The organism is Photobacterium sp. GB-1, from assembly GCF_003026165.1.
Taxonomy (GTDB): Bacteria; Pseudomonadota; Gammaproteobacteria; order Enterobacterales; family Vibrionaceae; genus Photobacterium.
Genome location: NZ_PYOB01000010.1, coordinates 57672 through 115342 on the forward strand (window position 1 = coordinate 57672; position 57671 = coordinate 115342).

At 38.9% G+C, this 57671-nt stretch carries 45 protein-coding genes and 1 pseudogene (2 of these 46 cut by a window edge); 19 read left to right on the forward strand and 27 right to left on the reverse strand.

Annotation, left to right across the window (positions count from 1 at the left end):
• From C9J45_RS11815 to C9J45_RS11830, 4 genes are all read right to left on the reverse strand, one after another.
• Positions 1-5582: the beginning of a GEVED domain-containing protein gene (locus C9J45_RS11815; RefSeq protein ID WP_107292560.1), read on the reverse strand. It extends 11044 nt beyond the left edge of the window; the window shows 5582 of its 16626 coding nt (coding positions 1-5582); its start codon is at positions 5580-5582; the stop codon falls past the left edge of the window.
• A 334-nt stretch (positions 5583-5916) separates the two neighbouring features.
• Entirely contained in the window at positions 5917-6570 is a 654-nt protein-coding gene (locus tag C9J45_RS11820; RefSeq protein ID WP_107287499.1) for a transcriptional regulator, read from the reverse strand.
• A 215-nt stretch (positions 6571-6785) separates the two neighbouring features.
• The gene (locus C9J45_RS11825) at positions 6786-8075 is read right to left on the reverse strand and encodes a serine dehydratase subunit alpha family protein (protein ID WP_107246424.1); all 1290 of its coding nucleotides are present in this window, start codon (positions 8073-8075) and stop codon (positions 6786-6788) included.
• A gap of 46 nt (positions 8076-8121) precedes the next feature.
• The gene (locus C9J45_RS11830) at positions 8122-8502 is read right to left on the reverse strand and encodes a RidA family protein (RefSeq protein ID WP_008989716.1); all 381 of its coding nucleotides are present in this window, start codon (positions 8500-8502) and stop codon (positions 8122-8124) included.
• Between the two features lie 326 nt (positions 8503-8828).
• Here C9J45_RS11830 and C9J45_RS11835 point away from each other — a divergent pair, with 326 nt between their 5' ends.
• Positions 8829-9605, forward strand: a complete 777-nt coding sequence (locus C9J45_RS11835) for an AzlC family ABC transporter permease (RefSeq protein WP_107206761.1) — start codon at positions 8829-8831, stop codon at positions 9603-9605.
• Positions 9606-9619: 14 nt separating this feature from the next.
• Complete coding sequence (locus C9J45_RS11840) at positions 9620-10000, forward strand: AzlD domain-containing protein (protein WP_107206762.1); 381 nt, start codon at positions 9620-9622, stop codon at positions 9998-10000.
• 402 nt (positions 10001-10402) lie between these two features.
• Here C9J45_RS11840 and C9J45_RS11845 read toward each other — a convergent pair whose 3' ends face one another.
• The gene (locus C9J45_RS11845) at positions 10403-10603 is read right to left on the reverse strand and encodes a hypothetical protein (protein ID WP_006644747.1); all 201 of its coding nucleotides are present in this window, start codon (positions 10601-10603) and stop codon (positions 10403-10405) included.
• Positions 10604-11236: 633 nt separating this feature from the next.
• Here C9J45_RS11845 and pdxY point away from each other — a divergent pair.
• On the forward strand, positions 11237-12094 hold the full coding sequence (pdxY, locus tag C9J45_RS11850) for a pyridoxal kinase PdxY (protein ID WP_107292561.1): 858 nt from the start codon (positions 11237-11239) through the stop codon (positions 12092-12094).
• A gap of 67 nt (positions 12095-12161) precedes the next feature.
• Here pdxY and C9J45_RS11855 read toward each other — a convergent pair whose 3' ends face one another.
• The 5 genes from C9J45_RS11855 to C9J45_RS11875 all read right to left on the reverse strand — a co-directional run bounded on the left by C9J45_RS11855 (position 12162) and on the right by C9J45_RS11875 (position 18578).
• Positions 12162-12941 (reverse strand): ABC transporter permease, encoded by a 780-nt coding sequence (locus C9J45_RS11855; RefSeq protein WP_233217691.1) that lies wholly within the window; start codon positions 12939-12941, stop codon positions 12162-12164.
• Positions 12934-13602 carry an ATP-binding cassette domain-containing protein gene (locus C9J45_RS11860; RefSeq protein ID WP_107292562.1) on the reverse strand — a complete coding sequence of 223 codons (669 nt, stop codon included), beginning with the start codon at positions 13600-13602 and terminating at the stop codon, positions 12934-12936. The genes C9J45_RS11855 and C9J45_RS11860 overlap by 8 nt, the downstream gene beginning before the upstream one ends.
• Before the next feature lie 211 nt (positions 13603-13813).
• A complete protein-coding gene (locus tag C9J45_RS11865; RefSeq protein WP_006644751.1) occupies positions 13814-14023 on the reverse strand; it encodes a cold-shock protein in 210 nt (69 codons plus the stop codon).
• A gap of 424 nt (positions 14024-14447) precedes the next feature.
• Entirely contained in the window at positions 14448-16433 is a 1986-nt protein-coding gene (locus C9J45_RS11870; protein ID WP_107206765.1) for a bifunctional UDP-sugar hydrolase/5'-nucleotidase, read from the reverse strand.
• Between the two features lie 300 nt (positions 16434-16733).
• Positions 16734-18578: a hybrid-cluster NAD(P)-dependent oxidoreductase gene (locus tag C9J45_RS11875; protein ID WP_199190687.1), complete on the reverse strand. Its 1845-nt coding sequence runs from the start codon at positions 18576-18578 to the stop codon at positions 16734-16736.
• A 205-nt stretch (positions 18579-18783) separates the two neighbouring features.
• On the opposite strand from C9J45_RS11875, the gene C9J45_RS11880 reads away from it, so the two are divergent.
• Positions 18784-19356: a cytochrome b/b6 domain-containing protein gene (locus tag C9J45_RS11880; RefSeq protein WP_107292564.1), complete on the forward strand. Its 573-nt coding sequence runs from the start codon at positions 18784-18786 to the stop codon at positions 19354-19356.
• A gap of 179 nt (positions 19357-19535) precedes the next feature.
• Here C9J45_RS11880 and C9J45_RS11885 read toward each other — a convergent pair whose 3' ends face one another.
• The gene (locus tag C9J45_RS11885; RefSeq protein WP_107292565.1) at positions 19536-20207 is read right to left on the reverse strand and encodes a type 1 glutamine amidotransferase domain-containing protein; all 672 of its coding nucleotides are present in this window, start codon (positions 20205-20207) and stop codon (positions 19536-19538) included.
• Between the two features lie 110 nt (positions 20208-20317).
• Between C9J45_RS11885 and C9J45_RS11890 the strand changes: the two genes are divergently transcribed.
• From C9J45_RS11890 to C9J45_RS11900, 3 genes are all read left to right on the forward strand, one after another.
• Positions 20318-21208 carry a LysR family transcriptional regulator gene (locus tag C9J45_RS11890; protein WP_107292566.1) on the forward strand — a complete coding sequence of 297 codons (891 nt, stop codon included), beginning with the start codon at positions 20318-20320 and terminating at the stop codon, positions 21206-21208.
• Positions 21209-21341: 133 nt separating this feature from the next.
• Positions 21342-21899 (forward strand): sugar O-acetyltransferase, encoded by a 558-nt coding sequence (locus C9J45_RS11895; RefSeq protein WP_107292567.1) that lies wholly within the window; start codon positions 21342-21344, stop codon positions 21897-21899.
• 393 nt (positions 21900-22292) lie between these two features.
• Entirely contained in the window at positions 22293-23231 is a 939-nt protein-coding gene (locus C9J45_RS11900) for a hypothetical protein (RefSeq protein WP_107292568.1), read from the forward strand.
• Positions 23232-23548: 317 nt separating this feature from the next.
• Here C9J45_RS11900 and C9J45_RS11905 read toward each other — a convergent pair whose 3' ends face one another.
• Both C9J45_RS11905 and C9J45_RS11910 read right to left on the reverse strand, forming a co-directional pair.
• Positions 23549-24376 carry a DUF2971 domain-containing protein gene (locus C9J45_RS11905; protein ID WP_107292569.1) on the reverse strand — a complete coding sequence of 276 codons (828 nt, stop codon included), beginning with the start codon at positions 24374-24376 and terminating at the stop codon, positions 23549-23551.
• A 580-nt stretch (positions 24377-24956) separates the two neighbouring features.
• Positions 24957-25721: a TerC family protein gene (locus tag C9J45_RS11910; RefSeq protein WP_045083054.1), complete on the reverse strand. Its 765-nt coding sequence runs from the start codon at positions 25719-25721 to the stop codon at positions 24957-24959.
• Between the two features lie 648 nt (positions 25722-26369).
• On the opposite strand from C9J45_RS11910, the gene mltC reads away from it, so the two are divergent.
• The gene (gene mltC / locus C9J45_RS11920) at positions 26370-27488 is read left to right on the forward strand and encodes a membrane-bound lytic murein transglycosylase MltC (protein ID WP_107246442.1); all 1119 of its coding nucleotides are present in this window, start codon (positions 26370-26372) and stop codon (positions 27486-27488) included.
• 64 nt (positions 27489-27552) lie between these two features.
• Here the strand turns inward: mltC and murQ are convergent, their stop codons facing one another.
• Positions 27553-28452, reverse strand: coding sequence for an N-acetylmuramic acid 6-phosphate etherase (gene murQ, locus C9J45_RS11925; protein ID WP_107292576.1), 900 nt, complete (start codon positions 28450-28452; stop codon positions 27553-27555).
• Positions 28453-28603: 151 nt separating this feature from the next.
• Here murQ and C9J45_RS11930 point away from each other — a divergent pair, with 151 nt between their 5' ends.
• From C9J45_RS11930 to putP, 5 genes are all read left to right on the forward strand, one after another.
• On the forward strand, positions 28604-29425 hold the full coding sequence (locus C9J45_RS11930) for a MurR/RpiR family transcriptional regulator (RefSeq protein ID WP_233217692.1): 822 nt from the start codon (positions 28604-28606) through the stop codon (positions 29423-29425).
• 178 nt (positions 29426-29603) lie between these two features.
• Positions 29604-33560, forward strand: coding sequence for an AsmA family protein (locus tag C9J45_RS11935; protein WP_107292570.1), 3957 nt, complete (start codon positions 29604-29606; stop codon positions 33558-33560).
• Positions 33561-34192: 632 nt separating this feature from the next.
• The gene (gene norR, locus C9J45_RS11945; protein ID WP_107292571.1) at positions 34193-35719 is read left to right on the forward strand and encodes a nitric oxide reductase transcriptional regulator NorR; all 1527 of its coding nucleotides are present in this window, start codon (positions 34193-34195) and stop codon (positions 35717-35719) included.
• 189 nt (positions 35720-35908) lie between these two features.
• Positions 35909-37570, forward strand: coding sequence for a hydroxylamine reductase (hcp, locus tag C9J45_RS11950; protein WP_107206779.1), 1662 nt, complete (start codon positions 35909-35911; stop codon positions 37568-37570).
• A 766-nt stretch (positions 37571-38336) separates the two neighbouring features.
• Complete coding sequence (putP, locus tag C9J45_RS11955; protein WP_107288086.1) at positions 38337-39824, forward strand: sodium/proline symporter PutP; 1488 nt, start codon at positions 38337-38339, stop codon at positions 39822-39824.
• 107 nt (positions 39825-39931) lie between these two features.
• Here the strand turns inward: putP and C9J45_RS11960 are convergent, their stop codons facing one another.
• The 5 genes from C9J45_RS11960 to C9J45_RS11980 form a co-directional block, all read right to left on the reverse strand.
• Positions 39932-42307 carry a Lon protease family protein gene (locus C9J45_RS11960; protein WP_107206781.1) on the reverse strand — a complete coding sequence of 792 codons (2376 nt, stop codon included), beginning with the start codon at positions 42305-42307 and terminating at the stop codon, positions 39932-39934.
• Positions 42308-42518: 211 nt separating this feature from the next.
• The gene (locus C9J45_RS11965) at positions 42519-43397 is read right to left on the reverse strand and encodes a 6-carboxytetrahydropterin synthase (RefSeq protein WP_107261936.1); all 879 of its coding nucleotides are present in this window, start codon (positions 43395-43397) and stop codon (positions 42519-42521) included.
• A gap of 157 nt (positions 43398-43554) precedes the next feature.
• Positions 43555-44319 (reverse strand): outer membrane beta-barrel protein, encoded by a 765-nt coding sequence (locus tag C9J45_RS11970; protein ID WP_233217693.1) that lies wholly within the window; start codon positions 44317-44319, stop codon positions 43555-43557.
• 189 nt (positions 44320-44508) lie between these two features.
• Positions 44509-44889, reverse strand: a complete 381-nt coding sequence (locus tag C9J45_RS11975) for an STAS/SEC14 domain-containing protein (RefSeq protein WP_105061523.1) — start codon at positions 44887-44889, stop codon at positions 44509-44511.
• Between the two features lie 106 nt (positions 44890-44995).
• Positions 44996-45934 carry a LysR family transcriptional regulator gene (locus C9J45_RS11980; protein WP_107292572.1) on the reverse strand — a complete coding sequence of 313 codons (939 nt, stop codon included), beginning with the start codon at positions 45932-45934 and terminating at the stop codon, positions 44996-44998.
• Between the two features lie 186 nt (positions 45935-46120).
• Here C9J45_RS11980 and C9J45_RS11985 point away from each other — a divergent pair, with 186 nt between their 5' ends.
• The 4 genes and pseudogenes from C9J45_RS11985 to C9J45_RS12000 all read left to right on the forward strand — a co-directional run bounded on the left by C9J45_RS11985 (position 46121) and on the right by C9J45_RS12000 (position 48587).
• Positions 46121-46450, forward strand: coding sequence for a multidrug efflux SMR transporter (locus C9J45_RS11985; RefSeq protein WP_107206786.1), 330 nt, complete (start codon positions 46121-46123; stop codon positions 46448-46450).
• A gap of 32 nt (positions 46451-46482) precedes the next feature.
• Positions 46483-46722 carry a hypothetical protein gene (locus C9J45_RS11990; RefSeq protein ID WP_107206787.1) on the forward strand — a complete coding sequence of 80 codons (240 nt, stop codon included), beginning with the start codon at positions 46483-46485 and terminating at the stop codon, positions 46720-46722.
• A gap of 145 nt (positions 46723-46867) precedes the next feature.
• Positions 46868-47009: pseudogene (locus C9J45_RS21750) on the forward strand (IS630 family transposase); the annotation flags it as partial.
• A 114-nt stretch (positions 47010-47123) separates the two neighbouring features.
• Positions 47124-48587, forward strand: a complete 1464-nt coding sequence (locus C9J45_RS12000) for a YadA-like family protein (RefSeq protein ID WP_158260186.1) — start codon at positions 47124-47126, stop codon at positions 48585-48587.
• A gap of 97 nt (positions 48588-48684) precedes the next feature.
• Here the strand turns inward: C9J45_RS12000 and C9J45_RS12005 are convergent, their stop codons facing one another.
• The 6 genes from C9J45_RS12005 to C9J45_RS12030 all read right to left on the reverse strand — a co-directional run bounded on the left by C9J45_RS12005 (position 48685) and on the right by C9J45_RS12030 (position 53672).
• Entirely contained in the window at positions 48685-49032 is a 348-nt protein-coding gene (locus C9J45_RS12005; RefSeq protein ID WP_233217695.1) for a hypothetical protein, read from the reverse strand.
• A gap of 411 nt (positions 49033-49443) precedes the next feature.
• Positions 49444-50328, reverse strand: a complete 885-nt coding sequence (locus C9J45_RS12010; RefSeq protein ID WP_107292573.1) for a phytanoyl-CoA dioxygenase family protein — start codon at positions 50326-50328, stop codon at positions 49444-49446.
• Positions 50288-51553, reverse strand: a complete 1266-nt coding sequence (locus tag C9J45_RS12015; RefSeq protein WP_107261926.1) for a glycosyltransferase — start codon at positions 51551-51553, stop codon at positions 50288-50290. The genes C9J45_RS12010 and C9J45_RS12015 overlap by 41 nt, the downstream gene beginning before the upstream one ends.
• Entirely contained in the window at positions 51550-52245 is a 696-nt protein-coding gene (locus C9J45_RS12020) for an acyltransferase (RefSeq protein ID WP_107206792.1), read from the reverse strand. Before C9J45_RS12020 ends, C9J45_RS12015 begins: the two co-directional genes overlap by 4 nt.
• Before the next feature lie 33 nt (positions 52246-52278).
• Positions 52279-53334 (reverse strand): glycosyltransferase family 4 protein, encoded by a 1056-nt coding sequence (locus tag C9J45_RS12025; RefSeq protein WP_233217727.1) that lies wholly within the window; start codon positions 53332-53334, stop codon positions 52279-52281.
• Positions 53335-53465: 131 nt separating this feature from the next.
• Positions 53466-53672, reverse strand: a complete 207-nt coding sequence (locus C9J45_RS12030) for a DUF3283 family protein (protein WP_045083072.1) — start codon at positions 53670-53672, stop codon at positions 53466-53468.
• A 294-nt stretch (positions 53673-53966) separates the two neighbouring features.
• On the opposite strand from C9J45_RS12030, the gene deoD reads away from it, so the two are divergent.
• Positions 53967-54677, forward strand: a complete 711-nt coding sequence (deoD, locus tag C9J45_RS12035; protein ID WP_107206794.1) for a purine-nucleoside phosphorylase — start codon at positions 53967-53969, stop codon at positions 54675-54677.
• 299 nt (positions 54678-54976) lie between these two features.
• Positions 54977-56467, forward strand: a complete 1491-nt coding sequence (locus tag C9J45_RS12040; protein ID WP_107292574.1) for a lactate dehydrogenase — start codon at positions 54977-54979, stop codon at positions 56465-56467.
• Positions 56468-56542: 75 nt separating this feature from the next.
• On the opposite strand, the gene C9J45_RS12045 is transcribed toward C9J45_RS12040, so the two are convergent.
• Both C9J45_RS12045 and C9J45_RS12050 read right to left on the reverse strand, forming a co-directional pair.
• Positions 56543-56890 carry a RidA family protein gene (locus C9J45_RS12045; protein ID WP_005366374.1) on the reverse strand — a complete coding sequence of 116 codons (348 nt, stop codon included), beginning with the start codon at positions 56888-56890 and terminating at the stop codon, positions 56543-56545.
• Between the two features lie 121 nt (positions 56891-57011).
• Positions 57012-57671, reverse strand: the 3' portion of a protein-coding gene (locus tag C9J45_RS12050; RefSeq protein ID WP_369974368.1) for an NAD(P)/FAD-dependent oxidoreductase. It continues 615 nt past the right edge of the window; the window shows 660 of its 1275 coding nt (coding positions 616-1275); its start codon lies beyond the right edge, outside the window; it ends in the stop codon at positions 57012-57014.

Genomic DNA, 57671 nt, shown 5'->3' on the forward strand with positions numbered 1-57671 from the left:
CCACCATTTACAGCCCCACTTAATCCATATAAGTTATCGTCGACATCGATAAACAAAGAATCAAAGTCTCGATTAAAGCTGTTGGAGAGGCTACCCACGCTTGATGTAGTAAAAGTACCCGTCGTAAAGTTAATCGTTATTCTATTTACTTGTCCATTAACAAAAACAGCATAAATTTCCCCGGTGCGAGAAATCGCTATGTCATGAAACATATTTGATGAACTGGAGTTCTGACTACCAATACGTTGTAAATAGTTTTCAGAGGCTGGATTAACATCGTATAGATAAATCGTTGTTGACGTGTTGTCACTTACTGTGAGTATTAATACATCATCATTGGTGACATCCCCCCCAGTAATTTCACCAGAGGCCATTGAAACACTGCTGAGGTTTGCGATTACCGTTCCGCTAGCGTCTAAAGCCTGAATCGTATTTGTCGTATTGTTTACGCCCCAAATCACCTGTTGACGCATACTAAAGCCTAAGGCAGAAAAAGGGTCGTCAATCGGTGATGGCGATATCAATCCCGTTTGCATACCTAATAGCCCCCATTGATTATTCGGAGCATTATTAAGGGCTGTATATGCTTTAACTGGGCATGATGAGAATAGGTTTGATACTATTTTGTCAGCAAAATTGACATTCGATTGTTCACTTGTCACGGTGCCAAGAGAAATTGTATTTGTTGATGTAGAAATATATCCGCTTAGATCAGAAATAGAATTATTACTTACAGAGCCATCAAGCGTACTAACAGTACCAAATGTTGGTGGCCCACTACTACAATCAGGCGCGGAGGTGAGTTGTCCGGCCTCAAAAACAGTGTATTCATGCCCATTAGTTACTGTTTTACTCCAGTAACCGATATCGACATCAAAAGAGCCATCGCTTGTTGACACCGTATAACAACTTCTATTTCCGTTACTCGGATCATATTCATAGATGAGAACATTTACGCCAGCTATACCGTTTTCATTACTCTCTTTTGTACCATTGTCAGCAACACCACCACCATTGCCATCATCCTCAAAAACATAACCAGAAAGCTGACTATATGTATCAGTAGTGACTATGGCAGAAGTTTCTGCATATCGGCACCGAGCACCATCGTTAACCGTTGCAGTTACACCGTTTCCAACTAGCTGTGCATTTAAGTTTGGTGAAGCGGGTGAGGAAATGTCAATCCTCCACAATTCCCCTGTACCATTAATACTCGCATATAGTGATCCATTATCATCAAAATAAAGCGCCCCCGGACCATCACTATTTCCTCCTCGAGGAATATTATCTATTGAGCCCATCGGGGTTTTTGATGCCGTATAATTATTCAGATTAACGTCGATCCTAAAGAGCGTCATGTTATACCATCGAATAGTCCAAATTGATTTATCTATTGGATTTATAGCAATATCACCAAGATCAATAGGACCAAGTGTGTCGCTCATACCTAGCTGAGTTTTATAGGTTGGAGAGTTTGGGTTTACATCAAAGAAATGAACACGACGGCCATTATGTTGAGAATCCATCATGATCAATATATCATCGTCAGTTACATCACCCGCTAAATATTGAATTTGATTATTAGGGTTGTTTGCTGCCCAGAAAATACCAGGTACGTCAAACCTAAAGATTTCACTTCCTGAACGATCAATTGCAATAATATCGCCAGCATTCATACCCCATAAAATATTCTGCCTAACACTGTGACCGACACCAGTAATAACTATATCCTGAGTATTATTTACTACAGTTTCGGTACCATTTAATAGGCTAATTTCATACATATCTGATGGGGCATTTTTAAACAGATACGCTTCTGAAGAACAGACTCCAAATGTAAATTGATATGCCTTATCGGCAAAATTTTGATTCGATAAATCATCATTGACCGTACCTAATTCAATCACATTAGGTGACGTCGATATATAGCCAGAGGGATCTCTTATTTGAGCATTTGTGATAGTTGTTCCATCAATAACCGTGCCTTGAGAAGGAGGGCCAGCCCCACAATTGGGTGCGACAGTCAGAGGTGCTGTCTCATAAAGAAAATAGGCATCGCCCGGGGTAATTTCAAATTCAAAGTACCCTTTATCTAAATCATCAACAACGCCATCATTATTTTGATCGGTATTGCCATTAGACGTTTGAACAAACAAACAACTATTCTGAGTTTGATTATAAAGTGTTACGCCAATACCACTGATACCAGCTTCAAAACCGTCTTTTATGGTATTGTTTTCAATACCACCACCGAATCCATCATCGTTAAAAACATACCCAGAAATGCTGGTTGGCTCTACTGTAATTAAATAATCTTCAACCTCACCGTCACTGACACTGCCAGTATCTATCATCGTATTTTGGCAGCCTGCAGTTTGAGAACATACCCTTACACGCATATACGTGTTTCCACTAAGGGCATTATTGGGGACGTTGACAGAAAAAGTATTGGTACCTATTAGGCTAGAGGCGTTACCTGTATCACCCGCTGAAAAAATCACTTCTGAGCTGTTATCAAACACGCCATTTTGATTCCAATCTACCCAACCTTTAACATAAACGCCTGATAAATTCGTTTGGGGATCACGAGATACTTTCACATCAACAGACATCGTTTGCCCTGCCTTGAATATCGCAGGGAAGGTCACGCCATCTTCATCATCAGCGCCATCTTCATCATCGGCGTTGGCTGTCGCACTTTGTAATGTACCTAAATCGTTATCCCAAATATCCCCTAAGATTAAATCAACCTGCCCATCATTATCATAGTCATACTTTCTATGAGCAGGACCACCATTTGCCGCGGTCGTCTGATAATTCCCCGTACCTGTTCCACTATTTGGATCAGGCGCATCACCAAGGTCATTTTCAAACGCGTGAACAACGGCTTCACCCAGTGTTGAGAAGAGCATTCTAACATTGTGCTCCTCACACATATTAACGGCGCCAAAGTTCCACTGAACAGCAATACCATTATCGGTATTTACATTCGTATTCAACTCATTGTTTAATGTATAAGGACTACTCTTCAACAAATTTTTAGGACTGCCATAATGTCCTGAGAAGTAATTGACCCAAGACGTATCTAATTTCAGATACCCCATAAATTGGTCACTATTAGAATAATTTTTTGTTACACCAACAACATTATATTGACCGGAACCATCAGGTTGATAGTTGGCTGCATTATAAGGGACAGCAAACGCACCCCCATTATCTCCACCACTTAAATACGTATCAAAGCCAACAGAGACTAAAATATTATTTGTATTAGAACCGTTAGCTGACTCAAGCAAAAATTTCGTATCATAGAAAAGCTCACCAGCAACATAACTAATACGTGTTGTTACACGAATATCATTGCCATCGTAATTATTATTACTATTTCTATCCCAGTACCGAGTAGACCATACAGTGAAAGGATCTAGTGCTGCCCCTGAACCTGTCACGTCGGTTATAGTAAAGCCTCTCATTTTACTCGCCCCACAGCTAACTCCTGATGATGAGACCCCATCAGATAACCACAAGAAAGGAGCTGTAGAGCCACAACTTATATTGTTGTAAGCATAGCTTTGCCTCTGTCCGTCTTTTTGTAATGCAACTCCCCCTGTCACCAGATGTTTTAAGACTAATGGCGAGCTTGAGATAACAGTATTGGTAATTGGACTGCCATGACTAGCGTTTGGTGTTGCATCAGAAAGCGGTGAGAGGTCACAAGAATAGATGGAAAGCACTTGAATTTTTTGATCTTCAACTTCACCATCATCAGCACTACCTGTTGGGGAGTTACATGAAGTGTCACTAGAACAGGTTCTAACACGGATGAATGTATTTCCAACCATTGCTCCCGTTGGTATTGTAAAAGCGTATGCTTGACTATTTGCAACAGCTGAGGGTCTATCGACTATTTTTTCACTATTTTCCCAAACACCATTTTGATTCCAATCAGCCCAAGCATAAACTTGTAAACCGTTTAACCCTGAATCGAAGTCTTTCGTCGTTGTAATCGTAATATATTCAGTTTGCCCTGCTCGTACTGAACTATTTAAAGCAATACCGTCTTCATCATCAGAGCCATTATTATCGTCTGCTGTTGCATCGGCATTTTGTAACGTCCCATCATCAGTATCCCAACTGGTACCCAACATTAAATCTACCGTACCATCATTATCAATATCTTTTTTAAGATGAGAAGCTCCTGAATTTGCAGATAAAGTTTGGTAATCGTTAGTACCTGTGCCTGATGTCGTATCGGGTGCATCACCATAATCAGCACTCTCTACAATAGTAATTTTGTAATCTTCAACCTCACCAGAAAGGTAGGGAGCATTTGGAGACATTAATGGCTGAGTACACTGACTAGCAGCATCTTCAATACAAATTCTTACTCGGAGATAAACATCACCTGTTAGCGCAGATTCAGGAATTGCAAGTGAGTGGAGCCCTGTGTTGTTAGAAGGATAAACATCAAATCTCGGGTAACTTAATAAAACCATCTCATCGGAAAAATCGTTATCTTTATCGTAATCGATCCAAACAGCGGCGATACCATAGTCTGTATTCACACCAGGGGCATCACTGTCGTAAGACCAATTAACGATGAACTCTATATTGCCTCCTTTTTCAAAGGTTGTACCAGATGGGAAAGTAACACCATCATCTGTATCATTACCAGAACAGGTCCCATTAAGAGTATAACCAACTTGATTATCATCGGAGGTCGCCGAACTATTTAAGGTTACGCCATCGCTTATCCAATCATCACCATCCCAACACGACCCTAATCGTAAATCAGTAACACCATCGTTATCTTGATCATACAATTTGTGAGAGGGACCACCATTATTTGGATCTGTCACATAAGGAGATGGCGCATCAGATAAGTCCCAAAGCTCATACCCTGACAATGTATCAAAAACAGTGATGAACATATGATAAGGATCATCTATGTCGTCTTTTCCATCACCGTGATAATTGTTTCCGGTATCTTCGGCTCGTGGGTAATCGTCACCCTCATCATAAGCGGTATAGTTTGGCCAGTATTTGATGGTATTTCGATTAATATTAGCCTCAGAGTAATCTTGACTATCAATCATCGAATGATCATCGAAAAACTCAATCGGATTCCCAGCGTTAGCACAGTTGTTTTCCCATTTAGTGAAATCATGCCACCATTCATTATGGGAACCTTCCCCATTAAAGCTCCACCCCACATGACGACCAGCAACAAGTGCGCGAACAGAACCGTTTACATTTATCTCATGAGAAATACGATTATTTGAACATTTCACCGTTCCCCTTGGTATTGGCCCTTCTATGTCGTGACCGCCTCCCATTGTGCTATCCCAAGACCAATTAAGATTTGCCATCGTACAATAATCAGTATCCATTGCTTGGTATTCAAAAATATAGAACGACCACGGTATCGTTTCACCCGCGGGAATATCACGCCCTTCGTTAAAAAAACAAAACTTCCAGCGCATATCACCGTGATTTGAATGCCCAGCTTCAACTGGAGACGAAAAAATCAAAGCAAAAAGAGAAAAAAGCAATAGTATTGTTGGTAATAATTTTACCGACATCGATTTCTCCTCTAAATATGAGACCAATAAATAGCTTATATTTAGTACGCAAAAAAAATGACAGCAATTAACTATTTGAAATTTAATGAAAATAAAAAAAGATTATTCTCAATATTAGTATGATTCTTATTTCGCAAATTTGTTGTAGAATTTTTTGATGTGAACAAAATTTTAATAGAGCATTAAAACCTGAGGAAAGTATGAATAGAATGGATTGCTATTGTAAAACTTAAAGCTATTAACAATAAATATAAAAAGGAGACTAGATTAGATTTATACGCCTTCAAAAAAATCACCTGAAGGCATATTAATAAGAACATTCACAATGTATATATCATGCTTCGTGGGCACGAATTTCACGCAAATAGCGATAAATAGTATGGATAGAGATATCTAATCCTTTCGCTGCAATTTGGGCACTATCTTTTAGATCAAAAATGCCTAATTCATGCAAACGAGTCACTATCTCGCGGCTTTTTTTCGATGGTGGAATATTGCTATCATTCACCACTTGCTCTCGCACATTCTCAATTGAACTGTGCATCATTTCATCATTATTTCTTGCGAACGTTTCAGATGTTACTCCAAACTCAAAATGCGAATGGATATTCGGTAACAAACTTTGCATCATCGACTGAAACGGTGCGTCTAAATTAGAATTTACGCATAACATACCAATTGCTTTATTTTGTTTATTTCGAATAATGGTTGTTAACGAGCGTAATGTTTTACCATCAGGACTTTTGGTAATGTAAGCATCAGAAACATCTTTACCTTCATTCAGCTTCACTAACGCAATATTCGTGATTGGTGCACCAACTTCACGCCCTGTAATATGACCATTCGCAATTTTAATGATTGATGGATTATTTGCATCCAAACAATGTAGTAGCACTTCTGTATGCTCTCCCCACATTGCCGCAATACCATCAACGATATTCTCCATCGCACGGAGGATATCGTAATCGCTTTCGGTTAATTCATTCACGCTTGATCCCCTATTTGAACATAACGTTCCCAATGACTTCATTGCTATTATTGTATCAATAATAATACATTCAGAGTATCTACGTTTTTCTTTTTAAATGAAAATAAAGAAGCATTCAGAAAAACAGTACGGCTTTCCACAAATAGAAAAAGCCATTGCGTAATCATGTTGCGATAAACATGATTACTCGCAATGGCGCTTATAATTCTTGTTACTTATGCTGACATAATATCAATGATTGTTGCATCAGTATTTACCATACCAAATCGAACCATCTTACCGACATTACGAATAGTTGTTTCAACATCTTCAGCAACAATGCCTTGAGATTGTGCTTCATGATTTTCAATCGCCATTAAAAAGCTCATTACCGCAGAGTTTGTTGAGCTTTTAACTTTCATAGCACACGTGGATTTCGCGCCATCACAATACATACCTGTAGTATCACTTAGGGTATTTTGAATCGCTGAACACATTTGCTCAAAATCACCACCGGCTAAATAAACCATACCCATAGCAGCCGCAGAGCTTGTTACTGCATTACCACAGAACGGTGATAGTGGCGGATAGAATGATTTCATATAAATAGCGCCAAGGTGGCTCATGATTAGCGCTCGCGCTAGTTGCTCTTCAGAAGAACCATAATGTTTAGCAATTCCAACTATCGGCATCGTTGCAGCAATACCTTGGTTACCACTACCATAATTACTCATTGCTGGTAATGTTGCACCACCCATACGAGCATCAGATGCCGCAGCTGTGCGCATTACGACATTGTTAATTAAACCATCGCCAAATAGCCCTTTCGCAATACTTTTTTGAATCGTTCTGCCTACCTGTAATCCATAGGCATGTTTTAAGCCTTCATCTGATAACGCACTATTCAAATCACGCGCTTCTAGAATAAATTTAATCTCTTCAAAATCAACGCTGGTAGCAAACTCATAAATACCTTTGATTGAGATATCGACACCTTCACACACAGACGCCGTTGATTTTGGTTTATCACTCGTATTTACATCAGAAGACGCATCAAACACAACTTTGTCGTTAAGCATTTTTTTCACAACTTGTGTATGACCACCGCTAATTTCAACTATCGCGACATCATCACCCGCTTTTGCTTCAACACAACAGTAAATAAACTCTTTAACGTCTTTACGACCTGCTTTAATTTTACCGTTATCAATCAGCAGCTGTGCTTTCTCGACATCTTCTGCCTTAATATTTACCAGCACTTCTAAACCACCGTTAGGGTTACCGCCAATAGCACCAGCAGCAGAAGCAATAGGTAAGCCAATACGGCCAGTACCAGGAACAAAAACACCCATCGAATTTTTAAACAGGTTATCAGATACCTTTACATCGAGTTCTTCAGGCTCTCGTCCAAGCAATTCAGCTGCAACAGCTGATGCATATGCGGCTGAGATCGGCTCTGTACAACCAAACGCAGGTTTAACAACTGTATTAATGATATCTTTGTATTGCTGCCATTGTGTATTCATAAGTAACCCCTAACGGTTTTATATTTATTGTTTAATGCAGATCTAATTATTTACGGTGTGCAATCGCTTCAATTTCTACAAGTGCACCCATTGGTAAATCTTTCACTGCAAAACAGCTACGTGCAGGGCACTCTGTTTTAAAGAAATCAGCATAAACCGCATTAAAAGCAGCAAAGTCTTCAATATTTGCTAGGTAACATGTTGTTTTTAAAACTGTATCCATGTCACCACCGCCCGCTTCAAGAACTGAACGTAAGTTAACTAATGACTGGCGAGATTGTTCTGCAATACCACCATCTACAATGCCACCTTTCTCTTTACATACTGGAAGCTGACCAGATGTAAAGATCAAATCGCCAAATGCATTACCGTGTGAATATGGACCAATTGCGTCTGGTGCTGATTTAGATGTGATTACTTTTGTCATGATTTTTATCTCGCTATCGAAAATTCAAATTTAGTTTAACCTTTAAAAATCAAAACTTGCAATTTTTTTTGCACCTAATATCAAGATCAATACTTCCAAAAATGAAACAACCTACGCAAAACACTGTTTTAAAAGAGATAAACGAAAAATAGTATCAAAAAACCGCCACTATATGAAAATATATTAATAGCTTGATAGTAAAAATGATTGAATAAAATATTGCATTAAAATATATTTGCAGACAAATAAGGCAGCAAAAAAAGATAATCACTCAGCTTAATTGCAAATTTTTTTTCATTTAACGACACAGAACAAATAGGCGCCGCATGAAAAAACAACTTATACAAGCAGGTTTAAAGGCAATCTTCCCGCTCTGCGTAGGGGCATTCCCATTTTCATTTATTGTGGGGGCAATCAGTATTAACGCAGGTATGGACGTTCTACAAAGTACGTTATGGTCACTGACTGTTTTTGCAGGCTCAGCACAGATGGTTGCGCTTGGTCTGGTGCAATCCTCTACTGAATTAATAGTGATTGCGTTAACCACCTTTGTTATCAACTTACGCCACATTCTATATAGCGCGTCACTGTCTGAATATGTAAAAGAATACTCCATGCCGACACGCGCACTAATGGCATACGGCTTAACCGATGAGGTATACGCAGCAACCGTGGGTGAGATGAAACATGAAAAACCAGGGCGTCATTGGTTTTATTTAGCAGCAATGTTTGGTTTTTGGGTGAACTGGGTTGTTGCTGATTTCTCTGGTGCCATGATTGGTTCGTATTTTCCTCACATCGCCGATTACGGTTTAGATTTTGCAATGGTTGCCGCCTTCATTGCCATCGTTATCCCACAAGTTAAAAATCGTGAATGTATTGTTGCCGCAGTGGTCGCAACAGTCACAGGGATCTTACTTTCAGGCCTTCCTTACTCACTCGGTTTAGTTATAGCAGCAGTCGTTGGTGTGTACGCAGGCTACAAAATGGATTTATCAACTGAGCATATGGAAGCCGAGCTGAAAGAAGAAGTTCGTCACGAAATGGAAAAAGAAGATAAAAAGCAAATAAATATTCAACCAATTAACGCAACTGCTGAATAATAAGGGCTACTATTATGGATTCTCATACACATATCGTTTTAAGTAATGAATTTGTAATTTACTTATCATTAGTCATGGCGGTAGCCACTTTTGTTATCCGTTTCGCGGTTATTGGTATGGCAGGACGCTTCAATATGTCTGAGCGTTTTAAAAAGACATTACGCTTTGTTCCTGTAACAGTATTGCCAGCAATCATTGCAGTAGAAATTCTAGGTAAAGGTTCAAACTTTGCCTTTAACCTTGAAAACCCGAAAGTACTCGCAGCGATTGTTTGTACTATCGTAAGCCTACGCTTTGGACTGATCTGGGTGGTAATTAGTGGCTTAATCTCATTAGTTATCTTCCAAAATTACCTAGAGCCAATTACCCAGTTTTTAACGCATTTCATGGCGTAACCATTAAAACTGATACACAAAAAAATCCCGAGTTTAACTCGGGATTTTTTTTAACTGACGTTCAACCAATAACAATTTTTTGATTCGGTTGCCTGTTTACATCAGTTCAACATGTAGCACAGTAGAAAAAATATGATATTAAAGACAATTCTTTATCATCCTTTCAAAACTAAATATCACCAGTGAACGTAAGCACCTTGAGATAACTGATTTATATAAAAGTAGCGAAGCATAAACTTATCTATTCTAAATGTATTTATATAAAGAAATCATTAATAGTAATGAACAGTTAATTTTTAATACCATAAAACAAAACAGCCCAAGATATAATAGTTATATTATTTCTTAGGCTGAATGTTATTCTCATAATCTATAGAAAGTATGAGTTATAATTTATCGTTTTTAGATGAAACGAATTTTTACTGCTTTTAGCTTATTGCTTGAATCGTCTAGAGAAAACTCAACCATACTACCAGATGAAGGCTGTGAATGACTGCATACTTGAGATGCGTCAAAACGAATATCGCCACCAAGATCGCTTGTAATTAAGCCAATCTTTTCTACTGGGTTGAAGCTACGAATAATACCTGTTTGTGAAGTCATAGTTATATTTCCTTTCAGCCCAAACAGCGCTTTAAATTAGCGGTTTTGTTTGTGGCTATCAATTTGAGTTCGAATAGTTAAAACCACCAATTAATAATAATTGCGGTAATTATCGTTTTACTCATTGACCTACTACTTCTGAGCTAAAAGATCACCCTTCTTTTAGCCGATCATTGCGCCTATCGTTTGCAACAATAACGAATAACAATGTTAGAAATGACGTTTTGATAAAAAAAACACATGAGGTCCGAGTAACAGACGAGACAGACATTAAACGCTAAATTTTATTCTGTAAATATTTTTATGTCTTTTTTTTGTAAAAAACTGTGGGTAACCACTGAATAAAAACCTTACTCATTGTTTTTTAAATAAAAAAATATCGTTTTTTATTTATTATAAAAACCATAAAACGGTCAAAAAACAAACGATAACAGAGGAAAAAACCTATAATAAAACAATCTTCAATTATAAATAACACACTCTCATCTAAAATAAGTCGATAATAATATAAATAATCGTCTATTTTTTAATCTGCATAAATGAAAGGAATAATTACGATATAAAATGACTAGGTTTCTTATATAAGCAAGGGTAAAGTATGCTTAAAGAGACCGAAGGTTATAAGGAACTTCGATGAAAGGTATTCTATCTATTCAATCACATGTAGTGTATGGTCACGCAGGAAATAGCTCTGCTGTTTTTCCTATGCAACGTATGGGATTTGAAGTATGGCCGCTTAATACTGTGCAATTTTCTAATCACACCCAATATAAAGAAGGTTGGACGGGCAAAGCTTTCTCTGGTGATGATATTAGTGAGCTTGTTGCAGGTATTGAAAGCATTGATCAATTAAAGAACTGCGAAGCTGTATTGACAGGCTATCAAGGTAGTGCAGCGCAATGTCTTGCTATTATCGATACTGTGAAAAAAGTTAAACAGCAAAATCCTAATGCGATTTATATCTGTGATCCTGTAATGGGTGACCCAGAAAAAGGCTGTATTGTTGCCGATGGTATTGCTGAATACCTAATTAATGATGTAATGCCTATTGCTGATGCTATCGTACCGAATCAATTTGAACTAAGCCAATTTGTCGGTATGGAAATCCATAACCTTGCTGATGCTGTTACTGCATGTCAAAAAGCCTTAACAATGGGCCCAAAAATGGTACTGGTTAAGCACTTACACAGTATATCTGATGATAAGTTTACGATGATGTTAGCAACGCAAAAGGGTTGTTTCCTTGCACAGCGTCCGCACCTTAAGTTTGATAAACAACCAGTAGGTGTTGGTGATTTGATCTCATCATTATTTACTGCAGGGCTATTGAAAAACTGGACACCAGAACAGGCTTTTGAACATGCGCACAATGCCTGCTACGCAGTGTTAAAAGAAACACATAAACGTGGCGAATGGGAATTACAAACCATTGCAGCACAAGATGAAATTGTATCACCAAGTGAAATTTTTCCGATTAGCGAAATTAACTAAGTGAACACTAACAATCTTAATTAAAAAAGCAGCTTAATTGCTGCTTTTTTATTGTCGGAAATAGTACTTATTGCACCTCACCATAAGCATTGAATGTTACCCGCCTAACAATGCTCAAGGTAGTCGCTACCGAAATTACGCCAGAAATAAAAATCGCGACCATAATCACTAACTGGTATTTCACCGCCACCAGCGGTGCCGCTCCACCTAAAATTTGTCCCGTCATCATTCCAGGTAAACTGACAATCCCTAATGTCATCATCGCGGCTAATTGGGGAGTTAATGCTGCTTTTACTGCTGTCTGTATAAACGGCAAGGCAGGATCAGGAGCGCCTAATGACAAGTAATATTGATATTCATGATGGTTATCTTTTAATAGGCTCCCCCAGCGAGATAAGGCTAATACATTTGCCATTAAGCTATTACCAAGCAGCATTCCCGCAATTGGGATCATATACTGTGCTTGCCACCAAGGGTCGACTTGAATCACCCCTATCAGCATGACAGGCAAAGCAACCAATAATGCAGCACACTGCCCTGTTATTACCGCAGGCAACACACGCTTTACATTCACCTCTGCCCGTTTACAAATCGTATAGCTTGCCACTAATGCCATGATTGTTAGCCACAGCATATTTATTGCCACACTCTGCAAACCAAACAAGGTATGAAGATAAATACCCACAACAGATAACTGAAGTGTCATGCGTAATACGCCATTAATTAAAGTGCGATTTAACCCTAATTGCCAACGCTGAAACAAGAACATGGGGATAAGTAATAACAGGTAGAAGCCCGCCATCGCTAACCAATGAATATCCAAAGTACTATTGATTGATTCAGACATTACACTCATCCTTACTTAACGACATAGCATGCACATGTGTTGCACTTGCTAACCAAACAGGATCATGTGATACAGAAACACAAATAATTGTTAGCTCAGAAAGCAATTGAATAATTCGATCTCGCCCTGAAGGATCAAGGGCGGATGTGGGCTCATCCATCAACCACACATTGCGCTGCATTAATATGCTTCTAGCGATGGCTACACGCTGCTTTTCGCCCCCAGAAAGGGTATCAATAGGCTTGTCTAATAACACCGTAATACCCGCTTGTGATAAAGCAGATAAACACAACTCATCGCTAGGTACAGGAAAATGAGTAATGGCTTTTAAACGCCAAGGAAGATGTAAGACATCACGTACACATTCTCCGCCCATAACGGCTTGTTGTGGCAAATAACAAATGTTTTGACGCCAAAAGTTGAATGCTTTTACATCAATCAATTGTTTATTGAAGGTAACAGTACCTAACTGAGGAGCTTTAAGCCCAGCAATTACTTGTAGCAAGCTGCTCTTACCACAACCAGAAACGCCAGATATTGCAAGGTGTTGCCCTTGTTTTATACAAGCAGAAAGCGAGCAATCACTATGCGATTCAAAGCCTGAACGCAACTGATTAAAGTCTAATATATCAATGTGATTTTGAGATGATTCTGATTGCATCCATTGCACCCAAAATACTAAAAACGAACGTTAAGTGTATTGAAGCAAGATAGCGGACTCAAACAGTTTCGTTCAAAATAAAATAACGAAAGACGAAATAGTGGTAAGTAGAGAGATATAGTAGAGATTCTTAGATACGTAATGTTGAATAACAGATACAAAAATGCCGACATAATGTCGGCATTTTTTAAACTTTTAACGTAAAAAAGAATTAAGCTTTTTCAACGTTAGCAGCTTGAGGGCCTTTTTGACCTTGTTCGATATCAAAAGCAACCTTTTGACCTTCAGCAAGAGTCTTAAAACCTTCGCCTGTGATAGCACGGAAGTGAACGAATACGTCAGCGCCGCCGTTGTCTTGAGTGATGAAACCGAAACCTTTTTCTTCGTTAAACCACTTAACGATACCAGTTGATTTAGACATGAGAGTCTCCAATATTTTTTAAATAATTCGCAAAAATGCGTTTGTAGCCAGAAAAGAATTATTTACGTTATAGCTTATGAGTGGAAAGCTTCATGACACTGGTATAGCGTTACAGCGAAGATTTTCTAAAACATAATGTTACATATAAATAGGTCTGACTTACAGGCCGAGGACTATAGTAATGATATTTAGGGAATTGTATAGCTTTATTTTTTAAATAATTTATTTTTTAATCTTATGGGTAACAAAAACAATAGATATCATAATGTTAAACAAGAATAAACCAGTTAATATTCTATTAATATTTCGTGAAAACTGCATTTTCATTGTCTTTTTTAGACGATTCCAAAAAATAAAAAGCACCCTACCGCTTTTATTAATCACCTGTAGGGCGCCTACTTTATTTACCTAAAACCGCAAAGGTTTATTTTTGTACGCGATCTAGCGTAACAACTTCATAACTTAACGGTACAAGGTTAGGACGACTTTGCTGGATATAATCAATCACAGCTTGAGCATCTGTATTACAGCGCATATTGGCGGCTTTACAGTTTGGCGCAGCTCCTTGGTAATTCACTTGGTACTTGTCGCCTACTTTTTCAATGTTCTTAACCTTAAAGCCTGTTAACTTGCCATCAACATAGGCTAAATCGACACGTCCAGAGTGATCCTTTTGCGCTTGATAAACAGGTGTCCAACCATCATTACCCGTTGCGTTATAATTATTTACTGCAACATTGTAGGTTTTATTATCTTGAATTGGCGTCCAAATTGGGTTCTTTTCTGTGCCAGTCATCACCTCAACATTATTAAGCTTGCCTGCTTTATTTGCTGCTGTTTCGGTAAAGCTATAACGAATATGACCGCCATAAGGGAATTTACCCGCATGAGCGCCTTCAGGCAGCGTTGCAGAAACCGTTTGTTGTAATAACTGTTTAATCACAGCACCTTTAAGTGGTACTACAGACATAAAGTTTGAGAACGGTAAAAGCTCTAATGACACATTACCTTCACGGTATTCACCCGCCTCAATATTGGTACGAATGCCGCCCGCTCCGATCAAGGCAAAGTCCACTTTCATGCCCGTTACTTTTTGAACTTGAGGCTCATTCGCCCAGTAATATTGGCCTTCAGCTATAATAGGCGCGACATCTGAGCCATGCTTATCTGTGCCACGATCGCCAGGACGTCGTTCATGTTTAATTTCTACCGGCACTTGAGCAATAGTTTTACCGTACGCTTTATCTACTGCTGGTTTGTATTTAGTATCAATACGTTGGCGTAATAAAACATCTTCATCTGTGATCGTGATTTTTTCATGATTGTCGATGAATTTTTCAACGATTGCCGTTTGTACAGGGGTAAACATATCGCTTTGTTTACGATCGGCATGATGGTAGAACTCATCGTTACTCAATAAGGTATTGTGACCTGCACACTTCACCACGTCACCGTTCGCATCAAAGCTTACATTTACTCGGCCAATCGCTTGAGCATACTCACCCGCCTGAACAACACATGTTTCCGTTGTACCATTTGGGTTCTTCACCATTTGGGCATATATACCATTATTGTTTAAACCCAAGTCAGCAAAGTCACCTAATAACGTATGTGAGTGACCGCCAACAATAAGATCAATACCGTTAACTTTTGACGCAACATCAAGATCTACTGCATTACCGATATGCGTGAGCGCAATAATATTATCAATCCCCTTGCTCTTTAGCATATCGACGGTGGCTTGTGCCGTTTTCACCATATCGTAAAATTTCACATCACCCGTATTAGGTGCAATATTTGCCATGTTATCTAAGGCAATACCAAATACCGCAACAAGATTTTTATCTTTAGGTAAGTGGTTAATATCTTTAACGACTGTCTTGTTATTGCCATCAAAAGCAAAAATTTGGTAAGGGCGTAAGTTAGTTTGATCTTTCAAATCAGCATCTTGGCTAGCATCTACGTTAGCTGCAAGCACAGGGAAATTAACACTACCGATAAAAGCATTTAATTTTTTATTATTTAAATCAAATTCATGGTTACCTAATGCCATTGCATCTAAGCCCATTTTGCTTAGCATGTCAGCATTCATTGCCCCATGGTTTAGCTTAAAGTAAGCACTACCTTGCCAAGCATCTCCACCGTGTAAGAATAGTAAGCTTTGATTATCTTTTTTAGCTTCAGCTTTATATTCTTTCGCCATCGTTTGCAGGCGAGGATAGCCACCAAACTCGTTATAAACTTTGGTATCGTCAGCTTTAAAACTCGATTTTACGGGGTCAAAATTAGAGTGGGTATCATTAATATGTGCGACCGTTAGCGTAAAAGGTTGGTGTTGAACGATAGGCGTTGTTGCACACCCTGAAATAGCTAAAGTGATAGAAAGTGCGATAAGAGGTTTGCTAAACATACGAGATCCTTACTCTATTGTAATCGTTTGCGCGAGCAGCATACTCCACATTTAAAACCTTTTCAGCAATAGAACTCAAAATAATATGCTTTAAAACCAACTTTTTATTTTGAATATATAAAAAATGGCTTCTATGCTTACCTTCCAGTTGAAAGTACATAAGAAGCCATCTAAATAACAAAGTTATTGCAATTGTTGACCTTTGTATTCACCCGTCAACGTTTTAAGGTAAGCGATGATTTATCAATATCACCTTGACTTATAATCATCGACATCGCCTCCTAAATTACCTATAGCTCACTATTTAATGATTTCTAGATCACTTCTAGGCACACAGCAACATGCTAGCACTTTTCCTTCAGCACGCTCTTGCGATGAAAGTGCTGGAACCTCTGGTTGTTCTACCTCTCCAGATTTCACTGTGACCTTACAAACCCCACAAAAACCAGCACGACAGCTATAATCCATCTTAATACCAGCCGTTTCTGCTTGCTCTAATAACGTCGCTTGGTTATTCCCTTGGAAAAGCTGTCCATCAATTGATAATTCGACCGTCTTTTTTTCTTCGAGTGCATGACGTACAGGCCCAAACGCTTCTTGGTGATAACGAGAAGCTGCCATGCCCATATTGAGCAATAACTTTTTCGCCGACGACATAAAGGCATCAGGACCACAAACAAATACCTGACGTTTATCTAAATCACTCATCATGGCTAAATGACCAATGCTTAGTCGTCCAGATTCACCTTGCCAGTCGCGTTTGGGTTGCGTTAATACGATACGTAAATCAAGAGAAGGATGCTTCTCTTCTATTGCGCGTAATTCCTCTAAATAAGGAATATCAGCTTCAGTACGGCATTGATGATAAAACACTACATCACGCACTAAATCATGATCGGATAAATATCGTAGCATCGACATCATTGGCGTTACACCACTCCCCCCCGAGAGCAATAATAATTTATCCGTATGTACCCCTAGGTGAAAATCACCACTCGGCGATTCAGACACCAATGTATCACCGACTTGAAAATGCTCATGTAACCAATTAGAGATGCGACCGTCATTAACTCGTTTGACTGATATTGCATAACGCCCAGGACGTGATGGGCTAGAAGATAATGTATAGCGACGAGAAATATATTCACCATTCACTTCTAACTGAATCGGTAAATGCTGCCCCGGTAAATAAGTCGGTAACGCTTGGTTTTCTTGATGAGATTCTAGCCAAAATGTAGTGAAATCTTGCGCGATATCTTCACGCTCGACACACGTAAGCTGTAATTTTTGTTCACTATTATCTGGATATATTTCTTTCGCTTTTGTTTCTAATATTTCAATGGTGTCACCAACAGAAATAATACCTTCATTAAGTGCCACAAGATTTTGTCCAAAATAGACATTACCCGTTTCATCTGAGCGGAATTTTGCCATCGTAACCAACGGCTCTTTACTTTCGCTAAACGTTGCTGATTTAGGATCGACCGTAGTTAAAATGCATCGAGCACAAGGTTTGACCGCTTCAAACTCTACTTCACCGATCCGAATACGTTTCCAACCGTCTTCTGCGAACGCTTCCGTATTACTCACCACTAAATTGGTTCTAAACTGATCCATGGTGTGGTGTTCACTACTACGCGCATTAAGCGCTTGAAGCGAGGCTTCACTAATCACTAATAACGGATAACCATCAGCAAAACTCACATTTTGACTAATTTTAGGACGCACACGGTTTGATTGCTCACCCGTAAATAACAACTGAACAGGTTGCCCTAGTACGTCACTAAACCATGCATTGGCTTGCTCCGTCGTAGTATAGGCGATGAATGTATCAGCCCACACGGTTGAGGACGCTTCTGCCATAGCAAATTGAGCATACTTCAATACTAAACAGGCTTTACCTTCATAGCTCAGTACGATGCCATCGGCAATTAGCGCCGCCTTCACTTTTACCATTTTGGGAGATTTACGTGCCGTGATCATATCGCCTGATAGGGTCGCAACCATAAAACGACGATCGAAACTGATCCCCTGTTTTTCGACCCAAACTTTGGATTGGCTGATACCTGCTATTGATTTTACGGGAAAGACATTTAATTGGGATAATTGTGGTGTTTCTGAAGGTGTGCTCACTACTCTCTCCATGACAATATGTATTGGCAGCAATAGTGTAACACTGTATTAACAGGGCTAAAAAAGAAATCTATCGAACATTTTTGGCTATTTACGCATTAAAAATGAATATTTACTTTACAAGTTTTAATCTACTTTCTATCTGCTTATTTTATTCCTTTATGCTAAATTTCCTATATCTATCATATCATTCTTATACCACTGATTAAGGTTCACTATGCCGCTACTTCATTCTTTTTGGCGCTACATCAAACATTACTTTCCCAATACGGGGCTGCGCCATATTCATACTTCATTAGCCGGTTTAGTGATCTTACAGATCTTAAATAGTAATTTAATGAGCATGACCCATGCAGGTGAAATCGAAGGGGGTGTTTTCTCTACCCTCTTCTTATGGGTACATATTATTCTTGGCATATTGACCGTTGTCGTCACACTCGCAATGATTAGCTACATGTTAGTTAAACAATCATTTCGTCAATTTTTCCCTTACCTTTTTGGTGACAATGCCGTTTTATTCGATGACTTAAGACAACTACGCCACGGTAAATTACCCGAGCCAAGAGAAAAAGGCTTAGGGAATATTATTCAAGGATTAGGTATTGGCGCGTTGATCTTAATTGAAGCCGCAGCACTGATATGGCTGGCGCTGTGGTTAAGTCACTCACCTTATGCTAACGATGTGAGAGAGATCCATAAATCTCTGACAGGTTTAATTGAAGCATACTTAATTGGTCATGGCGGTATGGCACTGCTTCACTTCTTTATTGAACGTAAAAAATTCGCTTAATTTTAAACCCACTTTATAAATAAAAAGCATAGCCCAGTAATATTTGCATCCCATGATAGGGCAAATATTACTAGGCTATGATATTTAGCAGCACCGATACAAAATATCATGTTAGTCAATAACTCAAACCACTGCGCTATTTAAAATCAGATACTTGTTAAACCCTATCAACAATCTAATTACGTCAGTGATGTCACTAACGCCTTACCAACACCGTGAGCACTAGTCGGGTTTTGGCCAGTAATCACTCGTTTATCAACGATAACGAGTTCTTGCCAAGGCTGTACTTTACTAAAGCGCGCCGCCTTTCTTGAAAGCGCTTCTTCCAGTAAGAATGGAATATGCGTAATCGTACCGAAATCTATTTCTTCTTCACGTGTAAAGCCCGTTACCGATATAGATGCAAGTAGGCTGTCACCATTACTTAATGTAATAGGAAGCAATGCCGCTGGGCCATGACATACCGCCGCTATAACGCCACCGTTTTCGTAATGTTTTGCAGCTAATTGCGCAAAATCAGTATTGGTGGAAATATCAGATAAAAGACCAAAGCCACCTGGATAAAATACCGCATCGTACTCATCAATATTCACTTGCGAGACGGGGATCGTATTATTGATTCGGTTCTGAAAATTATCATCCGCCAACACAATGCGGTTTACCTCATCACCTTCGATATCCGTACCATAAAGTGGCGCTTTACCCCCTTTAATCGATGCGATGTCATAGTCAAAACCAGCGGCCGTCAGCTCATGAATAACGTGGGTTATCTCTGGTGAGTAAGTGCCATTCGCTTGGTCAGTATCGCCCAGAGTTGCATGATTCGTTACAGGGATCAGGATCCTTTTCATTGTCTTTTCCTTCAATGATTGAGTTCAAAAACATGTTAATTCAAATCAATATGGCTGATAATATAGAAAATTGGCAAATCATTGTTGTTAAATAGCAAAGATAAAGGTCTATGAATAGTTTCGATGGGATCATTGAATTCGTTGCAGTCGCTGAAAGCCATGGCTTTTCCTCTGCGGCTAAACAGCTCGGTTGCAGCACCAGCCACGTTAGCCGACAAGTCTCAAGGTTAGAAGAGAGATTAGGTGTCGCCTTATTAGCTCGCTCAACCCGACAGGTCAATTTAACCGATGCTGGACAATTGTATTATCAACAATGCAGAGGACTGGTAAATGGGTTACAACAAGCCAGCGAAAGCGTAAACACACAGCAAATAACGCTGAGTGGAACCTTACGCGTCAGCGCTGCTGGTGCATTTGCCGAAGATCATGTCGCTCCTGCGCTAATGGCATTCGCGAAGTCTTACCCAGATCTTACTATCGAGATGGATTTTAACTCTCGTATGGTGAATTTTATCGAAGATGGTATCGACTTTGCGATCCGTTACGGGGCACTAAAAGATTCAGGTTTAGTCGCGAGAAAACTCGTTGATCGCCCTATGGCTGCGGTTGCCAGCCAAGACTATTTAACCCGTAATGGAGAGCCAACTCACCCTAGCCAATTGAAACAACATAGCTGCATTATTGCCAATAATGACCACTGGCTTTTTGAAAAAGATGGCAACACAATTAATACCCGTGTTCACGGTCGATGGAAAAGCAATAACTCTAATGCTGTTATCTCGGCATGCGAAGAAGGACTAGGTATCGCATATATGCCTAAAAGTAGCCTAGCGAAAGGGTTAGATTCAGGTTCGCTTATTCCCATACTGCAAGATTTTTGGGGTAAAGGTAATAGCAGTTGGATCGTATATCAAAACCAACGTTTTCTTCCTGCGCGTGCTCGCTTAGCAATAGACTATTTAATTCATTATTTCTCTGACTGGGATTCACTGCATAAATAACCCCTTAACCATTGCTTTCATCTTTTGGGTGGATTGGCTCTATTTTCTTGGAGATTACTTACTCAATAACAATATAAATCAGTAAACATAACGTTTTTATTTCAAATAACTCTATAGCACGTTGAGAGACAACATGACTGAATTCGAAAAAATGCTTGCCGGTGAAGACTTTGACGGCGGCGCAGACTGTATTAACCAGATTCGTCAAAATGCTTCGAACTTATTACAGACCATTAACCAAAGTACAGATGACTGTCAGCGTCATGAACTATTTCAACAGCTAATGGGAAAGATTTCTGCATCGAGTCACATCCGCTCCCCCTTTTATTGTGAGTTCGGTAAAACGATCTCGATTGGGGAAAAGACCTTCATCAATATGAACGTAACAATGTTGGATGGCGCTAAAATTATTATTGGCAATAACGTAATGATTGGCCCGAACACCCAGCTTTACTGTGCTAGCCATGATCTAAACTATCTCAATCGCCGTAACTGGGAAACCATTTGTGATCCTATTACGATTGAGGACGATGTATGGATTGGGGGCAATGTTGTGATCAATAAAGGTGTGACCATTGGTGCGCGTTCTGTAATTGCCGCTAACTCAGTGGTTAATACCGATGTCCCACCTGACTCACTATATGGTGGAACACCTGCTAAATTAATCAGAATTATTCATGAGAACCAATAGGCGATCAGGGTTTAGCAATAATCTTATGCATGATGCATAGCCACATAACATAACGAGTTTGTCTAATATGTGAGTTAGCCTAATAGCTAACTCACATATGGACAAAAGTGCGTTACAGAAGTTCATGAACGAAGGGGATGAAGAGTCGTTTAATTTGGCGTCCAGTTGTGATGGTAAGGCTCTATTGGTACGAATAAAAAAAATACGTTTTAGAGTTGTTTGAGCTGAGCGTAAGGATTGTAGAATAATTGGTTCAAACATAAGGTTAAAAGGTTTAATTTAGAAGACAAAAAGCTGGAGTGATCACTGAACGGCGAACTGAATCTTGACTACATTACAAAGTTTTGCAATATCTAGTTATAACGTATTGAATAATCGAGGCTTAGGTTTCTTATGAAATTTGTTAAATTTCTTGTTGGCATGTGTTTGTGTTGGTCAGTTAATGCGCAAGAATACGTAGAAATCATAGATACTGGTGCTAGATACTCTACTGAGTATTATGTAAAAAACGATGGCAAGAAGTATTTATCATCTGCTCGCAGAGACGAACTATCAGATAGAACAAATGATTTTTATCGTAGTCATGTTGGTCATGTTGGTAAGTTTGTATATGAATTTTATGTAGGTGATTCTAAAAGAATTGTTCTAGATATTGATGGTAATTACATTATAGTCGGTCGGGAAGCATATAAACCTTCTACAGAATCAAAATACCTATCATTCCAAAGTAAAATTGAAAAACGCAAAGAGTTCTTCGGTTTAACAGTTGGTGTGGATAAGTATGAAGATGTTATCAAAAAATTAGATAAATCTGATATTAAATATGAAAAAAGATGGTACGCAGGCTCAGCAAAAAGACCTGTTCTTTATGTCTACGGGGATTCAAATGTTCCAGTTATAAATGGCGTTGCTAGTAATGAACATGTGTTGCAATTTATCAACGATAAACTTTATAGTATTGAATTTTGGTGGCATCCAAAGTCTAATTCGACTCTTGATAGGAAGAAATTCAAAGAAGCAAAAATTCATGAAGGTCTAATACAAGGGCTAAGAGATAAATATCTTATCGATAACTCTGAAAAGAACTATTTTGCGATACGTAATAAAGCTATAAGTACTGGTAAAGGTAATTGGCATTCAATTAAAAATTTGTGGGTTAGCAGTTCTCAGCATATTACAGTCGAAACTTGGACTAGATATCCTGACATTAAGTTAACATATAATGATACTGAACTATTTGAGAAAGCTGTTAAGCTTGATGAGCAACTAAAGGCTGAAAAAACGAAGAGAGAGCAAGAAAAGAAAGCTAAGAAGAACTCTTCAAGCTTATAATGCATAATCATAAGAAGCCAAAGTCTGAGGCAAGGAATGGGGGCATTTCTAAGCTAGCTATGATAGCTAGCTCGTTGTTGGACAAAAGCTTGTTAGACAGTTAGCTCTATTTAGGTTGGTAGGTATTAGGAAAAGTATTGGTAACTTCTTTACAAAGTACCTTTAGGGTACAAAAAGACCGCCATTGTGGGCGGTCATTTAACAGTAATTCTATTTATGCGTACTGAAACTAAGATACAGAAAAAATCGTCAAAGCGGTCTCTTATAACCAATCAATACGTGATTTATTTATCATATTTAATAATATTAATTTCAAATCAATTAACTATTTCAGTTAGCTCTGAAAATATGAGTTTATACTCAGTTAAAGACATTTTAGATTCATAAATTATACAATCTAATTTATTTAACCTTTTCGCATTTAGTATTCTCAATTTTGTTTCTTCTGATGCATTACAACCTATATACACCTCTTTAATTGCTTTAGGTGGTATATCCATTAAAATAACTGCGGCACCAAATTCATCTTTACCAATCGCTTTAGATTCGTCCATATATGCCATAAATACTCTTTCTTCTTGCTCATAAGCCCATTCTAATGGTTTGTGACATAACATGTTTTCACGGCAATTGTGACTATCAACCTTTACGATAGCTCTTTGGTCGGAATATTTAACAGGTAACGGTTTAGTTCGATATCCATCTAGATCATTTTGGTGAAAAAAGTCATGATTATCATCAAATCCTATAACTAATCCCGTGTGTGAGCCACAGTAATGAGACCACATTAATAAACTTGTTTTTGATCGAGAAAGAGATAGCACACCAAATAAATCACCTAAATTATCCATCAAATCATTGGCAATAAGTTCAGGTCTTATACTATCCTCAACGCCTCGAATTATCGCTTTACGATTATCCTCTAACGTTTTTTTATTCTTTTCTGTTCTATCTGAAAGTTCTGTTTGTTCCCAAAATAAGTCTAACTCCTCTGAAGCTGATTTAATTGCACTTCTTCTGGCTTCCTCTGCATCAATAAGAGGGAATGATTCATAAGGATCATTCAAAGATCTTAATGGTGTAAACCTAATTTTTAAATCATCTAAAACATTAACTCTCTCTTTAGGAAGATACTTAAAAAGCACAATCACTCCTTAGAACATAAAAGATAAATAATAATACGATCTGATAAACCACTACATATTTAAAATGTCAGTACGTAAAGAGCAAATACTTTGCAATAAAAATGGTTCTATTTAACAGTATGCATCTTTCACGAATATCAAGATTGAAGTTCAAGGTAATTGTACATTAAAGCATGCATTTGCATAATAAAAAGCATTGAAAAAACAACAAAATAGACGTTGTGATTTTGTTAATGATGTTACTAGTTTCAAAGTATTAAATTAGGGCGATGTTTGCGAGTGAGAGCCCCAAAAGTGGCGTTTAACCAATACCTAATAAAACTAATCCCAAATCACGTTAATGCGATATGAATGAGTATTTGCTCTGAATGATAATGGGGAAAAAATAAGTTAGGACACTAAAAATTAAGCCTATGATGACTCATATTATGCGTGTGAAAAGACTTTCGTTTAGTTAAATATAACAATGCAATTTGGTTACAAACCAACAGTAATAAATAAACGATGAAGATTTTATACTACAAAATAAAAAAAGCAGAGCACATAGGCTCTGCTTTTATATTATCTGTCTAATACGCGGTTATTTTACTTTAACTGCCCAGCCACATTGCTGTGGGTAGATACGACGAATAATTGTCTTATTTCGCTTTTTCAATAGGATGTGGCAGGTTTCAATTAATAAACCAAATGCCATCGCAAAATACACATATCCTTTATTCAAATGAATCGCAAAACCTTCAGCCATTAACATACCACCTAACATTACTAAGAATAGTAGTGCTAATGTTTTCAAGCCCGGATAGCGCAATACATAATCGTTGATCTTCTCAGCACACAGTACCATCACAACTGCTGACGCTAAAATTGCAGCAACCATCAATGGGACTTCACTTGTCATACCTACCGCTGTGATCACAGAGTCCATAGAGAACACCGCATCCACCGCTACGATTTGCAGCAAGACTAAAGCAATACCTGCTCGTACTTTGCTGGCTTCTTGGTGATGAGCACCAGAGAAACACATCCACAATTCTTTTAAGCTTTTCGCTAATAAGAATGCACCACCACCAATCATGATCAAATCACGACCAGAGAACGGAGAGTCAGCAATAGAGAATAATGGTTGAGTTAATGACATTACCCAACTGATTGAGAACACAAGACCAATACGCGCAGCAACTGCTAGTGCAATACCTAGGTTACGGGCTAATTTGCGTTGATGTTCTGGTAATCGCTCACATAGCACTGAAATAAACACAATATTATCGACACCTAATACCACTTCTAAGGCAAATAAGGTCGCAAATATCATCATTGCTTCAGGTTGAAGGAAAAGATCTAGCATTGAATAGACTCCTTAACAAAGGAGTTTAGGAAAAGAGAACAACTCGTGGGGTCGTCCATATGTATTTTATACCTCTTAAAATTAAAGTCGCGCTATTCAACCACAACCATTGCGAATAACAATTGAGATATTGTAACAACATGTAAGCGACGCCTACCGTATGACTCATCCAGAGTGGCGATTAATGGTAGTAGTAAAATACACGGTAAAAATAATCTTGAATTCTTCCTCTCAAAATGGAAACTCTATATTTTACTTTTTGTTAAATATAGAGCGATAATGAAACATAATTTCTGGTTTTTAATTGCATTTGTAAGCATTTTTTCAACATCTACTCAGGCCAAGCTCTCGTCGACACGATACATTCAGTGAGTAATGGCTTAGCGGCAAAACAGTATTTAACAGCCGAAACGTCAGCTCACAGAAAGAAAAGAAAACCGAGAGCGCCTCGAAAAGGGATGGAACAACATCAAAGATGATGACGATGAAGAAAACCACTGGAATAACTATCTCGCTCAACAAGCACGTGAACGTAAACAACGTGCAGAACAACATAAATTTGTCGATAATTTAACGTCTGATCTTAATAAAGCTATCCGTGATGCCGCCAATACCCATTAATCACGGAAATATGTGGTAAGGATAACCATGAAAAAAGCATTGCTCATTATTACAACCTGTTTACTTGCCGCTGGGTGTTCATCAAACCAAGTTGAATGTCTCTATAACTGCAAGCCCACTTATCCCAATCATAGCGGGAATATAAGCACTGGTAATGTGAATAATGAGCAAGCCATGCAGGCCTTATTGGCTTATCTTGGTGTGCAAGTGAAAAAGCAATGGGGCGATGACGAATACCTGCAAGCAGGAAAACACCGTTATGTGAAATACTTTGATGGTTATCGTACACGTGCGCACATTGATTTTGATAACGGGAAAATTTACGTTTCAACTGTTGCTCAATACGCCCCCGAAGCCACACTGAAAAAAGCGATTGAAGAAACCTTGCTGATGCCAGCCGATCCTTCTCAAGTGGATTTATTCAGTGACAAATCGATTCCCCTTAACGGTAAGCCTTTCTTACTGGGGCAAGTTAAAGATCATGATAACCAAGATATTCAATGGCCTTGGCGCGCTGGGCGTTTTGCTGATTATCTGATTGAAAATAAGCTGCACACCAAGCCACTCAAACGAGGCACAGCTTACTATGTTGAAATCGATATGGTGAGTGATCACCTTGAGCAACGTGAATACCAATATGCGGATTTAATTAAGCGAGCTTCTCGCCAATACGGTATTTCAGAAGATCTTATCTATGCGGTGGTAAAAACTGAAAGTAGTTTTAACCCGTTTGCTGTCAGCCACGCAGGGGCTTACGGTTTAATGCAAGTGATCCCGAAAACAGCGGGGGCGGATGTATTTAAACTGGTGAAGAACAAACCGGGGATACCAACCAAAGACTACCTGTTTGATCCGGCTAACAACATTGATACGGGTACCGCTTATTTGCACATTTTACAAACCCGCTATTTAAGGGATGTGCGAAATCCTACCACTAAGCATTACAGTATGATTTCCGCTTATAACAGTGGTGCAGGTGGCGTGTTATCAACCTTTGATTCCGATAGACAACGAGCCATGGATAAGCTCAATCAATTGCAACCCAATCAAGCCTATTGGGCGCTCACAAATAAGCACCCAAAACTTGAAGCGCGCCGATACTTAGAAAAAGTGCTGAACTTCCAAAAAGAATTTCAAAATTTATAAACGCCTATAGCACTAACAAAGCCCTATCATCGACCATCGAGATAGGGCTTTGTGTTTTGTATCATTAGGCTTGGATGGCTTGGCGAGTAAATCCGTTATTTTTCGCTAATAAGTCTGCGGCTGTTTGAGCATCAACACCAGCTAAGATCATCACAATCGCGGTTTTACAATGACCATTACAGGCAGTTAATGCGAGTTCTGCTTCTTCACGGCTACATTCGGTTGCTTGCATCACAATGTTTTTCTGGCGTTCAACCAGCTTAGCGTTGGTTGCTTCCACATCCACCATTAAGTTGCCATATACTTTACCAACCCGGATCATCGCCCCTGTTGTCAGCATATTTAGCACTAACTTTTGCGCTGTGCCTGCTTTCATACGTGATGAGCCCGTTACAACTTCTGCCCCAACCACAGGTGTGATAGCGACATCTGCAAGTACAGCCATTGGGCTTTGTGGATTACAACTAATAGACGCGACCATCGCATTTTGTGCTTTGGCATATTCCATCGCACCAAGCACATAAGGAGTACGTCCGCTGGCAGCAATGCCCACTAACACATCTTTTGAATTAAAGTTCAGATCAATCAGATCTTGTGCGCCCATTTCACGATTGTCTTCTGCGTTTTCTACCGCTTTTAAAATCGCTTTATGGCCACCAGCTATTAAGCCAACAACCTGCTCTGGCTTGCTACCATAGGTTGGCGGGCACTCACTGGCATCTAAAATACCTAATCGACCGGATGTACCTGCACCAACGTAAATTAAACGTCCACCTTGTTGAAAAGCCGCTGCAATAGCATCAACGACAATGGCGATTTCAGGTAATACTTGTTCAACCGCTAACGCGACTTTTTTATCTTCATTGTTGATCACCTTTAGCATCTCAACCGTGGATAACATATCGATATTTTGGCTTGCCGTATTGCGACTTTCTGTAACAAGTTGGGTCAGATCAATCTTCAAGGTTTTCATCCTAGTTTTATTCGTTCTTTATTCATCATATTCAACAAGCGTATCAGGCTCTAGATTCTTGTTCGCGATTAACATAACGCTGTAAATATCACGGTAACTCAGTGTTTTTCAGGCTATTATCAAGACAAATGCTCGAACTGTTATGACTATGACTGCACTTGATAAAATCGCCAACCTACAATCACAATTCTCCCCTAATGGTCAAAAGATTGCGACCTTGGTTTTAGCACAACCTGAATTAGTGGTTTCACTGTCATCACAAGAGCTTGCGAAAGCGGCCAATGTTAGTCAATCGAGTATTGTAAAATTTACTCAGCGTATTGGTTTTAAAGGATTTCCTGCCTTTAAAATGGCGATCAGTGAAGAATTAGCAAGGCACAATACCATCGGCGGTAATGTGCTAAATCAATTATCGACTCAACCAGAGCCCAATAACACGCTTGCGAGTAGCTTAAGTAAAATGGCGCAACAAAAAGCCAATGCCATTATTGATACAACCAAAGCGATTGATACTCAATTACTGACCGATATTGCTGCGAGGTTAAGCCAAGCCCAACGGATTCAACTCGTCGGACTGGGAGCAAATGCCATTATTACCCGTGATTTTAATGATAAATTGCTAGCCTTAGGTTTGCCTGTTATTCACAGTAAAGATCATGCATTGCAAAGTACCATAGCCAACACACTAACAGAGCAAGACGTGCTTTTTGTGATCAGCAATAATAGTGAACAACCTATTTTACAACTTACAGCCCATGCCGCTAAGCTTCATGGCGCTGGCATTATTGTCATAAGCACACCCGATGATTTACTGCTTAATTCCCTTGCTGATATGAAGCTCAATATAATTTGTGAGCCACCACTGCATAGTATTGCGAATCAGCATTTCAATTTACACCTTGCAGCACAACAGACGCTGACCGACATCATTTGCATTGCCTTACAACAAGAGCTAAATCGCTGAATTTATTTTTTGTTACCTCTAACGGCGTAATATAAGGGAACCCTATTTTTGCTATACTGTCTGACTATATTATTTGGGCAGTATATCTTTGCCAGCAATCTGCAATGCCGATTAATCATCGCTTTTTCGCAAGATGCCAGCATGCTGCACGCCTTCATTAGAGAAAATCTGACCAATTATGACGCAATCACACATTCCAGCTGAGACGGACTCATCCTCTGAAAAACAGGAGAATCCGGTTCAGCCACCAAAGAAAAACAAACTAAAACAAGTGGCGAAGTGGACTTCTATTGCCATACTCACCCCTATCATTGCCGCAACTGGGGTACTCGCTTATGGGGTTAAGATCGATTTAGCTGACCACCGACATGATATCAACCAATGGTTAAGTTCTACTTTAGATCGTGAAACAACCATTGGTGGTGACATGTCACTGACCCTATCATTTAGCCCTGAAATTGAGTTAAGCGATGTCACCGTTGCCAATACTAAAGCAATGAAATGGGAGCCGATGCTGAAATCAGGCTACATTGGTGCAAAAATTTCTGTTTTGCCTCTTTTATCTCATACCCTAAAGATTGACTATCTGGATCTCAAAGATATTTCATTACACCTATCAAAAGATAATCAAGGCAAAGCGAACTGGGTGTTTGCCGAGCAAACCAGTGAAAAACCGAAAGAAACCACTCAATCAACACCGTTTAAACTGGCACTGAGCAATAATATTCGAGCGGAAAAAGTATCGGTTGATTATTTAGATCAACATACCGGACAGTATGCCAACGTATATTTAGATCAATTATCGTTAACCAAACCGGATAAATGGCTATTACAAGCGAAAGGTAATGCCATGGGCAATGAATATGATGTTTCACTGGCCGGTGATTTAGAATCCCTGATCAATGAGCAGCAAGGCAAATTAGACGCAACAGGTAGCTTTGCTGGGGCGAAACTCAATATTGATGCAGATATTCATCCATTCCACAGTAGTACGCCGTCAACAGCCAATGTAAAACTTGATTGGGTTGATACCGCGCAGCTTGAATCCCTGCTTGATATTGATTTGCGTCATGCCGCACCAATGTCACTAACAACCCAAATTACGGCGTCTAGCAAAGGCATTTCACTGGCTGATATCGCGCTAACGAGCCCTATCACGTCTGCTAAAGGTTTCCTTGATATTTCATTGGCTCAAAACGCCAAAGACCTTAATCATATTAACGGTAAGCTAAATATTCCGTTAATCGATCTGCGTCCATGGTTACAACCCCAGCCTCCGGTTATGTACGGTGTCGGTTATGCAGCGGCAGCCCCTCAACAATCGCCCCTACAAAAAGCGCTAGATCAATGGCTGGTTAAAACAGAAACCCACCTTGATCTATCCGTTGATGAGATCAAAGGCTTAGGTACACCTGTTAATAATATCTCGCTTAAAGTGGAAGGCGATAAAGGTAAACTTCACGCCCCAATGACTGCCAATATTGCCGATGTGCCATTTCGTGGCACGGCTGATATTGATGCCACCCAATGGACATCAACCGTTGATGTGAAATTAGGCGCTAAAGACTCCCAATTAGGTGAAATGGCAGGTTGGATCTCAGGGATCCCACATGCCAAAGGGCATCTTGATAAGGCTCAACTACAACTGACGACTCAAGGCACTAAACTTCAAGACTGGATTGATAATAGCCAGCTCGCGCTGAATATTGATAAAGCGCATATTGATTGGGGTGCCAAAGCCTCTTTTGCCATTGATAAAGCCGCACTAACCTCTGGTATGGAGCAACCCTTTAGCTCTGACATCCAAGGCAAGATAATGGATATCCCTGTTAAGATCACAGCTAAAGCAGGCACACTATCCGATATTATTAACCACCGTAATTGGATGCCATCACTGCACTTTTCCAGCCCTGTTGTTGACATAAAAGCACAAGGCGAATTTGTAAAAACTAATTGGCAAAAAGGCAGTTGGTTAAACCTAACCGTACACAGCAAGGATGTAGGCAAACTAAGCCCATGGCTGGGTACACGTGCATCGATGCATGGCAAAATCGATTTCAAAGGAAAACTCACCAATACCGGTGATTGGCTAACATTAAATATCCCCACGATGGCGTTAATGCAAAGCCAAGGTAAGGTCGATTTTAAATGGAAGCAAAATACTAAAACGCCATTTTTAACCCTTAATGCGCAATTTAATACCCTAAATTTCAATCAGCTAGGGCAATTTGTTGATCGCAAAAAAGTACCAACCGTTGAGCAAACAGTGCCAACTCAAGGTGTCAATCTTGATATGCCGTTACTTAGCAATAAAGTCGTGATTGCCGATGCTGATGTCAAACTTGGCATCAATAAAATGCTGTGGGCAAATCAACAAATTGATGACACCCAATTTAGTGGCCAGTTACGTGACGGTAAATTAAAACCCGCCCCTTTTAGTGCTCGCTATGCGGGAAGTTTGTACCAAGGTGATATTTCACTGGATATCAATAATAACGCTATCCAATCTCAACTCCATCTAGGGGTGGATAAGCCGAATGTTGGTCAAATATTAAAACAGTTCAATGTAACCAATGATCTTGGTATGACACTCGACAGCGCTAAATTATCTTTATCGTTATCAGGTCGTACTGTGCTTGAATTAATGGAACAGGCTAAAGTCGAAGCACAATTAAACGGCGGTAAACTGCGTGTTGCAGATACTTACACAGGCAAAGCCTTTGATGTCGCACTTCGTCAGGGTAAGTTTATTACAGGTCCTGATACCGCAACTCACTTGACTATTTCAGGCCAAGCTGCAAATAAGCCCGTTAACATTGAGATTGATTCTGTATCACTGAAACAAGCCAATGATGGACGTAAATCGGTGCCTGTTACCTTAACGGCTAATGTGGGTGATATTGCACTTAATGCAGAATCGAATGTATCGCTACCGATTAATCCACAAAAGTTAAATTTAACCTTTAAGGCAACAACGCCTAACTTAGATCGCTTTAATGCGTTTACCGGTCTTGAGCTACCACCGTATGGCCCAGTGACGGTTGCTGCATCCCTTTCAACCGATAAAGTCGGCTACCATTTACGTAATATGCTGGTTCAAGTAGGGAGCAGTAAATTACAAGGTAAAGGTGATTTCTTACCACCAATGAAAGGCCAAGATCGCCCTACCGTATCATTAGATCTTCGCGCGCCGTTCATTCAAATTAACGATTTTAAAGTTAAAAATTGGCAAGCATGGCTACCTAAAGACAGCAAAGAGAAAACAACACCAGCAAAAACAGTCGATAAACCCGTACCTGTTCTTAGCCCTGAAGGTTTAAATAAACTAAATGCTAATTTCAAACTCAATGTCGGTGAAGTACGCTCAGGTAAAGACTGGTTAGGTGCCGGAAAATTAGACTGGACATTACATAATGGTTTACTGAGTTTAAACCCGCTGCACATTAAATTACCAGGCGGAAATATTGATATTAAAGGCTCGGTTAAAGCACAAAAAGCGCTGTTTGATATCCATCTTAATGGATTAGTGAAGAACTTTGACTACGGTATTATTGCTCGTCGAATCGATCCAAAAACCGATATGAACGGTAAGATCAGCTTTGAATTTAATCTTAATAGTCTAGCCAATACTCCAGATAGCCTAATGAATAACGCTAACGGTTTTATCGGTTTTGCGGCTTGGCCTAAAGCTTTCCAAGCTAACTTAATAGATTTATGGGCGGTAAGTTTAGCCGATGCTGTATTACCTAAATTTGTGACTAAAGATCATTCCGTATTAAATTGCGTAGCCGGTGGCTTTAATGTCAAAAATGGCAACATGACGCAACGTGATTTATTACTTGATACTTCCCGTATTCAAGTCCATGGTGCTTTTAATGCAAGTTATAAAAATCGTGACTTTAACCTGTATTTATCGCCAAAATCGAAAAAAGCCCAGATTTTCAGCTTACAAACACCGGTTGATGTTCATGGTACCTTTAATAAATTCCATTTTGATGTACCACTGTCCGCTATTATAAAAACATCAGTGCGCTTTACGACGAGTCCTGTAGTAGCACCACTGCAATGGCTATTTGAAAAGCCCATCGCAGCCAATGGTTCTGCTGAATGTGAACGCATTTGGCAAGGTAAGTAATCATCAAAACTAAAAAGACCCAGATAACTGGGTCTTTTTTTTACTCACTACGCCATCATTTTATTTATCGCCTAAATACTTGCTTTTATAGGTTGAGGCTTTAGCAAAGATAAAAAGAGGAAACAGAATCAAGACCAATCCTAGCGAGTATTCAATCTTACTATTTTCGAGTAATTGATAAGTGCATAAAATAATAATTGAAAAGACAAATAAAATGTTAACTTTATGTATCAATGGATACTTTTTAGATAAGTAAGCATAAGCGCGGATCATGAAAAACTCGATAATATTTGTCGTCAGTAAGATAATTTGATTATAAAAAATTGCTTTTTTAAAAATAAGTAATAGATGGATTTTATTCCTGCTAACAGTCCAAACAATGATTTCCATTCAAAATCAGCGTCACAAATCAATCACTACAAATGGTAGTTCATTATTTTTTTGGCGTTTTTTTTCACGTAAATAGTAACTAAAAAAACTTTTGCCCTATCGACAATTCCGTTCAAAAAATAAACATTTATATAAAATACATCTTATGCGCTAATTTGTTGTTCTAGATTAAGCCTTAACGATCTCTATTTTGTTGTAATAAAGACAACAGATAATCAAAACGACATATAGATATTCTATTTATGCAATCAAATATCGACGCTGCACTGCTGAATATTGCCCTTAACCTCAGTACTCGACTGGCCAGTGATCATCATTACCAATCTTTAATTGATGGTGTAGAACAAGTCTTTCCTTGTGATGCTTGCGCTCTATTTGTTCTAGATCAACACGGTTTTCTTACCCCTGTCGCCGTTAAAGGGTTATCGTCTGCCGTATTAGGGCGACGGTTTTTACCAAGCTCTCACCCTCGCTTAGCTAAAATTATGGCGAGTAAAACACCTGTACGCTTTGACGCTGATTCGCCCCTTCCCGATCCGTTTGATGGCTTATTAATTAATGTTGATACAGAAATAAACGTTCACGACTGCTTAGGGTGTAGTTTGTATGTTGATGAACAATTAGTGGGGGTTTTGAGCTTAGATTCTTTGGCGGTGGGTGCATTTGATGATATCGATAACCTTGCGATAGAAACATTTGCAGCTCTTGCTGCTGCTACTGTCCGTAATATTGCCCAATTCAATGCGCTGAAATTACAGAATAAAAAACAAAAGTCACTCAATGAAACCTTGATCCAACAAGCACGATCTCAACACAATGAGATGATTGGATTTAGCTCCGAGATGAATGCACTCAAAACCAATATATCAACGGTTGCCCAATCCAATTATGCTGTGTTGATCAGTGGTGAAACAGGTACGGGTAAAGAGCTTGTCGCACACGCTATTCATGCTCAGTCCCATCGTGCAGATAAAGCTATGATCTATGTAAATTGTGCCGCACTACCAGAAAACCTCGCAGAGAGTGAGTTATTTGGACATGTCAAAGGCGCATTTACAGGCGCGAATAGCCATCGAGCCGGCAAATTTGAACTTGCTGACAGTGGTACCCTTTTTTTAGATGAAATAGGTGAATTACCACTGTCGCTACAAGCAAAATTACTTCGCGTATTACAGCAAGGTGACGTACAACGTGTCGGGAGTGATCGTCATCATCATGTTGATGTTCGCATTATTGCCGCTACTAATCGTCATTTAGAGCAGGAAATAGAAAACGGTAATTTTAGAGCCGATTTGTACCATCGTCTTAATGTCTTCCCAATATTTGTCCCACCACTGCGCCAGCGACTGAGCGACATTCCTGTGCTTGCAGGCTATTTATTAGAAAAAGTACGCCAACAATTTAATGTACCCAATCTCCATATTCACCCTAAAACACTTGCTCTACTTGAGAAGCAATTATGGCCGGGTAATATTCGAGAATTAGAACACAGCTTAACGCGTGCGGCATTACGAGCAATTCAACATGGTGAGCAAACAATCACAGAGCACTATTTTGATAACGCCGCCACAATCGATGATGTAAAAAACACATCATCACTTTTCCCACAACAATCACAACCGATGCGTGAATTGGTTGAAGATTATCAAAAGCATTTGATCAGCCATAGTTATAACAAAATGGATAAAAACTGGTCAAAAACCGCGCAATTCTTGCAAATGGATCGTGGCAATCTTTACCGGATGGGTAAAAAATTTAATATCCATTAATCAGACCTAATGTTTTCTGATGTAATAATAACAACAGTGAACGATGTTTTTATTACATCAACATCTAAATAATATTTAATTTTTCATTAAAAATCAGCACCTTAATAATGGCACGGTTAGTGCTATCAGTATTAGTAATACGACAATCTTGTCATTTATAACTATATAAACTAATGCTGGAGATTTTCCATGTTCTGTATTCAATGTGAACAAACGATTCAAACCTCACAGGTAAAAGGCTGCGCATTTGCTGCTGGTATGTGTGGTAAAACAGCAGAAGTTTCAGATCTACAAGATGTACTTGTTTATACCCTACAGGGGGTATCTTATTGGGCAGAGTTGGCTAAACGTTTTGACATTATTAATGATGAAATTAATCAATGGGCACCACGTGCATTTTTCGCCACACTAACGAATGTTAACTTTGATCCTGCCCGTGTCATTGAACTTGCAGAGCAAGCGCAAAGTTATAAGGCTCAATTAAAAGATCTTGTTATCACAGCTTCAACATTACAAGCAGAAGCTTTACCTGTATTACCCGCTGTTGCTCAATTTGAATTACCACTATCAGCGGCTGAAATTCTGGCTATTGCTCCGCAAGTTGCCGTTAACCGGGGTCACGATACCCTACATGAAGATGTGATTGGCCTACGTTTATTATGCTTGTATGGCTTAAAAGGTGCAGCGGCATATTTAGAGCATGCACGTGTTTTAGGGCAAACCAATGATGATGTTTACGCAGAATACCATCAAATCATGGCGTGGTTAGGTACAGATCCTACCGATCTTAATCAATTATTAGATTGTTCAATGCGTATTGGCTTGATGAATTACACCATAATGGAAATGCTCGATACCGGCGAGACAACAACTTTTGGTCACCCTGAGCCAACACAAGTAAACGTAAAACCTGTACAAGGTAAATGCATTTTAGTTTCTGGTCATGATTTACATGATTTAGAAAAAATCCTTCAGCAAACAGAAGGTAAAGGTATTAACGTTTATACAAACGGCGAAATGCTACCTGCTCATAGTTACCCAGAACTAAAAAAGTATCCGCATTTAGTCGGTAACTTCGGTAGTGCTTGGCAAAATCAACAAAAAGAGTTTGCCAACTTCCCTGGTGCTATTGTGATGACGTCAAACTGCTTACTTAACCCTAATGTCGGTCAATATGCTGATCGTTTATTTACCCGTAGTATTGTTGGCTGGCCTGGCGTTGAACATATTGACGGTGATGATTTTAGCCAAGCGATTGATTGTGCACTCGCATTAGAAGGTTTCAAACATAATGAAATCGAACATATGATCACGATTGGTTTTGGCCGCAATGCGCTTATGAGTGCAGCACCTGCTGTAATTGATGAAGTAAAAAAAGGTAATATTAGTCACTTTTTCCTTGTTGGTGGTTGTGACGGCGATAAGTCGGAACGCAGTTACTACACCGATTTTACTGCTCAAGCGCCTGAAGACTCGGTAATTCTAACGCTTGCATGTGGCAAATACCGCTTTAATAAAAACCAATTTGGTAACATTAATGGTATTCCTCGCCTACTTGATGTTGGCCAATGCAATGATGCGTATTCTGCTATTCAACTTGCTTTGGCATTGGCTAAAGAGTTTGACTGTGGCATCAATGAGCTACCACTCACTCTGGTATTGTCTTGGTTTGAACAAAAAGCCATTGTGATTTTACTAACGCTATTTGCGCTAGGTGTTAAAGGCATTTATACCGGCCCAACCGCCCCTGCCTTTTTGACCGATAACCTACTTGCAATTATCCAAGATAAATTTGATATGCGCCCAATCACAACCGTTGAAAACGATCTAAAAACAATCCTTAACGCGTAACATTTTTACCTCCCTCTCATTGATATATATATATCAATGAGGGGGCGTTTTTTATCTTATAAGAGCTTATATATGTTAGCTAACTGGACAAACACCCATCCCATTAATTTGTATTGATAGATGGCAGGAAACAGACGATGCCGTCAGCATAAAATGAGCCACTAACAAAAGAAGAAATCGAACAAGGCTATATTCTTGCTTGTTCTTCTACAATTATTGCGAATGCTGAAGTTAGTTTTACATAAAAAATGTCTGTGGAAATAAACCACAGGCATACCTTTAAATTAGCGGAATAAATTTAATGTCTATTAAAACAATCGTTTTTAGTTATAGTTTTAATAACTAAAATAATGGTATCAATAAATTCAACCTTATTCGTTTATTTATACTCAATGCTACAGATAAATAATCGATTATAATAACGATGAATAATTTTCAATCATCACCCCCTTCACCTTAAACCCATACATATTTATACATACTTTTATAAAATCTTACACAAAATAGTTCACTTTATAACCAAAACGGGGTTATTTATTTGTATAACACATTTTTTACCCGTATTTTATTTAGCAGAGCAATCTTCATGTTTTATTTAGAATGAAGCACTTTATTACAGTGTCTATACGGGTTAGTCAGATTCTAAAACTATGAAATAATTATTTCTGAGCTATCTAAATAAAACAAAAAATAAATGTACTTGTACTCCTAACACCCAAACCAATTAATTGGCTGGCTTTACAGGTAAAGCAATACAGGAAATTCAATGTTTACTTATTATGTCGTTCTCGCGATCTATTTTTGCATTATTTTTGCTATAGGTATTTTCGCAGCAAGAAAGACGGAAGGTAATTCAGATTATGTTCTTGGTGGTCGTAGTTTAAGCCCTGGTGTGACTGCACTCGGGGCTGGTGCATCTGATATGAGTGGTTGGCTATTACTCGGCCTTCCCGGTGCAGTTTTTGTTTCAGGCTTAGATCAAATTTGGTTACCTATTGGTTTAACCATTGGTGCATGGTTAAACTGGCGCTTTGTAGCAAAAAAGTTACGTATTTATACCGAAAACGTCGGCGATGCGATAACTATTCCCTCTTATTTTGATACGCGATTTGGTAGTGGTAACCGCACCCTTCGCTTTATGACTGCTGTCGTTATACTCACGTTCTTTACTCTTTATGCTGCTGCGGGTTTTGTTAGTGGTGCTTTCTTAATTCAAACTTTATTTGATATTCCTTACACTACCGCAGTTTGGATTGGAGCCATATTCTTAATGGTTTATACCGCGATAGGTGGATTCTTAGCCGTTAACTGGGTCGATTTTTTCCAAGGTTCATTGATGTTCTTTGCACTCATCATTACGCCAGTCGTAACTTGGTATAACCTGGATCCAGCCATTGCACCTGATGTATTACCGACCCATTATTTTTCCGTTATTAGTGAAAATACGAGCGCTATTGGCGTGTTCTCATTACTGGCATGGGGATTAGGTTACTTTGGGCAACCACACATTCTTGTTCGCTTTATGGCAATTGGGGATGTCAAAGGTATGAGTATTGCTCGTAAAATTTGTATGAGTTGGATGATTGTCTCTTTAGTTGGCGCATTTGCAGTTGGTATTACTGGCGCAATGTACTACTCTGGCACCGCTCATCACTTTGATAATGAAATGATATTCTTAGAGCTTGCGAAAGGCTTATTCCCAACATGGATCGCTGCAATCCTTATTGCCGCTGTATTGTCTGCCGTAATGAGTTCTGTTGCGGCTCAGTTATTAGCCTCATCGAGTGCGATAACAGAAGATATCACTCACTTTTTCAGCATCAAACTGAGCGAGAAATCACAAGTTGTCCTTGGACGTTTATCTGTTGTTGCTGTTTCGTTAGTCGCGATGATTTTTGCTAGTAACCCACAAAGCACGATTTTATCTATTGTTGGACACGCTTGGGCTGGCATGGGTGCTGCGTTTGGACCTGTTGTATTATTCTCGCTATTTTGGCGTCGTTGTAGTGCCCACGGTGCTATCGCATGTATGGTTGTTGGTGCAGGAGTCGTTATTGCTTGGATAGCTGCACATGCTGCTTGGCCGAACTCAACCTTATTTAGCGTCTATGAAATCATACCCGCCTTTATTTTATCATCAGCAGCACTGGTTATTGTCAGCCTTAAAGGTGAACAACCGAGTGAAAAGACACTACGTCATTTCGATGAAGTGAATGAACATTGTGAAAAACTCAAATTGGAGCCGCAAAAATAATCAAACGTGATTTATCACGATAAAAAAGCCGCATATGTTCAACTCAACAGAGTCAATATATGCGGCTTTTATTTTACATTGATAAACGGCAACAAGAGATAAAGTAATTATCGCCTTAATGCATTTAACTTAGTTTGCGCAATACCAAAGACAGTATCATTTGGATATATGCCTTGCTCTGCATCAGTCCCCGTTTGTTTACCGGTGAAGATCTCAATGGCTTGAGAAACATGGTCAATCGCCCAAATATGGAACTCACCTTTTTCTACTGCTTCTACAATATCTTTGCGTAGCATTAAGTTATGTACGTTAGATTGTGGAATGATCACCCCTTGATTAGCGGTTCTTCCTTTGATCGCACACACATCAAAGAAACCTTCAATCTTCTCATTCACCCCGCCAATCGGCTGCGCTTCACCAAATTGGTTCATCGAACCTGTGATGGCGATATCCTGACGTAGCGGTAAACCAGAGAAAGCAGAAACAATCGCACATACTTCGGCCATTGATGCACTGTCCCCATCTACACCACCGTAAGATTGCTCAAAGGTAAGATGTGTTGTTAATGGGATCTTCGCTGTTTTACCAAATACTGATGCTAGATATGCCGAGAGAATCATCACACCTTTCGAGTGAATACTTCCGCCCAGTTCAGCACTACGTTCAATATCAAATACTTCACCACTACCGTACGCTGTAGTTGCAGTTATTCGGCTTGGTGCCCCAAATCGATAATCAGACGTTGCTATCACAGATAATGCATTAACCTGTCCGATGGCTTGATGATCAACATCGATGAGAGTCGTCCCTGTAACAAAGCTTTGCATCACATGATCTTTTAAGCGACTCACACGCTGCTCTTGATTTTGTAATGCCTGCTCAACATGGCTACTGCGGATCATGGTCGCGTTAGATGATTTCGCAACGTAATTAGTCTCACGTAGTAAGTTCGCAATATCAGCAGAATGTAATGACAGCTTATGCTGATCATCCGCTTGGCGAGAGCTGTATTCAATGATCCTTGCTATCGCTTTTCGATCACAATGGAGCATATCGCCATCATGAACGATACTGGCAATAAAGCGAGCATATTGCTCTTCAGAGGTATCTGTTCGCGGCATATCATCTTCAAAATCTGCTGTGACACGAAATAGCTCTTTAAACTCTGGATCGTAATGTTGTAGTAACTGATAGGTTTGATAATCACCAAACAAAATCAATTTTACATTCAATGGGATCGGCTCTGGCTCTAATGAAATGGTGCCAGACAATGTCACTTCTCGCTCAAGTGAACTTAAATTCAACTTTTGCGCACGCAGTGCACGTTTTAAACCATCCCAAACATAAGGGCGCTCTAAAACTTTTACCGCATCCATCATTAACACGCCACCATTAGCGCGGTGTAAACTACCTGCACGGATCAAAGAGAAATCAGTAAAGACGGTTCCTTTGAACGTCGCATTTTCAACATAGCCAAAAATAGAGTGGTAGTTTGGGCTCTCTTCAACCTCGATAGGAAACTTACGATCAACATCTTGATGAACAAGTACATTGATTTGGTAACGTCGCGGCATTTTCTTGTCTAACGATGCATAAGCTAATGCGACTTGCTCTTCACTTTCTTCTAAGAAAATATCAATATTTTCTAGAATATCGTTATACATTGCTGATAAGTAAGCTTTAATCTCAGGCAGCTTACTGTATTTCGCTTTCAGATCTTTAATGCAATGCGCAGTCACATCTTTGGCAATATCCTCATCAAGCTTTTGCTGCTTATCCGAGTACTTTTCTTCCCATTCCGTTAACTGACGAACAATACCACGCAGCTCAACTTCAAGATCATTGATCGTCTCTTCAAACGTTTGTTGTTCTTTATCACTTAATTCAGCAAATGAATCTTCGGTATGCGGCTCTTCACCATTCATCGCCACCAGCTGATAATCACCTTGGGTAGTAATGGTTAAGCCAACACCTCGCTCTTCTGCGCCCTTTTTCATTGTCATTAACGCATTTTCTTGTTTCTGCGCTAATTGTGTTTTTAACTTTTCAGCTCGGCTAATATAAAGCTCATTATCAAATGCCATTGGAAACGCTTTTACTAAGCGCTTCATGAGCTGTTCAATATCTTTTTTAAATGCACTACCTTGACCTGCAGGTAGCTTTAGCACCTTAGGGCAACGGGTATCATCAAAGTTTGAAACATAACACCAGTCATACAATGTATTGGCGTTACCATTAGGATCGTGACGATTTAAGTAGCGCATCACCATGGTGCGTTTACCTAATCCATTACGACCTATCGCATAGATATTGTAACCTTTTTCCTTAATCGACATCGCAAACTCAACCGCTTGTTGTGCTCGCTCTTGTCCTACTATTTCATCTAATGGTGTAAGGTGTTTGGTTGACTTACACTCATCACTCAATCCGTTTAGCGCTGATACGCGATACAGCTTGTCACTGGTTAGAGGTTTAACTGACATAATCGATCCCTCTCGTTACGACGTCTACCTTCAGTCTACTAATAAAATATTGATTTTTTAGAGACTTAAGCTATAAAAAGTGGCGTTAGTCTCATTTTTTAATGTTTAGCGCTGAAAAATTAGGCACAAAAAAAGCCTAACATTGCTAGTATCACTTTTAATATAGTAATACTCAGTAAGTTAGGCTTTTTTATTGCGTAATGTAACGCGATTACAAGGTTGCCATGGCTCCTTTACCTACCCCTTCGTAGGCAACAACATCAAGGCAATCAGCAGCAGATAAACTTGGTTTAACCTTTTCAGCAATATAACTGGCAAGTAATTCAACAGTGGTATCGGTGGCTAACATTTCTGTTTCTGAACGAGCAATCGCCAGTTCAAACTCACCTTGTGGTGCGGTGTAGCGGAAACCATAGTGGGTTTCATCCGATACCGATTTGGCACACTCACTTAAATTCAGTTCGTTGACACTGCATACATCTTCTTCTGAGCCTAAGTAAATATCTTGCCAACGCTTCGCCCATTGCTTCTCTAGTTCAGCATTGCGCTCGCCATTAACAATAAGCTCAATCGGAGAACGGTGACCGTGTGCAATGCGTTGACAGTTACCATCATGTTTTTTCAAACCGTGACTGTAATGATAAAAAGCACCTTGAATGGCTTCGTGACGAAGTGTTATTTCAAGACCTTGTACATTCTTAGGTAGATTGTCTTTTAGCACGTGGTAAACATGCTCAGTCACGCTTTCAATCGTTACTGTCTCTGCATCAATAAAGCAGAAAGCCTGCTCAGGACAATGTAAGTGAATACTTTTATCTTCTCGCAGAAGATCGACTGTCGCATAGCCCGTTTTAGTCGCGGCAGTGTGAATTGCTGGAGATTTAGCAGGCACAATTAAACGGTGATCGACATATTGATCAACTAATTGTTTGATCTGTTTCTTAACACGACTGAAATCAAGCACCATGCTCATTTCATTTAACTCGCCCGACATCACCACATCAAGAATCCAACTTTCGCCAACCATACCGCGATCGGTACATAGGTATGACGCATCAATTACAGTGAGATCTCTGACAAATAGCTTCAAAGTGAAGTCCTTATTGATAATGGTTGTCGTTTCTAGGGGAATGCATTATACGCTGCTGACGCAATGAGTAAACAAGCAAAATCAGTAAATACAAGATATAAAAAAGCAGCGATGATTATCATCACTGCTCTCATTAATACCCGTCTTTTAAGAAGAACTAGAAACGGTAGTTCGCTGAGATGTAGAACGTCGTAATACTCTTTAGATCAGATTGAGTATTTGGATATACGATTTCCGTAGGATCAACTTTTGAACCAGACCAATAATTCTGATCTTTACGTTGACTCGCGGTGTGACGGGCACCAATTTCTGTCGTAAAATGGTCAGAAATTCGCCAAGCAACACCCGCTTGAATACCAAGCACAGGGTTTGATTGCTTATAAGAACCATATTTTTCGCTGGTTGTTTCAGCAATCATATAACCCACATGCGCACCCACAAATGGGTTAATCGCTTTATCTGCTCGGAAGATATAATCTGCACTTAATAAATGAAGAGTGACGTCAGTATCGGCGATCTTTTTATTATCAAACTCAGATTCACCACTCATTTTCTGGTAACTATAGTAAATTCTTCCATTACCACCAGCAGTATAAAAACCGATATCAGCGCCAGCAAAACCGCTTGCGTCAGGTGAAGGTGCTGACACCTTATCTGAAGAAGACGTTGCATGAACAAGAGAAAAGCTCATATCAGCCATTCCACCTGTTAACCCTACGAAATAGTGCATTGTGTCATCAAATTTTGGCACTTCATCTTCAATTGGTGATAAGCCATTTTCAGGTGTGGCAACCACAGGCTCTAAAACTAGCGGCTCACTCGGGGTATAAGCTGAATTTTCTGTTGATAATTCTTCTGCGGCAAAAGTTGTTGAAGAAAAAAGAGCACTAAGTAATACGCTCGCAAGCAATGTCTTATTCATAAACCGATCTGTTTCATCCTGTTTCATTGTATTTAAGCGTTAAGCCTACGAAGGGCTAAAACTTATCATCATTCCAATAGTGATGTGATTATATACTGAAACGAAAACAAAACTCGATCTTGTTATGAAATTAACACCGTAATAAGTGGTGGCAATATTCTACGCACCACTAACAATATTTTGCTGCAATTATTCTTCTTTTAACCAATTTAATGCATCGATTGAGTTATCAAAATAACGCACTTCACCGGATAAAAACCAATTCCCTACTTTTGCGCCAACTTCTTGCCAATGTTTATTGCCATATAACGCTACTTTACGAAATTGCTTACCATGTTTTAAGCCTAGCTTTAGATCATCCCAAGCCGCATGTATATCCCAACCATCACACTCAGTACCATCAAAATACACATCAACAATGGGTTTATCGACATCGGCTAACGCTTCATCAATTTCAGGTGTAATTAGCTGATAATCTTGATGGGTTAATTTACCAGTCGCTTTTAATTCAACAAAAAACTCATCACCGTTGTTATCAATTTCGATTTTAATTCCATGAGACTTTGTCATTTCATTATCTCCTCGATCAGTATTTAACATTATTGGTATGTTGATAAGACTTTATAACAGAACCAATTTTACGATAGTGGCAATGGTGCAAGATTACTCTGCATGCTTACAGGTTGACATAATTTGAGAGATTTTCATCCCAATACGGCGTTTCACCAATATAATGCTTAAAAAAACTAATGGCAGCGACGATCTTTTTAGGCAGATGCTTACGGCTTGGGTACACCGCATAAAAGTGCATGCCCTGATTGGCTTCCCAATCATTAAGTAATTGAATCAGCTTTCCGGTTTTGAATTCATCCGTTAAAAGATACGTTGCAAGATAGGCAATCCCCCAACCAGACACACATGCATCACGAACCGCTTCCGCTAAATCAACCCGATAATTTCCTGATACTGTGACACATAAGCCTTCTTGATCGCGTAAAAATGACCAGGTGCCGTGATTTATTTGTCTATTTTGATAAACCAGACAGTTGTGACCCTGCAAATCACTAGGATGATTAGGTGCTGGGTGATGAATAAGATATTCAGGAGATGCCGCAACAATAAAACGGGTATCCGCTAATCGTTGCGCTACGTAACCTTCAGGAATATTTTCGATATTGGTGATCCATAAATCCAGCCCTTCATCGACCATATTTGCACGATGATCAAATAAGCTGACTTCAACATGAAGATCAGGAAATTGTCGGCGAAGATGCTCAATTGCAGGGATAATATGCATTGTGCCAAAAGATTGAGATAAGCCTAAGCGTAAAGTACCTGATACCTCATCACGAATATTTGCCATCATCGCATCAGCATCTAACACCGCTGAGACTAACTGCTCACAATATTTCGCGTATTCAATACCTTCATCGGTCAAAGTAAAGCTACGTGTTGTTCGCTGCACTAATTTCACCTGCAGCTCTGCTTCTAATAAACCCAGCTGTTTACTTACATGCGATGTTGATACCCCGAGTTTTTGCGCAGCAATAGTGAAATTGCCACTTTTTACAAGAGTATGAAATATTGTCATTTGTCCGGCGCGATCTTGAAGCACTACAATTACCTATCTGTTTTAAGTCCTTAATAGTTTACTGCAGAACCTAGCTATACCGTCAGCATTCCTGTTTGGAATAACAATTATTACCCACTGGTAAAAGTAATTTTCATTACTGTGCAATTATCATTATTTCAGAAACAATTATAATACAGCCTCATTTACGAATTAGATTGGAGTGTGGTTGTGAGTTGGTTATTTCTTCTATTAGGTGTTTTGGCTGAGGCTACATCACATGTCGCATTAAAAGCGACAGACAGTTTTACCAATCCACTACCAAGTGCCGTTGTTATTCTCGGCCATATCACTGCCTTTCTCTTTCTAGCTCAAGCAATGAAAAATATTCCAGTAGGTGTTGTCCATGCTTCGTGGACAGGTCTTGCTATTGCACTTGTTACAGTAATTTCAAGTGTTATTTATAAACAACACATCGATATTAAAGTATGGATTGGGATGGCAATTATTGCAGTAGGTGTTGCTGTAATTAATTTAGCAGGTGTTTCGCACCACCACTAAATATCCTTATGTAGCCATTATGAGAGGTTATAATGAACCAACAACGTGCTGAAAACTTATACTACTACTTACGTAATCAAAATAGTTCTCAAAAAGAGATCAATGTTGTTATTAAACAATTAAATCAAAACTATGGTATTAATTTATCAGAGCTTGATCGCCGTTATCGTTCGCGTATTGGTTACTCACCAAATCGATACGACATTAATACCTATGGTACCGCAGGTTCTCGTACAATGAATCAAACTCGTGGTATGCAAAAAACACATTAATCCTTACTTTCCTCAAATCGTCACTAATAACAATATTAGTGACGATGTACTCATAGCGACTTTATATACCCATGATCATTGAAGGTGTTGTTTTCGTTAAGATAGGGAACATGCTCAGCAGCCATGACAATCACACTAACTCTTCAACAGAAACGATGCTTATTTCAAAACTAAACGAGACTTCAAAGCAGTAATAGAGCTGTTTTACTGTGACTCTTCTAGAGATCACAGGCTCATTGGCAGCTCGAATAAATGATAACTTTCAGCTTCTAAAACAAACACTTTGAAGCCTTTTAAGTATATACCACTATTAATGATTTCTATTTTTGCATCGCGAAATGTTTACCTGGCATTTTATTGACTATACTGTTCAGTAAATGATCACTAATAGGTTAAAAATAATGAATAGTCAAATGAAACAGCTACTCTACTCGATACCGCTATTTGTAGCGTATAATGTACATGCAGTAACTACGGAGAATAACTCTTTAGCTCAACCACAGTCTGTCTCGCAACCTAGTGTACAAGAGGATGCTACAAGTACATCAGGTAGTAATGTTATTATAAATAAGACAGAATCACAGCTACCAAATGATCAATATAATAATACTGTTGTTGGCTCATCCCCTGTTATTACAGGTTCACATAACGTTGGACTTGGCACTAATGTCAACGTTGGTAATTATTCTCTTGCTGTTGGCGATTACAGTCACGCTAAAGATAATTCAGAGTCTATTGGTACTAGCACGAACTCACTTAATAATGGCGTTGCTATTGGTACTCAGGCTTATGCTAATGATGGGCTTGCTATCGGTACTAAGGCGTATGCGACAAATAACAGTATTGCTATTGGTAATAACAGCAAAGCAGAAGAAAAGAATACGGTGAGCTTTGGTGGTGAAGTCGTCAACCGAAAAATCGTTAACGGGAAAATACAAGTAACAAATACAGATCTAACGCGTCGTCTTACTAATGTTAGCGCAGGTATTAATGCTACTGACGCAGTCAATGTTAGCCAATTAACTAAGGCAAAGGATGCCTTACAAGGTGAAATAAGCCACAATAGTGAAAATATTAGCAATAACACTAATAACATTAAAAACAATACCAGTGATATAAAAAACAATGCTGGTGATATAAAAAACAATACGGCTAATATCCACCAAAACACACAAGCTATTGATGTTAATAAAAATTCAATTGCCAATAATGAGACGAATATTCGTTCAAATACGCAATCAATTACAAATAACAAAACGAGCATTAGTAATAATGCCAATAATATCACTAACAATAGCCAAGCCATTACGACCAATAAAACGGAAATAGCAGATAACAGCAGTGGCATAAAACAAAATACTGTCGGTGTTAACAACAACAAAATAGCTATAGGTAACAATAGCCAAACCATTACAACAAACAGTACAGAAATTCATACAAATGCAAATAATATTAGTCAGTTACATCAAGAGTCTGTGAACTACACCAACAGCCATGTGCTCGAATATTACAACCGTTCGAAACAGTATACGGATGAAAAGTCGCAGCAAACATTGCAGAGTGCTAATAACTATACAGATCAACGTATAAATCAACTCTCAAATACTTTTAATGAGAAATTAGAAGGTTTACAACATAGAGAAGATGCGGGAGTTGCATCTGCTATGGCAATGGCAGCTATCACAGTTAAACCAAACCGCAAATATAATATTGGTATGGGACTTGGTTACTATGGCGATCAAGATGCTATTGCATTAGCCGCTAAAATTAATACCTCGCCTGATACTATTATGACGTTAGATACATCATATAACTCTAATCATAATGTGGGCGTTGCTGCTGGTATGACATTTGGTTTTAACTAATTGAAGAAATTACCTTATCACAAACTTAGTTAATCAAATGCTACAGATAAAAAAAAACCGACATTCGTGTCGGTTTTTTTATAAATTTTCTAAAAAATCACTTCAGACGTTCAATAACCCATGGCATTAATTGGTCATAGGCATACCAGCAACCCGCCGCAATAATTGCAGTCCAAATCAATCGCGATACCCATTTAGAGCGTTGCATATGACGAGAAGGATCAGGCTCACCACAGTGAGGACAAAAATGTGCACGACGAGACACAATACCTTCACAAGCAGGACAATCCGTTAAACGTTTAGATCTCGTTGCTACCCCTGCTTGACTCGATGATTTTGCAGTTAACGACGACTTTTTTGTAGATTGAGATCGCTGCTCTGCACGCATTGAAAGCATAACATCACCGTTATCATCATCTACTGCCGAAAAATCTGTTGTTTTCACGTTGTTCACCATTAAATCAATTACTACGATAATGATACTAAATAACTATCCAATAAGCATTCTTACTCGATAGATAATGTTCTAAGTTTCATTTTATCGTCATATATAATGTTTTTTTGTAATTAATGTGTTGTTTAATATCGATTAATTGTGATATTTGTATAACTGAATTCATTACTATTCGACAATATCCATACATACTTGCAATACTGTAACCACACCTTTACTACCCTATAACCAAGAAGAATAGGTAAATACAGCAACTACTCGTTTCATTGATTACTGATCGTATTTTCATCAATATAATGGACTATAATATGAAAAAATCGCTTATCAAAACAACGTTATTTGTTATTTAAGCATTATTTAATAACAAAAATAATCGAAAGAGATGACTCACCACCATTAACTCTATCTACCAAAGAATCTCGCTTTGATTTTCTCGAACAAAAAGTGCGCCTCGTTCAAAGAACGCACTGCTATATTCAACGGCTTAGTTAAGCTCAAAAAATGCTGTATATCCGGAATATCATTGCAAGGTTGCCGAGAACAGCCAAGGAAAGCCAATTGCTGATGATTTAGTCCCGATAAAAAGCTTGATTCTATCAACAAACGTTGAAAGCGCCCCCACTGCGTGAAATTATTTGACAACACCACAGAAGGAGAAAAAAAGTGATAAAACAGCGCATTTCTTGCTGTCAAATTTGGATAACTTTGTTGATGTAAACACTCTGGATCAAACAAAAAGAGCGTTCCAGCCTTACCAATTACTCTTGTTAATTCATAATCTTCAGTTTTTTGATGGTGCAACTCCCCTACTTGCCCCTGATACTGATGCCGATGAGAACCAGCAACAAACGCAAATGCTCCTGACTCTACATCATCAAGATAACAAGCTAATTTTAATGATCTTGGAATAGACTTAGATTGATAATATTCAGTGCAATACCATTCATCACGATGTAGTGGATGAAAATTGTCTTTAAACGGAAGACTTTGCCAGCCTTTCGCTTCTTGCAAACAAACATCTTTCCCTAGATATTCAACAATAAGACTATTAATTAATGGCATTAAGGGCAGTTGGCAAAAATGAGGATCTAATGTTAATAGTTGTTCGACCATTAATCGTTTTCTATCCGTTTGCGCATACCCTGTCCATGAGTTAAAAGCAGGGCGCTCCAATTGAGATTGAAAGATCCTTTGCATTTTAACTAATTCATCTTTTGTAATACATTCCGGTAGTACAACAGCACCGTTATGTTTTAACTCGCTCAGTAAAGCTAGAAGTTGTGACATCTGTTAATACCTGAATAAAGTCAGACGCTAATTTTTCACAACCATACTGGTAGTAAAAATCAGAAGACGGTTTTTTTACGCTTAATTTATTACGCTCAAACAATTGATATAAATGTCTTAGTTGATCTAAATAGATCGCTGGCTCTTCTATTGACACTTCATAAAGTTGTGTGGCGTGTCGTCTTAAAAAATCTGATGTTTCACCATCGGGTAATTCAGCTAAAATCGGCTTGCCACTTGCCACATAATCTATCGCTTTAGTCGCTAAATGCGTATCCGCTTTACCTTTATCTGGTTTACCTTTTTGAATAAATAACACATCACATTGCGATAAAATATCGTGTAACTTTTCTTTTGGTTGAGCACCTATCATTACAACCTTATCGGTTAATTTATACTCGCGTATCAACTGCATCATTTCATCTTGAACATCACCTACATTGATAAGGCGAATAGGAAAATCACACTGCGCTAATTGCTTAAATAGGCCTTTTGCGCTGCGCCTAAAACCATCCCATGTCCCGCTATAACCAAGGGTCAACACCTTATGATTATCGGAAACATGATCAAGGATTTGATCATAACTATTAGGGATATAACGAACACTATGTTGGGGGTATAAAGATTGATAAGTGTGATAATCAGCCATCGACGTCACTATTAAAGCACTCGCTTGCTGCATTATTTTTTGTTCAGATTTAACGTCATTTTCATCGGAAAAATAACTCGCTTGCGACCACGCATCACGAAAATCTAACACCAAAGGAACATTGAGCCATTTTGAGAGCAGCCTACCAATTAAAGCGCTACTAAAAGGAGGGCAAGAAACAACAATCACATCCGGTTTAATCGATTTACTTTTTTGCCATGCTTTATAAAGAGCAGGGAATATCCAGCCCCAATGCATATCAATCAACCAATACTTTTTAGCAATATCACCATCTCTTTCTGGTGAGCGCCAATGTCTTAAACGATAACATTGTTTGTGAATAATTGTTGGCCATTTCCAACACCAATCAATATTCCATGAAGATACAGGAACGATATCTGCGAGAAGTTCTATCTTATTTTTATTATCAACATTAGCAAACCGATGATCTCGGGCTTCACGAAAGACCACCACTCGATGTCCTAAACGCGTTAAAGACTCACTAAATCGTCGACTTCTGTTTGCACCAACATTTAATAACGGTGGGGAAAAGTAACTAAAATAAAATATATTCATTCATTCCCCCTTAACATCCTAATGACTTTGCCAGGATTACCTGCAAACAATACATTTGGCGGCACATCTTTAGTGACGACACATCCAGAAGCAACAACTGAGCCACGTCCAATAGTGACAGGCTTTACAATATTGACACCAGTACAGATCCATACATCGTCTTCAATCACTAAATCAGCCATTACTGGCGGTTCATACCTGTCTAAACCCGGGCTATGACCGCTATGAGCATTAATGCTCGTTCTTCCTGCAATCATAACGTTATCGCCGATAAGTACTTTCCTTCCAACTGAAATTCCGGTTTGCCAACCAATATAGCAATTTTCACCTATTCTTATTTCGCAACAACCACTATCAGGATGGCCGTGAATACTCAGGGCTCCGTTTAGACAAGTATTATTACCAATATAAATTTTTATCGGCCCTTGAATTAAAGGGAAGCCATTTTCTAAACTCAACCCAGGGCTGTAATGTTCTAACCGTGCCTGTAACATAGGAAGATATAGAAAAATGTTCAATAAGCGTTGGAAAGTGAAACTCGCTAATCGATAAAGAACATAAATAGGCCGATATATCCATGCTAAATCAGGCAGTTGACCATAAACGAACCATTTTGAAACTCGGTATAACAATCGGCTTAATGGCGTGTTTTGTTGTTTGATATAAGCACGAATTCGATGCGTTATTAACATTAATCACCACCTTTACGACTTATTTAAAGCACTTTATTGTCCAATCAAAGATGAATACAATGCGTGAGTTTGGGCGATTTGTATTGCGATATCATATTTTTGTTCTACCTTTCTTCTCGCAGCTAAACCAACACATTCAAGCAATTTATTTTGGCTATAAAGAAACTGAAGCAATTTTTGTACCTGATCTCTTTGTTCAAAACACACATACCAACCCTGCTGTTTATCGGTAAAAATCTCGGCAAGCCCACCGATAGGTTCAGCGATAACTGGTCGCCCTACTGCCATTGCTTCAACGGCGACATATCCGAAAGCTTCCTGCCAACAAGATGGCATTAATACAATATGTGCGTGTTGTAAATCCTGCTCAATTTTTGCTGAACGCCCATGGTAATAAATCGAATTTTCTCGATAGGCTGTGAGCTTCACCTGCTCAGACAGTTCTCCATCTCCATAAATATCTAATTGTGCAATCGTTGCTAATTCTGGTTGAGAAAAGAGATCTAATAAGTAGTGGATTCCTTTTTCTGCACTCAAACTTCCGATATAAAAACAACGTAATTTATTCGTAATTGGCGGTAATTTTTTATAGTTAAATCGCGATAAATTTATACCATTATTAATCAGCACTATTTTTTCAGAGGGCATAAACGCTTCTAACCATCGCTGAATAAAAGGTGAAATCGCACAAAGACGAGTAATTGGCATACCAAGAACCCATTGCTTCCATCGACGCCATCCTGTTATCTCAACGTGTTTTGGTGGTGAATTATGCATGGTAAGCACAATTTTCGAACAAAAAATGCGGGCAATAAATGTATAAAGGTGACCAATACCATAAAAATGGAAATGGATAAGATGAGGACGATAACGTAGTAGTAAAGCAAATAATTGGGCGGAATTTGCAAAAGCGGAATAGGTATAGTTTTTTGATTTTAAGACAGAATAAGCGTCATCTGAAATAGATCGTGCGAATAAAATGAAGTGTTTGTTTGAATCCGGTAGCTGAATTAAAAAATCCAAAAAACTACTACCTTTTTTTACATCAATATCACAAATTAAGACTATGTTTTTCATCTTTTGTCTCACGATAAAAAGGTAGTCTTTAAAGCATATCTGAGAATATATTATTCTTTTCTTAAAAAGGAGAATTTTCGCGAAAGGTAAACAAACGGCTACCATTGCAGTAGCCAAATTCCGATAAAAGTAATGCTGAACCGTTAATTAACACCCATTTGATGTTTATATTTGGTCACTGATTTCTCACAGAAATCTCGCTCATCATCATCGTCAATATTGTTAATAAGTTCAGCAAATGCCTCATAGCCAACCTTACCGTTTTTTACTTTCCATACGGTATAAGCTGCCTGCTTATCTAATTCAATACGTGTTCTTTCACCATCAGACAGTAACGTAAGGTTATACATCAATTATGCTCGCTTTAATTATATTGATTCATTTTACCTAAAAACAAAAGTGATCAAAATAGCCATGCATCATAATCATTTGGGTTTTCTTACGGCAAAATTTGCGTAATCAACTATCAAAAAAGAAGTCCACCCTCTCTTTTTCAACAGAATTAGTAAACAACTTACTATTTTATCTAAAACAGCCTAAATTATGTGATATTGATCGCGAGAATAATCATCCTGCTCTCATAAACTGCTTCCATTGAAACGCAACAATAACCTTTGTTAATTATTAAAATCTAGGAGCAATATATGGCTACCCCACATATTAACGCAGAGCTTGGCGATTTTGCAGAAACAGTACTAATGCCTGGTGATCCTCTACGTGCTCAGTATATTGCTGAAACTTACCTAGATGATGTTAAGCGTGTTTGTGATGTACGTAGTATGTATGGCTACACTGGTACCTATAAAGGTCAACGTATTTCAGTTATGGGGCATGGTATGGGTATCCCTTCATGCTCTATTTATGTCCACGAATTAATTAAAGACTTTGGTGTTAAAAATATTATCCGTATTGGTAGCTGTGGCGCTGTCCATGATGATGTAAAACTGATGGATGTGATCATCGGTATGGGCGCCTCAACAGATTCGAAAGTTAACCGTATTCGCTTCTCAGATCATGACTTTGCAGCAATTGCGGATTATCACTTATTAGAAACTGCTGTCAATCAAGCACGAGCACAGAAAGTACCTGTTCGTGTCGGTAATGTTTTCTCTGCTGATTTATTCTACAGTCCAGAAAGCGATCTTTTCGATAAAATGGAAAAGCTCGGTATCCTTGGCGTAGATATGGAGGCCGCTGGTATTTACGGCGTTGCTGCAGAGTTAGGTGCAAAAGCACTGACTATTTTAACGGTTTCTGATCATATCAAACGTGGTGAAAAGCTCAGTGCAGAAGATCGTCAAACGTCATTTAATGAAATGATGAATATCGCACTAGAAACAGCAATTTCGTTATAAATACTCCATAAGCGGGAGGCATTCTTCCCCGATATGTTGACCGCTTATTTCTATACAAAGATAAAAACTAAAGGGATGTTAGTTTAATCAATACCTTCAATTAATAGAAACCAGCTCGATAATGTAAAATGTGGCGTCTTACACAATCATAGGTAACATATTATTGAAACGTATTGTTCTCTGACAGTGCTGAGTACTATTTACTCAGCCCCTTCTCACAAATCCCACGCCTGCTTAGTAACAACCTTGATAATATATTTATACTCATTGTTAAGACCCCTCAAAAATAAGGTTTGATTATGTCGACATCTCTTACAACAGCAAACCCCATTGAGCAGTTACCTTTGGCTTTTAATGGCCATCAGTTTAATCACTGTAAGACATTGAGTTGTAAGAACTTTGGTTCACATAATCCAAATGACTATGTGCTACAACAGGCAAACAAAAATCGTCCGATATTGGTATGCCGTGAATGTGGTGCTTTTCCTCCTTTATTGAATAACCAAGATATTGTAGAAGAAGCGCTACGTTACCAAACCCAACAAAGCGGCGATCTTCCTAAATGCACAAATAACGCCTGTGAAAATAACGTGTTTTCAGCATTAACACATAGACATTTATATCACGCATTTGGCTTTAGTGGTGACAGGCAACGTTATCGTTGTAAAGCATGCGACCAAACATTTGTTGATCGTTGGTCTGGTAGTAATAATAAACATCTTATACAACAAAAACTCTTAGGGTTATTATTTACTGGTTATCCCGTGCGAGATATTTGTCGTCGCTTAGAGATAAATCCAAAAACATTTTATGATCAATTAAACCACATCGCAGCAAGGTGTCGCCGCCAACTTGCTCTATTTGATGAACGCTTGTTTAAGCACCAACATAAAGTACAACTGGCTTCCAATATAAAAGCGTTGCAAGAGAAAAGTATGAACGGTGTACTATGGGTTGCCAGTGCAGAAGCGCAGTCAGGGTATGTTGTTGCTCAGCATATTAATTATCAACAAGAAACCGTGGAATCAACACAAGAGCACCATGATGCTTATCAAGATAACGCTCGCTATATGGCGCTCTCTACACCACATCAAACGCTGACAGAAACATTTATCCCACAAGGAATATTAGCGCGAGTAGATACAACCTATAGGAAAATTTTTAGTCGCTCCAATATGGAAAATCCATTGACTGATGGCAGGCTCATTAATTACCCAACAAAAGGAACATTGATCCACCCTCAATACACCGTATATAGCCACTACCTTTATTTAAAGCAAATGTTCCAACATAGCGACTATCTTGCGGTTTTTATGCCTCAAGAAACACTACTTCGCTCTGCCTGTATTTCAGTTTTTATTGAGCATATTAAAAAGAAACGAATTGATCCTGTTTATGTTCTTGAAGATGAACAATGGCTACACGGCGATAAGCCAGACAATGTCGATATTGTTCTACTAGGTTGGTGGCAAGATAGGTGGGCTTTTACTCATTTAGAGAACGCAAGTAAAGGGATCTGCCATCTTGGTGGAGAAACCTCGAAAGATAAACAATGGCTAGAACACGCAACATACCGTGCTATTTCATCTTATCAAAACCGTTTTCAAGACCAATTTAGCCAACTGATCAACGAGCCAAGACGTAAACTTCGCCCTGCAGGATTATTGCCCTTGCTTGATATTTATCGCGCTTGGCATAACCTTTGTCGCCAAGATAAATACAGATTAACTCCTGCGCAACGATTAGGGCTTGCCTCTTCACCCATAACATTAGAACAGTTACTGAGCTAGCAGCAGACATAAAAAAGGCTCAATATTGCCATCACTGATGCCATTTTATTGAGCCTAATTAGGATGTTTATAATCTTATTTTTCAGCTGCAACTACTGATATTTCAACCAATAAAGCATCACGTGCCATGCTGGCTTCCACACAAGCACGCGCAGGTGCATGACCTTCAGGAACCCAGTTATCCCACACTGCATTCATTTCTGCGAACATACTCATATCTTTAATGTAAATCGTTGCAGAAAGCATATGCTCTTTATCACTTCCCGCTTGTAGTAATAACGCTTCAACTTTATCTAACATTGTCTGTGTTTGCTCTGTAATATCTTTTGTTGCATCAGCACAAACTTGACCACACAGATAAATAGTTCCGTTATGTTTTACAATACGGCTCATTCGAGCACCCGTTTCCAAACGTTCAATCATGATATTTCCTGTTCACTAGAAAGTAAGAGGTCATTGTAACTTTTTTTGCATAAAAGTCGTCATAGTTCGGTAAGAAAATAAAATTATTTGCACATAATGCAGTTTACACCGTAAATTTCAGCTATTTGCCTAACGAATCTTCAATTCTCGCTTTCCAAATCGCCATTGCTAATGCTGGCTTGCGTAGCACTTCAGGTGTTGGGATCCAGCCATGCTTGATCTTAGCAAACACATCAAAACGCTCTGCTGTGCCAGACATTGCTTCTGCTATGACTTTACCTGCAATATTGGTTAAACCAACGCCATGACCGGTGTATCCATGAGCAACATAAATATCATTCCCCAAGTGATCAATTTGAGGCATGTAAGAACGAGTGACCGCAAATAAGCCGCCCCAGTGGTACTCCATTTTCACATCTTTTAGCTGTGGGAATACCGTGATCATACGTTGACGTAGACGCTCCGCTGAATCACTGTATTCACCATTAAATGGGTGATTTACACCGCCAAATAAAATACGACCATCAGGTGTCGGACGGTAATAATCAAGACTGTTATTTAAGTCTGACATTGCCATCATATTGGAAATAGGCTGACGATCACCTAATTGCTCTGTTACTGCAATATAAGAAGCAACGGGCAAAACGACACTTTGTGCTTTACGGTTTAACCCGTCTAAATATGCATTACACGCCAATAACACTTGTTTCGCTTTTACACGACCTTTTGGGGTATGAATAATATGTGGATTGCCTTTTTCAATTTTAGTCGCAGGGGTATT

Bases quoted from the DNA above. Each gene is read 5' to 3' on its own strand.
- C9J45_RS11825 (WP_107246424.1), bottom strand. From the start codon at position 8,075: ATGAATACACAATGGCAGCAATACAAAGATATCATTAATACAGTTGTT.
- C9J45_RS11830 (WP_008989716.1), bottom strand. From the start codon at position 8,502: ATGACAAAAGTAATCACATCTAAATCAGCACCAGACGCAATTGGTCCA.
- C9J45_RS11835 (WP_107206761.1), top strand. From the start codon at position 8,829: ATGAAAAAACAACTTATACAAGCAGGTTTAAAGGCAATCTTCCCGCTC.
- C9J45_RS11840 (WP_107206762.1), top strand. From the start codon at position 9,620: ATGGATTCTCATACACATATCGTTTTAAGTAATGAATTTGTAATTTAC.
- C9J45_RS11845 (WP_006644747.1), bottom strand. From the start codon at position 10,603: ATGACTTCACAAACAGGTATTATTCGTAGCTTCAACCCAGTAGAAAAG.
- pdxY (WP_107292561.1), top strand. From the start codon at position 11,237: ATGAAAGGTATTCTATCTATTCAATCACATGTAGTGTATGGTCACGCA.
- C9J45_RS11855 (WP_233217691.1), bottom strand. From the start codon at position 12,941: ATGTCTGAATCAATCAATAGTACTTTGGATATTCATTGGTTAGCGATG.
- C9J45_RS11860 (WP_107292562.1), bottom strand. From the start codon at position 13,602: ATGCAATCAGAATCATCTCAAAATCACATTGATATATTAGACTTTAAT.
- C9J45_RS11865 (WP_006644751.1), bottom strand. From the start codon at position 14,023: ATGTCTAAATCAACTGGTATCGTTAAGTGGTTTAACGAAGAAAAAGGT.
- C9J45_RS11870 (WP_107206765.1), bottom strand. From the start codon at position 16,433: ATGTTTAGCAAACCTCTTATCGCACTTTCTATCACTTTAGCTATTTCA.
- C9J45_RS11875 (WP_199190687.1), bottom strand. From the start codon at position 18,578: ATGGAGAGAGTAGTGAGCACACCTTCAGAAACACCACAATTATCCCAA.
- C9J45_RS11880 (WP_107292564.1), top strand. From the start codon at position 18,784: ATGCCGCTACTTCATTCTTTTTGGCGCTACATCAAACATTACTTTCCC.
- C9J45_RS11885 (WP_107292565.1), bottom strand. From the start codon at position 20,207: ATGAAAAGGATCCTGATCCCTGTAACGAATCATGCAACTCTGGGCGAT.
- C9J45_RS11890 (WP_107292566.1), top strand. From the start codon at position 20,318: ATGAATAGTTTCGATGGGATCATTGAATTCGTTGCAGTCGCTGAAAGC.
- C9J45_RS11895 (WP_107292567.1), top strand. From the start codon at position 21,342: ATGACTGAATTCGAAAAAATGCTTGCCGGTGAAGACTTTGACGGCGGC.
- C9J45_RS11900 (WP_107292568.1), top strand. From the start codon at position 22,293: ATGAAATTTGTTAAATTTCTTGTTGGCATGTGTTTGTGTTGGTCAGTT.
- C9J45_RS11910 (WP_045083054.1), bottom strand. From the start codon at position 25,721: ATGCTAGATCTTTTCCTTCAACCTGAAGCAATGATGATATTTGCGACC.
- mltC (WP_107246442.1), top strand. From the start codon at position 26,370: ATGAAAAAAGCATTGCTCATTATTACAACCTGTTTACTTGCCGCTGGG.
- C9J45_RS11930 (WP_233217692.1), top strand. From the start codon at position 28,604: ATGACTATGACTGCACTTGATAAAATCGCCAACCTACAATCACAATTC.
- C9J45_RS11935 (WP_107292570.1), top strand. From the start codon at position 29,604: ATGACGCAATCACACATTCCAGCTGAGACGGACTCATCCTCTGAAAAA.
- norR (WP_107292571.1), top strand. From the start codon at position 34,193: ATGCAATCAAATATCGACGCTGCACTGCTGAATATTGCCCTTAACCTC.
- hcp (WP_107206779.1), top strand. From the start codon at position 35,909: ATGTTCTGTATTCAATGTGAACAAACGATTCAAACCTCACAGGTAAAA.
- putP (WP_107288086.1), top strand. From the start codon at position 38,337: ATGTTTACTTATTATGTCGTTCTCGCGATCTATTTTTGCATTATTTTT.
- C9J45_RS11960 (WP_107206781.1), bottom strand. From the start codon at position 42,307: ATGTCAGTTAAACCTCTAACCAGTGACAAGCTGTATCGCGTATCAGCG.
- C9J45_RS11970 (WP_233217693.1), bottom strand. From the start codon at position 44,319: ATGAATAAGACATTGCTTGCGAGCGTATTACTTAGTGCTCTTTTTTCT.
- C9J45_RS11975 (WP_105061523.1), bottom strand. From the start codon at position 44,889: ATGACAAAGTCTCATGGAATTAAAATCGAAATTGATAACAACGGTGAT.
- C9J45_RS11990 (WP_107206787.1), top strand. From the start codon at position 46,483: ATGAACCAACAACGTGCTGAAAACTTATACTACTACTTACGTAATCAA.
- C9J45_RS12000 (WP_158260186.1), top strand. From the start codon at position 47,124: ATGAATAGTCAAATGAAACAGCTACTCTACTCGATACCGCTATTTGTA.
- C9J45_RS12010 (WP_107292573.1), bottom strand. From the start codon at position 50,328: ATGTCACAACTTCTAGCTTTACTGAGCGAGTTAAAACATAACGGTGCT.
- C9J45_RS12015 (WP_107261926.1), bottom strand. From the start codon at position 51,553: ATGAATATATTTTATTTTAGTTACTTTTCCCCACCGTTATTAAATGTT.
- C9J45_RS12020 (WP_107206792.1), bottom strand. From the start codon at position 52,245: ATGTTAATAACGCATCGAATTCGTGCTTATATCAAACAACAAAACACG.
- C9J45_RS12030 (WP_045083072.1), bottom strand. From the start codon at position 53,672: ATGTATAACCTTACGTTACTGTCTGATGGTGAAAGAACACGTATTGAA.
- deoD (WP_107206794.1), top strand. From the start codon at position 53,967: ATGGCTACCCCACATATTAACGCAGAGCTTGGCGATTTTGCAGAAACA.
- C9J45_RS12040 (WP_107292574.1), top strand. From the start codon at position 54,977: ATGTCGACATCTCTTACAACAGCAAACCCCATTGAGCAGTTACCTTTG.
- C9J45_RS12045 (WP_005366374.1), bottom strand. From the start codon at position 56,890: ATGATTGAACGTTTGGAAACGGGTGCTCGAATGAGCCGTATTGTAAAA.